Source organism: Paenibacillus ottowii, assembly GCF_050516475.1.
In the GTDB taxonomy this organism is placed as follows: Bacteria; Bacillota; Bacilli; order Paenibacillales; family Paenibacillaceae; genus Paenibacillus; species Paenibacillus ottowii.
This window is the reverse complement of sequence record NZ_CP191577.1, coordinates 4,908,601-4,960,552: the sequence shown is the minus strand read 5'-3', so window position 1 is coordinate 4,960,552 and position 51,952 is coordinate 4,908,601. Positions and strand designations below refer to the sequence as shown.

At 42.8% G+C, this 51,952-nt stretch carries 42 protein-coding genes and 1 other annotated feature (1 of these 43 cut by a window edge); of the genes, 36 read left to right on the top strand and 6 right to left on the bottom strand.

Annotated elements, in window-relative coordinates; translation table 11 throughout:
* Window positions 1-19, bottom strand: a sequence feature (23S ribosomal RNA rRNA prediction is too short); it reaches 224 nt to the left of the window's first position.
* Window positions 20-35: 16 nt separating this feature from the next.
* Both ACQQ6X_RS23075 and ACQQ6X_RS23070 read left to right on the top strand, forming a co-directional pair.
* Entirely contained in the window at window positions 36-3,179 is a 3,144-nt protein-coding gene (locus ACQQ6X_RS23075; protein WP_430493501.1) for a condensation domain-containing protein, read from the top strand.
* Window positions 3,180-3,205: 26 nt separating this feature from the next.
* Window positions 3,206-3,823: a condensation domain-containing protein gene (locus ACQQ6X_RS23070; RefSeq protein WP_430493500.1), complete on the top strand. Its 618-nt coding sequence runs from the start codon at window positions 3,206-3,208 to the stop codon at window positions 3,821-3,823.
* Between the two features lie 344 nt (window positions 3,824-4,167).
* Here ACQQ6X_RS23070 and ACQQ6X_RS23065 read toward each other — a convergent pair whose 3' ends face one another.
* The gene (locus tag ACQQ6X_RS23065) at window positions 4,168-5,436 is read right to left on the bottom strand and encodes a helix-turn-helix domain-containing protein (RefSeq protein ID WP_305167213.1); all 1,269 of its coding nucleotides are present in this window, start codon (window positions 5,434-5,436) and stop codon (window positions 4,168-4,170) included.
* A gap of 544 nt (window positions 5,437-5,980) precedes the next feature.
* Here ACQQ6X_RS23065 and ACQQ6X_RS23060 point away from each other — a divergent pair.
* The 21 genes from ACQQ6X_RS23060 (at window position 5,981) to ACQQ6X_RS22960 (ending at window position 31,303) form a co-directional block, all read left to right on the top strand.
* Complete coding sequence (locus tag ACQQ6X_RS23060) at window positions 5,981-7,006, top strand: 3-oxoacyl-ACP synthase III family protein (RefSeq protein ID WP_305167212.1); 1,026 nt, start codon at window positions 5,981-5,983, stop codon at window positions 7,004-7,006.
* Window positions 7,007-7,043: 37 nt separating this feature from the next.
* The gene (locus ACQQ6X_RS23055) at window positions 7,044-8,063 is read left to right on the top strand and encodes an alpha/beta fold hydrolase (protein WP_305167211.1); all 1,020 of its coding nucleotides are present in this window, start codon (window positions 7,044-7,046) and stop codon (window positions 8,061-8,063) included.
* Between the two features lie 13 nt (window positions 8,064-8,076).
* A complete protein-coding gene (locus ACQQ6X_RS23050; protein WP_305167210.1) occupies window positions 8,077-9,963 on the top strand; it encodes an HAD-IIIC family phosphatase in 1,887 nt (628 codons plus the stop codon).
* Entirely contained in the window at window positions 9,956-10,210 is a 255-nt protein-coding gene (locus ACQQ6X_RS23045; RefSeq protein ID WP_305167209.1) for an acyl carrier protein, read from the top strand. Before ACQQ6X_RS23050 ends, ACQQ6X_RS23045 begins: the two co-directional genes overlap by 8 nt.
* The gene (locus tag ACQQ6X_RS23040) at window positions 10,211-11,560 is read left to right on the top strand and encodes an MATE family efflux transporter (protein WP_305167208.1); all 1,350 of its coding nucleotides are present in this window, start codon (window positions 10,211-10,213) and stop codon (window positions 11,558-11,560) included.
* 17 nt (window positions 11,561-11,577) lie between these two features.
* Window positions 11,578-12,840: an ATP-grasp domain-containing protein gene (locus tag ACQQ6X_RS23035; protein WP_430493499.1), complete on the top strand. Its 1,263-nt coding sequence runs from the start codon at window positions 11,578-11,580 to the stop codon at window positions 12,838-12,840.
* A 60-nt stretch (window positions 12,841-12,900) separates the two neighbouring features.
* Entirely contained in the window at window positions 12,901-14,367 is a 1,467-nt protein-coding gene (locus tag ACQQ6X_RS23030; protein ID WP_305167206.1) for a chorismate-binding protein, read from the top strand.
* Entirely contained in the window at window positions 14,351-15,442 is a 1,092-nt protein-coding gene (locus tag ACQQ6X_RS23025) for a hypothetical protein (RefSeq protein WP_305167205.1), read from the top strand. The genes ACQQ6X_RS23030 and ACQQ6X_RS23025 overlap by 17 nt, the downstream gene beginning before the upstream one ends.
* 3 nt (window positions 15,443-15,445) lie before the next feature.
* Complete coding sequence (locus tag ACQQ6X_RS23020) at window positions 15,446-16,828, top strand: aldehyde dehydrogenase family protein (RefSeq protein ID WP_305167204.1); 1,383 nt, start codon at window positions 15,446-15,448, stop codon at window positions 16,826-16,828.
* 10 nt (window positions 16,829-16,838) lie between these two features.
* Complete coding sequence (locus ACQQ6X_RS23015) at window positions 16,839-17,534, top strand: cyclase family protein (protein ID WP_305167203.1); 696 nt, start codon at window positions 16,839-16,841, stop codon at window positions 17,532-17,534.
* A gap of 9 nt (window positions 17,535-17,543) precedes the next feature.
* Window positions 17,544-18,308, top strand: a complete 765-nt coding sequence (locus ACQQ6X_RS23010; RefSeq protein WP_305167202.1) for an SDR family NAD(P)-dependent oxidoreductase — start codon at window positions 17,544-17,546, stop codon at window positions 18,306-18,308.
* Window positions 18,309-18,327: 19 nt separating this feature from the next.
* Window positions 18,328-19,080, top strand: a complete 753-nt coding sequence (locus ACQQ6X_RS23005; protein ID WP_326403611.1) for a 3-oxoacyl-ACP reductase family protein — start codon at window positions 18,328-18,330, stop codon at window positions 19,078-19,080.
* A 227-nt stretch (window positions 19,081-19,307) separates the two neighbouring features.
* Window positions 19,308-21,020 carry a sensor histidine kinase gene (locus ACQQ6X_RS23000; protein WP_305167200.1) on the top strand — a complete coding sequence of 571 codons (1,713 nt, stop codon included), beginning with the start codon at window positions 19,308-19,310 and terminating at the stop codon, window positions 21,018-21,020.
* Window positions 21,017-22,438: a response regulator transcription factor gene (locus ACQQ6X_RS22995; RefSeq protein WP_305167199.1), complete on the top strand. Its 1,422-nt coding sequence runs from the start codon at window positions 21,017-21,019 to the stop codon at window positions 22,436-22,438. The genes ACQQ6X_RS23000 and ACQQ6X_RS22995 overlap by 4 nt, the downstream gene beginning before the upstream one ends.
* Before the next feature lie 274 nt (window positions 22,439-22,712).
* Complete coding sequence (locus ACQQ6X_RS22990) at window positions 22,713-24,449, top strand: sugar ABC transporter substrate-binding protein (protein ID WP_305167198.1); 1,737 nt, start codon at window positions 22,713-22,715, stop codon at window positions 24,447-24,449.
* 63 nt (window positions 24,450-24,512) lie between these two features.
* Window positions 24,513-25,424 (top strand): ABC transporter permease, encoded by a 912-nt coding sequence (locus ACQQ6X_RS22985; RefSeq protein WP_305167197.1) that lies wholly within the window; start codon window positions 24,513-24,515, stop codon window positions 25,422-25,424.
* A 13-nt stretch (window positions 25,425-25,437) separates the two neighbouring features.
* Complete coding sequence (locus tag ACQQ6X_RS22980) at window positions 25,438-26,331, top strand: carbohydrate ABC transporter permease (protein WP_305167196.1); 894 nt, start codon at window positions 25,438-25,440, stop codon at window positions 26,329-26,331.
* A gap of 166 nt (window positions 26,332-26,497) precedes the next feature.
* Window positions 26,498-27,157 carry a histidine phosphatase family protein gene (locus tag ACQQ6X_RS22975; RefSeq protein WP_305167195.1) on the top strand — a complete coding sequence of 220 codons (660 nt, stop codon included), beginning with the start codon at window positions 26,498-26,500 and terminating at the stop codon, window positions 27,155-27,157.
* 231 nt (window positions 27,158-27,388) lie between these two features.
* Window positions 27,389-28,372, top strand: a complete 984-nt coding sequence (locus ACQQ6X_RS22970) for a LacI family DNA-binding transcriptional regulator (RefSeq protein ID WP_305167194.1) — start codon at window positions 27,389-27,391, stop codon at window positions 28,370-28,372.
* Between the two features lie 199 nt (window positions 28,373-28,571).
* Window positions 28,572-29,807: an MFS transporter gene (locus tag ACQQ6X_RS22965; RefSeq protein WP_305167193.1), complete on the top strand. Its 1,236-nt coding sequence runs from the start codon at window positions 28,572-28,574 to the stop codon at window positions 29,805-29,807.
* Between the two features lie 26 nt (window positions 29,808-29,833).
* A complete protein-coding gene (locus ACQQ6X_RS22960) occupies window positions 29,834-31,303 on the top strand; it encodes a glycoside hydrolase family 32 protein (protein WP_430493605.1) in 1,470 nt (489 codons plus the stop codon).
* A gap of 104 nt (window positions 31,304-31,407) precedes the next feature.
* Here ACQQ6X_RS22960 and ACQQ6X_RS22955 read toward each other — a convergent pair whose 3' ends face one another.
* Window positions 31,408-34,254 (bottom strand): alpha-amylase family glycosyl hydrolase, encoded by a 2,847-nt coding sequence (locus ACQQ6X_RS22955; protein ID WP_305167191.1) that lies wholly within the window; start codon window positions 34,252-34,254, stop codon window positions 31,408-31,410.
* A 526-nt stretch (window positions 34,255-34,780) separates the two neighbouring features.
* Between ACQQ6X_RS22955 and ACQQ6X_RS22950 the strand changes: the two genes are divergently transcribed.
* Window positions 34,781-36,778 carry a starch-binding protein gene (locus ACQQ6X_RS22950; protein ID WP_430493498.1) on the top strand — a complete coding sequence of 666 codons (1,998 nt, stop codon included), beginning with the start codon at window positions 34,781-34,783 and terminating at the stop codon, window positions 36,776-36,778.
* A 285-nt stretch (window positions 36,779-37,063) separates the two neighbouring features.
* Here ACQQ6X_RS22950 and ACQQ6X_RS22945 read toward each other — a convergent pair whose 3' ends face one another.
* Entirely contained in the window at window positions 37,064-37,453 is a 390-nt protein-coding gene (locus tag ACQQ6X_RS22945; protein ID WP_326403610.1) for a hypothetical protein, read from the bottom strand.
* 1,171 nt (window positions 37,454-38,624) lie between these two features.
* Here ACQQ6X_RS22945 and ACQQ6X_RS22940 point away from each other — a divergent pair.
* From ACQQ6X_RS22940 to ACQQ6X_RS22930, 3 genes are all read left to right on the top strand, one after another.
* Complete coding sequence (locus tag ACQQ6X_RS22940) at window positions 38,625-39,047, top strand: MerR family transcriptional regulator (RefSeq protein WP_305167188.1); 423 nt, start codon at window positions 38,625-38,627, stop codon at window positions 39,045-39,047.
* A 16-nt stretch (window positions 39,048-39,063) separates the two neighbouring features.
* Complete coding sequence (locus tag ACQQ6X_RS22935; RefSeq protein ID WP_305167187.1) at window positions 39,064-40,035, top strand: aldo/keto reductase; 972 nt, start codon at window positions 39,064-39,066, stop codon at window positions 40,033-40,035.
* A gap of 174 nt (window positions 40,036-40,209) precedes the next feature.
* Window positions 40,210-40,425 carry a hypothetical protein gene (locus ACQQ6X_RS22930; RefSeq protein ID WP_305167186.1) on the top strand — a complete coding sequence of 72 codons (216 nt, stop codon included), beginning with the start codon at window positions 40,210-40,212 and terminating at the stop codon, window positions 40,423-40,425.
* 401 nt (window positions 40,426-40,826) lie between these two features.
* Here ACQQ6X_RS22930 and ACQQ6X_RS22925 read toward each other — a convergent pair whose 3' ends face one another.
* Window positions 40,827-41,840 (bottom strand): LacI family DNA-binding transcriptional regulator, encoded by a 1,014-nt coding sequence (locus ACQQ6X_RS22925; RefSeq protein ID WP_326403608.1) that lies wholly within the window; start codon window positions 41,838-41,840, stop codon window positions 40,827-40,829.
* 317 nt (window positions 41,841-42,157) lie between these two features.
* Between ACQQ6X_RS22925 and ACQQ6X_RS22920 the strand changes: the two genes are divergently transcribed.
* Complete coding sequence (locus tag ACQQ6X_RS22920; protein ID WP_305167184.1) at window positions 42,158-43,546, top strand: MFS transporter; 1,389 nt, start codon at window positions 42,158-42,160, stop codon at window positions 43,544-43,546.
* 134 nt (window positions 43,547-43,680) lie between these two features.
* Here the strand turns inward: ACQQ6X_RS22920 and ACQQ6X_RS22915 are convergent, their stop codons facing one another.
* Window positions 43,681-44,136, bottom strand: coding sequence for a hypothetical protein (locus ACQQ6X_RS22915; RefSeq protein ID WP_305167183.1), 456 nt, complete (start codon window positions 44,134-44,136; stop codon window positions 43,681-43,683).
* A 180-nt stretch (window positions 44,137-44,316) separates the two neighbouring features.
* Between ACQQ6X_RS22915 and ACQQ6X_RS22910 the strand changes: the two genes are divergently transcribed.
* A complete protein-coding gene (locus ACQQ6X_RS22910; protein ID WP_326403607.1) occupies window positions 44,317-44,478 on the top strand; it encodes a hypothetical protein in 162 nt (53 codons plus the stop codon).
* Between the two features lie 120 nt (window positions 44,479-44,598).
* Here the strand turns inward: ACQQ6X_RS22910 and ACQQ6X_RS22905 are convergent, their stop codons facing one another.
* Complete coding sequence (locus ACQQ6X_RS22905) at window positions 44,599-45,327, bottom strand: SDR family oxidoreductase (RefSeq protein ID WP_305167182.1); 729 nt, start codon at window positions 45,325-45,327, stop codon at window positions 44,599-44,601.
* A gap of 170 nt (window positions 45,328-45,497) precedes the next feature.
* Between ACQQ6X_RS22905 and ACQQ6X_RS22900 the strand changes: the two genes are divergently transcribed.
* The 7 genes from ACQQ6X_RS22900 to ACQQ6X_RS22870 all read left to right on the top strand — a co-directional run bounded on the left by ACQQ6X_RS22900 (window position 45,498) and on the right by ACQQ6X_RS22870 (window position 51,431).
* Window positions 45,498-45,842 carry a winged helix-turn-helix transcriptional regulator gene (locus tag ACQQ6X_RS22900; RefSeq protein ID WP_044785920.1) on the top strand — a complete coding sequence of 115 codons (345 nt, stop codon included), beginning with the start codon at window positions 45,498-45,500 and terminating at the stop codon, window positions 45,840-45,842.
* 189 nt (window positions 45,843-46,031) lie between these two features.
* Window positions 46,032-46,613: a TetR/AcrR family transcriptional regulator gene (locus tag ACQQ6X_RS22895; protein ID WP_305167181.1), complete on the top strand. Its 582-nt coding sequence runs from the start codon at window positions 46,032-46,034 to the stop codon at window positions 46,611-46,613.
* Window positions 46,614-46,731: 118 nt separating this feature from the next.
* A complete protein-coding gene (locus tag ACQQ6X_RS22890) occupies window positions 46,732-47,145 on the top strand; it encodes a nuclear transport factor 2 family protein (RefSeq protein ID WP_305167180.1) in 414 nt (137 codons plus the stop codon).
* A 36-nt stretch (window positions 47,146-47,181) separates the two neighbouring features.
* On the top strand, window positions 47,182-48,063 hold the full coding sequence (locus ACQQ6X_RS22885; protein WP_305167178.1) for an ergot alkaloid biosynthesis protein: 882 nt from the start codon (window positions 47,182-47,184) through the stop codon (window positions 48,061-48,063).
* Window positions 48,064-48,469: 406 nt separating this feature from the next.
* A complete protein-coding gene (locus ACQQ6X_RS22880; RefSeq protein WP_305167177.1) occupies window positions 48,470-49,252 on the top strand; it encodes an MBL fold metallo-hydrolase in 783 nt (260 codons plus the stop codon).
* A gap of 543 nt (window positions 49,253-49,795) precedes the next feature.
* A complete protein-coding gene (locus ACQQ6X_RS22875; protein ID WP_430493604.1) occupies window positions 49,796-50,599 on the top strand; it encodes a DeoR/GlpR family DNA-binding transcription regulator in 804 nt (267 codons plus the stop codon).
* 28 nt (window positions 50,600-50,627) lie between these two features.
* Window positions 50,628-51,431: a Cof-type HAD-IIB family hydrolase gene (locus ACQQ6X_RS22870; protein WP_305167175.1), complete on the top strand. Its 804-nt coding sequence runs from the start codon at window positions 50,628-50,630 to the stop codon at window positions 51,429-51,431.
* Window positions 51,432-51,952 lie beyond the last annotated feature (521 nt).

Here is a 51,952-nt window from a genome sequence, read left to right as displayed (position 1 = left end):
GGCGTATCAAGAACGTCAAGGAAGGGCTGCGCCGTTTGCCGCATAAAGGGATTGGATACGGGATGTTGAGATATCTGGCTGGTGGGGAAGGAAACGCAGCTTTTGTTGCCGAGCCGGAAATCAGCTTTAACTACCTCGGCCAATTTGATCAGGATTTAAAGAATAATGCATTCCGCATGTCTCCTTATTCTGTCGGAGCTTCCATAAGTGATACGTTGACCAAGCGGTATGCTCTGGATATCAACGGCATGATCACGGACGGTGCCCTGGAACTGACGATCAGCTACAGCAACAAAATGTTTATGAAAAAATCGATCAAAAAGCTGGCTGATTTGCTGCAGGAGAGCTTGCGTGAGGTGTTGGCTCACTGTGTGACTAAAGAGCTGCCAGAGCTGACACCAAGCGACTTGTCCTTCCAGGGACTGACGGCTGTAGAGCTGGATCATATTGTAGAGCAGACGGCTGCTGCCGGAGAACTGGAAAACATTTATTCGTTAACCCCGATGCAAAAAGGCATCCTGTTCCACGGCTTAATGGAGCCGCAATCCGGGGCGTACTTTGAGCAGGCGACATTTGATTTGCAAGGCCGCTTTCAAGTAGAGGCTTTTGCCGAGAGCCTTAATCAGCTAGTAGAGCGCCATCAAATATTCAGAACGAATTTTTATAGTGGCTGGAATGAGCAGCCTTTACAGGTGGTATACCGCCACAAACCTGCCGGGTTCCGTTTTGAAGATGTGCGTTTCATGGAACAAGAAGAGCAGGACGCATACATTGCTGATTTTGCTGAGCGCGACAAAGCCGAAGGCTTTCAGTTCAGCTCAGGTGAGCTGATGCGGGTGTCTGTTTTACGCACAGGCGAGGAGTCGTATCGCTTCGTGTGGAGCTTCCATCATATTTTGATGGACGGCTGGTGCTTGTTCCTGGTTGTCGGGGAAGCATTTCATACGTACTTTGCCATCCTCGAAGACCGCAAGCTGGAGCTTGCCCCGGTAACACCGTACAGTGAATATATTGAATGGCTGGATCGGCAGGACCATGCGGAGGCTGAACGGTTCTGGCGTGATTATTTTGCGGGCTTTGAGCAGCAGACGGTATTGCCGCAGGTCAAACAGCTGGACGGTCACGCTAAAGCCTATGAAGCGGGCAAGCTTTCGTTTACACTGGGCCGTGAAGTGACAGAACGGATGAACAAGCTGGTTAAGCAGAAGCAAGTGACGGTCAATACCCTTATGCAAGCAGCGTGGGGCGTTGTGCTGCAGCGGTATAACAACAGCCGGGATGTGGTATTTGGCAGTGTCGTATCCGGCAGATCAGCGGATATTCCAGGCATCGACAAAATGATTGGGTTGTTCATTAACACGGTTCCTGTACGGGTCCACAGTGAGAAAGAGATGACATTTGCTGGACTGATGAAGCAGATCCAGGAGCAGGCACTGGCTTCCCGTGCCTATGAAACCTATCCGTTATATGACATTCAGGCCCTGACTGAGCAAAAACAGGACCTGGTCAACCATATTATGGTGTTTGAAAACTACCCCGTGGAGCAGCGCATGGAGCAGATGGGTAGCCGTGGCACGAATGGCTTTACGATTGCCAATGCTTCCGTGTCGGAGCAAACAAACTATGATTTCAACATTACGGTAGTGCCAGGCGATGAGATCCATGTCCATTTGGAGTACAACGCACAGGTGCTGGAACGTACAGCTGTAGAGCAAATCCGTGAGCATTTGCTGCATATCATTGAAGAAGCGATCCACAGACCAGATGCATGGGTGGATGAGCTGGAGCTCGTAACTGCTGCGGAAAAGGCAAAAATCATCGACGGTTTTGGATCCGTAGGTGTAGCTGCATGGAGTGATGAAAAGCAATCCGAAGGGGTATTTCACGCCTATGTGGAAGAACAAGCGCAGCTTGTGCCAGATCACGTGGCCGTGGTATACGAGGAGCGGCAGCTGACGTACCGTGAGCTGAACGAGCGTGGGAACCAGCTTGCCCGTAGATTGCGGAATGAGGGGATTGGACGCGAGTCGATTGTTGGTATTTTGAGCGAGCGCTCGGTGGATATGCTGGTCGGCGTACTGGCGGTATGGAAAGCCGGAGGCGCCTATGTACCGCTGGATGCAGATTATCCGTCCGAACGGATTCGCTTTATGCTGGAGGACAGCGGTGCGACGGTGCTGCTCACGCAAACTAGTTTGCAGGAGCGTGCACAGGCATGGCTGGAGGAAAGCGATCAGGCCTTAGGCGTAGGGCAGACTGAGGGCGAGCTGGAAACAGCGGCTGGCGCTGAAACGATGGAAAGAGACCGCCTGAATGAAGGCGTAAGCTTACTATCAGATTCGAAGTCTAACAGCGAAGCGGCATCCGAATCAGCAACAGGGCTGCGCCTGCATACTGTATTGGCGCTGGACGATGAGTCACTGTACACCGGGGATGCCACGGATATTGAACCGATCAACGGACCGCAGGATCTGGCGTATGTGATCTACACATCCGGGACAACCGGGCGTCCAAAAGGCGTCATGATCGAACATCGCAGCTTGGTGAATACGGCTGCGGCGTATCGCCGGGATTACCGTCTGAACCAGTTCCCCGTACGATTGCTGCAGCTGGCAAGCTTCTCCTTCGACGTGTTCATCGGCGATATTGCACGGACGCTCTATAACGGGGGCACGATGGTCATCTGCCCGAAAGACGACCGGATCGATCCAAGCCGTCTGTACGGCTGGATTCGTGATTACCAGATCACGGTGTTTGAATCGACACCGGCCTTGATCATACCGTTTATGCAGCATGTGTATGAACAGGGACTTGACATGAGTAGTCTGGAACTGCTGATCACGAGCTCAGATAGCTGCAGCGTGACAGACTACCGGGTGCTGCAAGAACGGTTTGGCGCGGAGATCCGCATTATTAACAGCTACGGCGTCACGGAAGCGGCGATTGACTCCAGCTTCTATGACGAAGAGCTGTCGAAGCTGCCAAGCAGCGGCCATGTGCCGATTGGGCAGGCATGGCTGAACGCCCGCTTCTACATCGTGGACAGCCAGCTGAATCCGGTGCCGATCGGCGTACTGGGCGAGCTGTGCATCGGCGGCATCGGGGTCGCACGGGGATACCTGAACCGTGCGGACCTGACGACTGAGAAATTCGTAGCGAACCCGTACGTACCCGGATAGCGGCACAGACCGGAAGCACATTGTACATGGTGCTACTGGGCGCCTACACCGTCCTGCTGTCCAAATACAGCGGTCAAGATGACCTGATCATCGGTACGCCGGTAGCCGGTCGCTTGTTGCCTGAGCTGGAGCCACTGATCGGCATGTTCGTCAATACGCTAGCTATCCGGCATCAGCCGCAGGGCAACCAAACGTTCCACAACTACTTGCTGGAAGTCCGAGATTGTACGCTGCAAGCCTTCGAGCATCAGGATTATCCGCTTGAAGAGCTGGTGGAAAAGCTGGATGTAGCACGGGATGCAAGCCGTAACCCGTTGTTTGACACCATGTTTATACTGGAAAATATGGAGTCACAGGAAGCGAAGCTTGAAACCCTGTCCTTCAGCCCATATGTTCAGGAACACAGGACCTCCAAATTCGATTTGACCTTATCCATGAGTGATGAGGACGGGCAGATCAAGGGTTCCTTTGAATATTGTACGAAGCTGTTTGGCGCCGATGCGATTGAACGATTAACCGAAGATTTGATAGCGATCCTGTCACAGGTTGGAGCCAATCCGGATTTGCTATTAAGCGATATTCAGGTGAACTCGGACGAGCAGCCAGAAGGCTTCTCGCCAGATTCCATCGACTTTATGTTCTAGACCCGTTTTCAGTTTTCTAAAAAGAAATGATTCAGTTTGCAGGCAAAGGCAGCGGCTCTGTCCGACTGCCCTTGCCTGCAAAGTATTTTTTTCTGATATAACAATGATTCGTTTTTATTTCGTTGCTCTCTCAAATTGCTTTACTCGGCACAATAACTGTGATCGTGTTCTCCTATACTTAGGAGATGAACCCCATAGCACGAATAGCAACATCATATTGTCTGAGAAAATACACACTTCAGTGGAGAGGCAGCACATGCTCAATCTGATTTGGTCTGGACTATGTATAAATGAATAAACCTCAGGGACTATCCATTTAAAAAAAGGAGCCCTGAGGTTTTTTGTTATTGAGCAGGAAGGACTTGCCTATAGTAATACGAAGCGGTCTCAAAATCTTTTTGGTGATAGTAAGCTTCAGCTATAAGGACATACAATTCGCTTATTTTTTTGTGGGCTTGCTTTTGTTGATATATGGTGCGAGCTAAGAAGAAATGATCCAGAGCTTGGGCTAGATTTCCATTACAGGAGTTGATTCGTCCTATTAAAATATTAAGCTGGGCTTTTAAATCCAGATTCATATTTACATGCAAAAAATCATTACAGATTTTTTCTGCTTCTTTAATGTTTTGAATGTCAATATAGAGCTCAGCAAGCTCCAATTTGGAATTGATCAGGCCTTCTTCATCGGATAACAAGGAGTATGCCTCAATAGTTTTCTCGATATAGGCTAAAGATTCATCATAATTCTTGATCTTTTTATACAGAATACCCAAATTTAAGAGTGAACCCGCTTTCAACTTCTTATTGTTGGTTTGTTCAAAAAACAGGAGGGATTGCTCGTACTGCAGCTTCGCTTCCTCCCAATTCCCCGTTTTTTTATAGCATACGCCCATCGTCATTGAAATTTCGCCAGCCTTATAAAATGCACTGTTTTGTAGATTAATTTGCTGAGCCTCCAATAAATGGGTTAACGCAGAAGTAATCTCATCTAGATGGCAGTGAAAGATGCCAAGGTTGAGAAGAACATCGACATAAAGCAGTTTGTCGACTGTAAATTGCTTGGTCAGCAGCAAAGCATTGTTGAAGCTTTTTAAAGCCTCTGTTAACTGATTGGTGCGATACAAAATTTGACCCTGCAAATTATATGATTTGGCTCTAATATCGTAATCAAAAGGAGGAGCATGCTGAATGACATCTTCAATATATTCATGGGCTTTTTCCATATCGTTAGATAACCAGTAATACCTTGCATACAGTAATTGTTGCTTGGCTTTTAGATCCGTTTCTTCCTCTGTGATTTCTATACTTTTTATTATGTTTAGAAACTCATTTAGCAAATTGTTTTCAAGATACTGTTCCGCCCTTACCAATTGAGCAGGAGCAGAGGGAGGAAGGGAAACGGCTTCCGGAACCTCTTCTTCTAACAGAAAAGTAATAGAGCAATTTAATCGCTCCGCAAGCTTGCTGATGATCTCAAAAGAGGGCATCGCATTTCCTTTCTCAATTTGACTAATGTAACCTCTGGTTACAACATCTCTGGCTAGATCCTCCTGACGCATTTTTAAACCTTTTCGTAAGTTCTTTATCTTTTTTCCTAGTAAAATCATATCCATAAAAAATACCCCCTTCTAATACATATTAATATGTTAGCATAAAATACATTTATAAAAATATATTCAAAAGTTTACTAATTGTGAAATTGAAGAAAATAAAGCTAGTACAAGTATGGCATATTAATCCAAATAAATCATTAGAACTTATTAAACTTTTTTTGTAATTTTGCCAAATTGGATAGGTTCAGATGAACCATTCGCGTCAAAACATACCATTAATAGCTAATTTCTTAAAATATCTTGAAAGTTTTCAAAATAAACTTTGACATATTTTGTTACCAGTAGTATCATAATTCCCAAGGAATTAATGACATATGAGGGGATGATGAAGGATGAACAAGAAACAAATGATTCGAATTTCGCTTTATTTGTTACTGTTAGTATCATTTTCATCTGGCTGTGAATATTTATTTGGCAATGGATTTTTTGCAAATCTCACGACAGTAGATGTCTTGCCCTGGTCATTAAATGTATTTCGTCCATAGAACAGCATGAGTAAACTACATAAGATTTATTGAAGCCCACATAAAAAGGGGGAAGAGAATTGTCAACTTCGAGTTATGGAATTCGTGGTTTTGGACAGGCACTGGGGCAGAAGCGAAAAGTAGAAGACGAGGTTCATAAATATACATCTAATATTGATAAAGTGAAAAAATGGGGTTACGAGTATTTTTATGCGGCGGCTCCAGAAGTCAGCCAAACGGATTTAGCGTTTCAGGCTGCGAAAGAAGCTCTGAACCATGCGGGGATCACAGCGGAAGAACTTGATTTTATTATACTGGCCATTAGCGAAATTCCCGAGTATCTCTATTGGGACCCTGCCTGTGAGCTTCAACATCGTCTTGGTGCACATTCCTCGGAAGCCATTTTATTTAACCAAGCCTGTAGTGGCGGGCTCATGGCCTTTGACACAGCAGCTGGCAAGTTTGCTGTTCACCCCGACTATCAATATGGCTTAGTGGTTACCTCCAATCGTAATAGCGAAGAATACCGCAATCGTGTCACATACAATTCTTGTTTTCACTCCGATGGTGCTTCCGCTGCTGTTGTCCAAAGAGAACATCCACATTGCCGCTGGGTCAGCACGAAAATATGGAGTGATGGTACATATGCTCCTCTTTTCCGGTATGATTGGGGCGGGAGTACAGAGCCATTTAATGCTGTTAATTTGCAGCACATTCATTCCTTTTCACCGCTGGCAAAAGTGCAGGATTTTTTTGACGCTGATCCTGTAAAATTGATGGATTTTATTGAATTGCTAAACAAGCGCATTCGTCGGGTTACAGAGCAGGCGTGCGAGCAAGAGGGAATTCAATTAACTGATATCCGTCGAATCATTTATCTCCACGATAATGTTAAATCTATGCAGGAGATAGCTGAAATTTTTGAAGTAGATACAGACCGAACCAATGCTAAATTGGCGACCCAATATGGTCATATGGGAGTCACCGATCAACTTTTTGATTTTAAACAATATATAGAATCCGGCGAGCTGAACAGAAACGACTATGTGGCACTGATTGGGATTGGAAACGGAATGCACTGGGTTTGCAGCTTATTCCAGGTCTAATTTAGCTTGAAATAAAGTCTGTTTTTGGAGGAATATAGTGAAGGAAGATATGATACAGATTCATAGTCAAGATGGTGTGCTGGAAGGTCGATTGGCATGGCCTGCTTGTACTGAACAGGAAGTCCCGTGTGTCATTTTGTTACACCCTTGGGGAGCATGGGACATGGATGGAAGCCATCCTGCGGATATGAGTGTGGATGATCAGCCTGTTCGGATGTTTTTACAACTACGCGATGCCATCGCAGATAAGGGAATGGCAGTACTTCGATATAACAGCCGTTTTGTACCTGCATCCAATGATTCAGCCGTGGATTATCAGCGCCGTACGTTTTCAGGATTAGTTGAAGATGCATGTGCAGCCGTTGATCTCGTGAGAAACACCGATGGAATACAAGCTGAAGCCGTATGGATGCTTGGAATTTCTTTAGGTACTGAAGTAGCTATTGCAGCATCTGAGAAAGCCCCTTCCTTAAAAGGATTGGTCCTTATGTCTACCATCGGCGAAAATTATCTTTATCGACGTTACTATATGGATGTAGAACGCAAGCTGCAATGGTTGTGGGAGCAGCAACTAGTTGAAAAGGACGGTACGGTGAAAGTAGAGGCCTTACGGGAACTCGCTTTACCAAGATGGGGATGGTGGGACCATCTGGAGGAAGAGTTACAGACCTTGGAATCTGCTTCATATGAACAGATCGCTTCTATTTTGAAATTACATTACGATAAAAATTTAGCACGGGATTTGCAATTAGGGAATGAAGAAGCACCATCCCAATTTTGGCAGGAATGGATAAGCAATGAACCCGCCTATAAGCGTATTACACAATTTACTGGACCAATATGTATCATACAGGCAAGCGATGATAATGCGACTCCTATTCGGGAAGCGTATTTGCTCAAAAATGCACTAAAGGATCGTTCTAATGTGAGCTTCACTGTATTCGATCAATTAGGCCATATTTTTTCCCCACGCAGAAGTGATGCTCGAAAAACTTATGGACCTATAGCTAGTAGGGTGCTGAGTTTTTTAGCGCATTATCTTGAAGAAAATAACTGAGCAGGAGGAGACTATGGAAATCCATGAGCTTGCCAGGAAAATTCGTCGCTTGAGCCGGGGAGATGATACAAGCAATACCGATATTCTTCCAGCATTGCGACAATTAAAGAACTATGAAGAGCTCGATGTAGTAGGCCACGCTTTGGAAAAGGTGAGTCCTGCTATGATCGGGATTCAGCCCAGAAAGCTCAAAACTTTAAAAATTGCAATCGTCAGCAACTTTATAGCTCAGCCTATCATATCCTCTCTACGTACTCTTCTACTCATACAGGAAATCTCACCCGAATTTTATCTCGCTGAATATAACCAGATTGCATTTGAGTTATCCAATCCACACTCAAGATTAGCAAATTTTAAGCCTCAAATGATTATCTGCCTGCTGGATGAGCAATTTTTGCTTCCGCAGGATTGGGATACATTGAATTTTGATTATATTCGTTCACACGGTAGGGAACAGCTTGATATGCTATACAAAATGCTGGACCAATACAATACTTGGCAGCCCAGCACGTTTGTTTTAAATACAATTCCGATTAATTCAATTGACTTAAGTAGTATTATTTCCTTTAAGCATAAGGCGTTATGGGGACGTTTGTGGAGAGAGCTAAACGACCGATTACTTGAATTCTCGGAGTTGCTTCCTTCGGCTTATGTGCTGGATCTTGAAATGCTATTAATGAACCACCCCGGATTATTAAGAGATGAGCGTATGCGCTATTATGCCAGTATCGCTTGGCATAACGATGTGTTTTTACTCGTTGCTCAAGAAGTTGTCAGTTTGAGCCGTGCTTACCTAGGCCTCTCGAAAAAGTGCCTGGTACTAGATTTGGATAACACATTATGGGGAGGTGTTATTGGAGACGACGGTCCCGCAAATATACAGCTTGGAAGCCTGTATCCTGGCAATTGCTTTGTAAACCTGCAGCGGATTGCTAAAAGATTAAAGCAGCAGGGAGTTATTCTTGCAGTATGCAGCAAAAATGAATTTTCCATTGTGGAGGAGGCATTAGAGAAGCATCCTGAAATGTTGCTTCGGCAGACGGATTTTTCAATCATGCAGGTCAATTGGGAACCCAAAAATGAAAATATTCGATACCTGGCCAATCAACTGAATATCGGTTTGGATTCCCTTGTCTTTGTTGATGATAGTCCGTTTGAGAGGGAACTGGTCGCTTCGACGATACCTGAAGTAACGGTTATTGATATAGGTGTAGAGCCTGCTTTATATCTAAACAGCCTATTGGAGACAGGTTACTTTAATGTATTGCTGACAACGGAAACCGATCAAAATCGCACAGAAATGTATCGTACGCAGGTTGAAAGAAAAGCGTTTTCCAAATCCTTTTCTTCTCCGGAAGAATACTTAAAGCAGCTGGAGATTGTCGTAAATATATTTGAGGCAGATGAGTATTCTATGCCGCGTTTGATGCAGCTAAATCTGCGGACGAACCAGTTTAACATGACCAAAGATCAATATACCGAAGCCTACAATCTACAAAATCAAAAAGAAGGACTGGTAAGCTTGCTTGGTTTTACCAGCAAGGACCGTTTCGGACAGGAAGGAATTATTGGGGGAGTCTGGATTAACAAGCAGCCGAATCATTGGGTGATCCAGAATTTTATGATGAGCTGTCGTGTGTTCTCACGTAAAATCGAATACGCGGTTCTTCAATATATAATAGATGAGGCTATGCGTTCCCGCATTCAATATATTGAAGCGGAGTATCGCCATACTTCTAAAAATCATATCGTATCTGATTTCTATACAAATGCTGGCTTCCATATGATTCGTCAAGAAGATGAACATGCTCAATACCGAATAAATTTGCCGATTTCAGGTTCGCTACAGCCAGCCTGGATACAAGTCCACAGTGAGAAAGGGGAAATGCACAATGTCTGACTTTGATCTGCAACTTCAGGAACTGGTGACAGATGTATTAAATACGGATACGGAAGTTCAAGAAGATACTCGACTGGATACTCTTGAAAATTGGGATAGCTTCAATTCCCTGCGTCTCCTTGTTCAGATTGAACAAAACTTTCAGGTCCGAATTAAACTGGAGGATTTTCACAAGTCGCTTACAGTAAGAGAGTTAGGGAATATTATTTTATCGCAACAAAGCGGTAAGACAGTAGAGGTGGAGTAAGTGGAACTGTCTAAAAAACGGAAGAGCCTAGGTTTGCTGGCTTATCCCATTTACTTTGAGCTGTTAGCCGGGGTTATAGCGGGAATTATTGATATTTTTTGGGTCGCACAGTTAGGTAGTGCATCAGTCGCAGCCGTGACGGTCGCAACCAGTCTGGAAAATGTACTTCTTGCCATTATACTCATTGCCAGTGCAGGAACTACGGTTCTGATTTCACGCTACTTGGGAAATAAAGATCTATCCTCTATAAAAAGTGCAGTCAGAGATAGCTGGATTTTGTGGGCGGTAATAAGTCTGCTGGTTGGTGGATTGGGGTATGTATTCAGAGCTGAAATTGCGAGTCTCTTCACTAGCTCTGAAGAAAAAGACACGCTAATTTTAACTACAGCATTTTTGGCAATTTCATTTCCGGGAATCATCATTTTTTATGCGCAAAATATGGTGGATTCTATATTCAAAGGTTACAGCAATACAAAGTTTCCGATGCAAATGGCGTTATTGTCTAATTTGTTAATTCTCGTGCTGGATCCGCTTTTTATATACGGTTGGCTGGGGTTTCCCCAATTAGGTGTACAAGGAGCAGCATTAGCTACTGTGTTAGGGCGAACAATCACTTTGATGATTGCTTTCTACACATTCTACCGATCCGATATTATCAAGACATTAAAAGAGGTTGAATATGGTGCAAAAACACGGAAAAATGTAAAAGATATTCTTAATATCGGTCTTCCCATGTCAGGTGACTTTATAGCTCGTATGGGGAGTAACATGATTCTCATCGGCTTGATTGGAACCTTTGGAGTCTATAGCATGGCGGCCTACGGCATCGGGACGAAAATCATTGTATTTATAACGATGTTTTTCTACGCGGTTCGGCAAGCAGCGAGTATTCAAATCTCTTACCAATTGGGTGCAGGAGAAGGCAAAAGTTTTCATAAAGTCGGTAAGAAGGTGCTTTGGCTAGGCGGGACCGTTGGATTACTAGCCGGCATACTGTTATTAGTATTGGCTCCATTTTTACTTCGAATCTTTACGAATAGTGAACAAGTCATTCAGGAGGGGATGATCTATCTTGATTACATGAGTCTCTATTTGTTACCTCTTTCGCTTGCAGTAAGTATCGGAGGTGTGTTTTTAGGCTCAGGTCAAAGTCGAACGATGTTTTATGTGACATTAATAGGGACTGCCGTCACTCTTTTAGGGGCATTTACACTGTCTTCTTTTAGCAACCTGTATGTGCATGGTATTTGGATATCACAAATTCTAGGAGTCGTGGTACAAGCAGTGGTGCTGTTGTTTTTATTCCAGAGAGGAAATGCATCTATTAAATCAATTGCTCTGGAAGGCTAACTATTCAATGAACTGAAATGGGAGTGAGAGAATTGAAGGATAGACAGGTTATTGTCGTGATTCATCGTTTTGGAGGTTTAATCTTTGGTAATTATATGAACTACAACACAGTTATTGATCATTCACAAAACGATGTTATCTACTTTGTGAATGAAAATGGATATAAGGATATTGCCGAGTATAAAGAACAAGCAGCTAAAATAGTTCGATTCGAACGTCTGGAGCAGCAAGATGAATTGGATCAAGCTATGTTTGAAGTTGTCAGTACCTATGGCCCAATTGATCACCTCATTAGCTTATCCGAATTTGATATGGACGTTGCCGCATTTTTAAGAACAAAGTACGCTATTCCGGGTGTAGATGAGCAACAGGTTCAATTGTACCGGAATAAGGTTGAAATGAAGAAAAGATTGCAGGAACACTCTATACGTACTCCTTATTTTATTGATTTTACAACCTCCGATGAAGTCCTTGCTTTCGCTAAAAAAGTGAATTATCCACTTATCTTAAAACCCAAAGTTTCAGCAGCCAGCATAGGGGTCAAATCAGTGCATTCCGATGCAGATCTGGAAGAATTTCTAACCACCATTTCCTTGGCTGATTATGAGGCCGAAGAATTCGTTGAGGGTACCATTTTTCATATCGATGGCATTGTGAATAAAGGGAAAATCGAGTTTATATCTGTGTCGCGCTATGTAGGTAGCTGCCTGGACTTTTCCAAAGGAAAGCCGTGTGGTTCCATTCTGATTACTAAAGATAAGAACCTTCGGCAGCGTATTGTTGATTTTACAGACCGTTCGTTAAAAGCCCTGGAATTAAGTGAGGGTTCCTTTCATATGGAGCTGATTCATAAACAGGAAAAAGAATTGGTGTTTTTGGAAATTGGCGCACGTTTTGGCGGGGCGGAAATTCCATTCTTTTTACTTGATCGCTTCGGTATCCATCTCGGTGAAGAAACGGTCAAAATCCTGTTGGGCACATTTACGGGAGTACCTGAAGCAGATTTAAATATACATGGTGGTTTTCTTCAAATACCTGAGCCACAGAATACTCCGCTAGAAGTCATCCATGTAACAAGCCTCAAGGAGCAAATTCCGGAAATCTTTTCAGAAGTTATTCCTAATGCTGGAGATATCATGGATGGAAGCGGCTCCTACTACCATATCAGCGGTCGATTTATGTTCGACGGACAAAGTGAAGACCAGGTAGAGCAGGCTATTTTTAAAAGCATTCAACTTTTCCACTTGGAGGGGAAACCTTTAGAGAAAATAAAGATATGAAAAACATCCCTTCCCCTAAACGGTCACTTTAAATATAAAATCTCGAGGAGGTAGTGGAAAATGGTTGTGGACATCAAAAAAATTTTTCCGATTCCTGGTGTAGAATATTTGACAGCCAAAAGAAATATCGTGATCGAGGATTTAAATGTGAATAACTCTTTATATTGGATGCAGGCGCTCTCGTCTTTGTATCCGGAGTTCGCAGAAGAATTTAAAACGGTCTTTATCTCTCAAAACGAGTCAGGAAAACCTCATATCATTTTAGGTTTGGGTAATTATGTATCTATCAAAGTATCAGCAAGTAAAACGCTGTTAAAAACGAATATCTATATTCAAAATAAAATGCTCTCTGAAATCAACGAATATGTGAATGTAACGCATATGCCTTATAAGGATATTTTTAATAAACTTTCAGAAATGATGAAGACAGTTCAGATGCAAATCCCAGAAGAGTTTGCGGATATGTCATTTTTAGGTGGCTGGATGTGCGAAACCATTCATGATGAATTGCAGGAAGTTGCCGTGTTTACCCTCCCCAAAATCCTTATTCAAGGAACGGAAAATCAATTTGATGTCCTTAGCTGGTTTAACGACGTAATCTTGCCTACCTCAGAGACCATTAGCTATTTAGAAAAGGCAATTCAGGAAGAATACAAAGGGTCGATTTCTTATATACCTGATCAAGATACCTATATGAATAACCTGAATCAGATTTTAGATCAACTGGGTAACAAGGAATTTGCCAAGGTGGTAGTGACCAGAAAGGCAGTCATTCAATTAGAAGGAATGAAAAGTATAATCCCCTTATTCTCGAAAATAAATCAAAAAAATTATCAGGAATACAGTTACTTTTTTAGTTGGAATGATGGAAAAGAGTGGTTTGGTGTATCGCCTGAGGTACTGCTTATTAAAAAGGGACAGAAGGCGATTAGTAAACCGCTTGCAGGTACACGCAAAATTGCATACGGGCACAAAACAGAGGAGGAAATTATAGCTGAATTGCTTCATGACAGTAAGGAGAATAAGGAGCATCAATATGCTGTCAGTCTCATGGTTAACGATCTGAAGGAATTGGCGGTTAACAAGGATGTAGTTATCAGTGAGGATAAACATATTCTCAAAACCCCGTATGCCTTCCATTTGAAAACTCATATGTATGCTTCCTTAAAAAAAGAAGTTTCTACATTTGATGTACTCGGCAGCATTTATCCGCCTGCTACGATATGGGGGGTTCCGCGTTTGGAAGTAGAGCCCGTGCTGTCCGAGGTTGAAGCATTCAAACGGGAGTTTTTTGCAGGTGGTTTTGGTTATTGCAGAGCCAATGACGATTCCAATTTTGCGCTAACGATACGAACTGCTTATCTGGAAAATGGAAAGTTACATATTTTTGCTGGAGGCGGGATTGTTGAACATTCAAATCCTGAAAATGAATGGAAGGAAACTAGAACGAAAATGACTCCGTTCATCGGGAATATTGAAATTACGAATGAAACTAAAGGGGGAAGTTTGCATGTTGGACATTTATAAATATAATAAATCGGCTCCGCCTTCAATTCATGATGTTATCCAAGCGACCTTAAAATGGCATTTTTCAGAAGATACAGGCTCCCCCTTTTGGCTGGAAAAGCGCACCTCCTTGCCTTTCAACCCGCTGCATGACATTCAAACATTGCAGGATCTGGATGAGTTTCCCGACTATACGGAAGAGATGAAAAGGATTCCCGTGGAAAAATTGATTCCTAAAGGGATGCATACATTGGATTGGAGCTTTGAAGTGTTTGAAAGTGGGGGAACGACAGGCTCTCCTCAGAAGATCGTCGACATGCTTTCCAGAAAGAAAGCTCTTGAATGGGTATTTCAAGAACTGAATGATCAATCTGTATTCGAAAATTGCACAGGGCACTGGCTGCATGTAGGCCCTACGGGACCCCATATCGTAGGCCGTTCGATTGGACGGATGGCAACCTACCTTTCCAAGCTGTGCTACTATATTGATTTTGATCCGCGGTGGGTAAAAAAGTGCTCCAAAAATGGAGAATTCGATGTTGTTAAGGCCTACATACAACATCTTTTAGAGCAGGTTTCTACGGTGCTGGAAACGCAAAATATAGAAGTTTTATTTGCAACTCCGGCGCTCCTGGAGGCGATGAGTAACAATGAAAAGCTGTCCTCCTTAATTCAGAAGAAAATTAAAGTTATCATTTGGGCAGGTACCTCTATTGATGAAGGCACACTGGATGCGCTGGAAACTTTCATTTTTCCAGAAGCCCGCTTCATCGGGTTGTATGGAAATACGTTAATGGGCATCGCACCTCAGCGCCAAAAATTCAAAGACGATCCTAAAGCCTGTGTTTTTCAAACATTACATCCCTTTTCTATTGTTCAATTAGTGGATAAAGAGAATCACAGAGTATTAACACCATATAACACCTATGGACAAGTCAAGTTGACTTTATTCTCTCCTGAATTGTTTATCCCATCACGCCTCGAGCGGGATCAGGCCCTGCGCGTTGCTCCTGTAGGTAGTTATACTTGGGATGGCGTAGCCGATGTGAGGCCGATGGAAAATGTGAAAGAGAAAATCTTCGAAGGGGTTTATTAACCTATGCATATTCCTTTTATATGGTCTGGAGCGAGATACGAGTCGAAGCATAGAAGAGATTTAACATCTCTGCAAGGTTTATCTCTAGGTGAAATAGATGAGCTCCCGTCCATCCTCATATCGAGAATCGCTCATGAGCTAAAAGCAACTCCGAAGCAAGCGTTGGCTGATATCCATAAAGCTTTCAAAAAAGCTGCCGATTTATTTGGTTCAGCTACGCTAGATGGAGAGAGTCCACAAGATTATGTACGCTATGTGCATTTGATATCAGGCGTTCCGCTGAAGGCGATTGAATCCTCGGTAAAAGAATTAAGTCATGCCTTGTCTACAGCTGAACAGTATATTATCGGAAGTGCTCCAAATTTGGCTCCTATATATACGGAAGATGCACCACGGAAAAATAAAACAGCCTATTGGGTACCGAAAGGCCAAATTTTATCTGTTATCGCGCCCGGTAATAATCCGGCTGTGCACAAAGCCTGGATTGAAGCGCTGGCAGCAGGTTATAAAATTTTATTGCGGCCTAGTGCAAAGGATCCTTTTACACCTTACCGCCTGATCCGTTGCCTGTTAGCTGCTGGAATCTCTCCCTTTATGATTGCGCTGGTTCCTGGAGATCATTCTATAGTCCAAGCCATCGTAGACGCAGGTGATCTTGCACTCGTATTTGGAGATCGTAATACAGTCGAGCAATACAAAAGCAATCCAAAAGTAATTACACGAGGACCGGGCTATTCAAAAGTATACTGGCACTTTGAGGCAAGTAATCACGACCTTACTGCATATGATCAAGCGAGAGATGTGATTGTTCGCTCCATCGTAGATGGTGGAGGAATGAAGTGTACCAATGCAAGTGGGATTGTCGTGAATAAAGCTCATCTTCATGAGCTAGATGAAATCGCGCAGCAGCTAAACGGGTATGGCTCGAATGGTTTGCTAGATTATACAAGTGATCTTCCCGTATTTGCGTCAGATAAAGCCTATGCGATTAGAGACTATGTTCACCAAATATTTCATTCCACCGACATCCTTTGGAAAAATGTCAAGGATGAAGAATGGATTATAGACTATGGAGACGGTACCGCCGCGCTTTCTCCCTTATTGGTCCATATCAATCATCTACCCGATCATATTCGACATATGGAGCTGCCCTTTGCCTGTAGCTGGGTATACACAGCTGAACCAGATGAGGTCCGCCAAACTCTGAAATCTACCTTGGCACTAAGTCTGCTAACGGAGGATCAGGATTTAATCCATTGGGCTATTACCGAACCGACGATTAAAAAATTAGTGATCAATAATGCACCGACATGGACTACTCACGATATGGTTCCTCACGACGGCTTTATTACAGAACATCTTTTTATTTCAAAAGGTGTAATTTAGGAGGGAAAATATGAGTATTCAAACATCTAAAAAACTTGAGTTGATTGATTTATCTATTGCTTTTTCCAAAGGGATGCCTAAATATAGTGCGAAATGGTTTCCAGAGTTTACGTTTGATGAAGTAGCTCCGGAAACGATGACGGCCGCAGACTGGAAACGACGCTTTACCATTGTATCTTTGTTCGCACATAATGGCACTCATGTGGAGTCTTCCGACCATGTATTTCGTGATGGAAAAACAATCGACCGGGTTCCTCTACAACACTTTGTAGGGTATCCCGTTTTGATTGACCTGACCGATATACCAAATCAAACCGAAATTTCAGCAGATCTCCTTAAGCAAAGACTGGCTCCTCTCACTATAGAAGAAGGCGAAATTCTGTTATTCCATACAGGCTACGATGATAGAGAATGGGGAAAGGAAGGCTTTTGGGATCGCTCCCCGTGGCTCAGTGCAGAGGCTGCGGCTTATATTGCCTCCTTAAATCCTGTTTTCATAGGGCTGGATTTTCAAACTGAGAAACCTGCTGAGAAAAACTTTGTGGTGCATAAAAATATAGTTTCACAGGGCGCGGTTCTATGCGAGTATTTATTTAATTTATATCAGCTCGACTCTGACACTTTATTCGTAGCCCTGCCTATCAAAATTTCCGATGTAGAAGCTTCACCTGTTCGAGCGATTGGCATCAAGGGATTAAGGGGCTAGATCATTACCATGGCGAAAAAAATATGCATAATTAGCGGTGCAGCCAGAGGGATCGGGAAAGCCACGCTCTATAAATATGTCGCAGAAGGATATACATGTATAGCAGTTGATAGGGATCTTAACGCTTTAGAGCAATTACAAGCAGAGGTTTCCACAGAAAAAGCTGCTTCGATAACAACATGGTGTGTGGATCTTCTGCATGACCAAAAAGAGTTGAAGGATCAGCTTGCTGATTATGTACCCGACACAGAAACGCATCTGACCTTAGTCAATAATGTAGGCGGTTCTCAAGAGAAACGGACGCCTTTTCATGATATTTCATGGGAAAGCTTTAACTCATCTTTTGTTTTTAACTTAAAGCCTGTTCTTCAGCTGACACAAGCTTGCTTTCCCGTAATGAACAGAAATCAGAGTGGAAAAATTGTGAATATATCTTCTATATCTGCCCGTAAAACGCTAAAAAATGTAGGTGCGGATTATTCGGCGTCCAAAGCGGCTGTCATTGCTGTTTCCCGGCATTTGTCCAATGAATTTGCCGAGCATGGAATTCTGGTGAATACAGTATGCCCTGGAATTATCGGAACCGATCGCATCCTTCATAGATGGAAAAATCGTGAAGAGAAGATTAATCACGAGGTGCTGAGCGGTATACCATTACTTCGTTTGGGGACGCCGGAAGAGGTAGCCGAGGCTGTTTATTTTCTGGGTTCAGAAGCAAATCAATATATTACAGGAGCAGTTCTGGACGTGAACGGTGGAATGTATACGCCTTAAACCAAACCTGCTTGAAAGGATGAACATGTTGCAAAATAACAGAGTGGCATTAGTTACAGGCAGCTCTAGAGGTATCGGTGAGGAAATCATTCAAAAGTTGTCTGAGTCCGATATGGATGTAGTGATTACGTATCATAGTAATAAGCAGCAAGCAACTCATCTGTTGGATACCATCAAAAAAAACAATCGAAACGGGTTATTGGTACAGCTTGACCTGAGAGACGAGTCCTGTATTCTTCGGGCTTTTGAGGAGATTGAAAAGTATTATGGGAAACTGGACATTTTAGTTAACAATGCAGGGATTGGAGTTCCCCAACCCATTGAACAGCTGACGCTAGAAGAATGGAATCATACCTTAACGATTAACCTTACCGGAGCATTTTTGTGTACCAAATATGCTATTCCGCTGCTTAAAAAAAGCGAAGAAGGTAGAATTATTAATATTTCCTCTGTAGCGGCCTTAACGGGAGGAAGCTTCGGCCCTCATTATGGCGCTTCCAAGGCTGGATTGATCGGATTAACTAAATCCTCAGCCCGTGAGCTGGCGAAATACAATATTAGTGTGAATGTGATCGCGCCAGGCCCGATCGCTTCGGAAATGACAGATTCGTTAAATGACGCTGTGATGGAAGGGATTATTGGGAATACGCCGCTGGGGCGCTTGGGCAAAAAATCTGAAGTTGCGGAGCTTGTGCTCCAGCTGGCCAATCCGAAAATTGGTTATCTCACTGGACAAACCATTGTCATGGATGGCGGACGCTATATGCAATAATCGCATACATTTAATGGTGATCCAATGTGTAGGCATATGGCTCCTTTGAAAGTCGCTAATTTAGCGGCTTTTTTTTATCGCTACAAGTTGTATCACGTCGAAAATAGAACTTACTTCGATTGCCGTAAATTCCATGTAAGCGTTTGACATATTGGAATATCAATCTATAATTATGAACAGAATTGGACCACGCCGAGATGGGAGAGTCCCTAGGAGAATGGGTCGGAATGACACTAAAAAAAAGAATGTTTTTATTGTTTTTTCTTAGCGCGTTTATTCCCTTTATCAGTATATTTGCAATTTCTTATTATACCATTGACTCTATTTTTGCGAATAAAATCAATGATGGAATTAGGAGCAATCTACAACAGGTAACTTCATCACTGGAAAATTCAATTACCAATCTGAATCATGTTACTCAGCAATTATCATATAGCGGTACTTTAGGCAAAAAACTGGATGAAGTCTTGAAACCTTCCTCCAATATAATTGAATTGATTGAGGCTAGAGATGAATTAAAGAATGAGTTAAATGTTGTAACGTTTACTAATCCGAATATAGGCTTGACCCTATATTATTTCCAGAAAGAAGGCGCTACACAGTTCGCTAACTTTCCCATCAAAGATCGTTTTGCTCCTGAGTCTTTGCCTGTGCTTTTCAAATCTTATGGCATTGTGTACTATGGTCCCCATATCAGTATGAACCGATTTAATGACCAGCTCGTTTTATCTGCCATGCGAAAGGTACAACTGCCTCAAAGGGACGATGTATATATTTACGTCGAATCCGGCTTTCGTCTTACAAAGGATATACTAGGTTACAACCAATACCAAGGAGCTTTATCGCATTTGATCCTGAATGGTGAGGGCCAAATTGTTTACAGTGAAATTCCAGAGACGATGAAAGTCGGGGAGAATTTCTCCAGCTTATCGAAAAGTGCTGCAAAAGACGGAATATCCCGTGACTACCATTGGTTTAAGGAGGACTCCGCTCAGAATTGGAGCGTCATCTCGGTAATTTCGCAGGCTAAGTATCAACAGGAGAAAAACCAGTGGTTGCTTCAAATAGTACTGGTCGCTTTATTTTTTCTCGGCTTTACTGTATTTCTTGCTTGGCTTCTGTGGAAGATGGTCTACAAGCCACTCGGTCTGTTCCATTCGGAAATTAACGGAATGTCTCAGAATCCACAAAAGGCAGGCAGCCAGACCCGAACTCACATTCCCGAGTTCGATTTTCTATTGGGCGAATTCTCAAATATGCAGCATCAAATCGGTGACCTGTTCAAGGAAGTGCAGCAGAAAGAGAAGATCCGTGCAGATTTGGAAGTAGAAAAATTGTTATATCAGATCAATCCTCACTTTCTGATGAATACGCTAGATACTGTACACTGGCTGGCCGTCATGAATGGACAAGGAGAGATTGACAAGTTGGTACAATCTTTAAACAAGCTGTTGTATTACAATTTGGGTAAATTAGGGCAAGTATCGACGATGGAAGAGGAAATTAACGCGCTAAGACAGTATCTAATCCTGCAGCAAATTCGATATGACTTTGAATTTGACGTGCGTATTTCAGCGGATGACCATGTGCTTCAAATACCTGTGCCTCGTTTTATTCTACAACCGTTGGTTGAAAATTCTCTCTATCATGGACTGAGTGACGAAGGATTTATTCAAATTGAAGTTACACTCACCAAAACGCTGAATATTCTGATACAGGATAATGGAGCCGGCATGACCGAGGAAGCGATTCAAAGACTCTTGAACAATCGTATAGCAGAACATAAAAAAGTAGGGATGGGCATCGGACTCAATTATGTTCACCGCATGCTGAGGGCACAGTACGGAGATCAAGCACAACTGGTGATCGAAAGTGAATTGGGTACAGGGACAAGTATTCTGCTCATACTTCCTATCAAAGGAGAAGATGTTCGGGGATGATTAAAGTATTGATTGTGGATGACGACAAATTGGTACGAAAAGGCATAAGCTCCGCGATGCCATGGAATGAGTTCAATATGGAAGTTGTAGGAGAAGCAAGCAACGGGTTGAAAGCACTCGATTTTCTGAAATCTCAACCAGTTGATCTGATGTTGACGGATCTCGCGATGCCGGTGATGTCAGGTATTGAACTGATGCGAGCTGCAAGGCAACTCTATCCAGAGCTTCATATTGTCGTATTAACACTGCATCAAGATTTCGATTATATCCAGGAAGCGCTCAGGCTGGGAGCTATTGACTATATAGCCAAGGTACAGCTTGAGAAGGAACAATTCGAACATGTGCTGCATCGAATACATACCCGAATTGACGAGCTGGCGAATAGAAAAGGAAAGCAGCCGCTGCTAAGTGAGACCAATGTCCACTATCGCCATGTGTATGCACTTGTTTCACTGGGGCGCAAGTTAGGACAGAGCTGGCCGATTGAACCGACATCCAGTGGAGAAGAGATCCGATGGGAGGTTGAGCGGAATAGTTGGATGTGGGTGGCACCCATGGACGTAGAGGATCAGCTGTTCCATAAACTTAAGGAATACCTGAATCAAGTTTCCCAAGGCGCCTTGCTAATTATATCCGATGTACAAGAGCGAACATGGTCGCAAATCCAAAATTGGATTGTGAATTATACAGAAACGTCCTTATTCTACGCATACGACCCTTATGATCCTGTCATATTCGTTTCGATGAATGTGGGGGACTCAATTCCAATAGAACCGCAGGATGAAGACATGGATCGAATTAAGCAAAGTTGGTTTCTATCACCATGGACTCATAACGACAGTTACTACAACCAACTGATTGAACAGTTTAAATCACTAAGACTGCATAAAAGCCAGCTGATGGGATTGCTATACTCGATCGTTATGGAATGGAATCACCTTTTTGCCCAAACTAAGCTGGGTAGAATCTCAATGACCCATTCTTTTCTATCCTGGTCTGAGGTAGAAGCTTGGATCAAGCAGACCTCTGTGGCCATTCGTAAGGCAGATGAACAGACTTCGTATTCACAGGAGATTGTAGACGCCGTCAAAAAATCAATTATGATCATGCAAAATGATTTGGATCAGGCTTTTACAGCTTCAAGTCTGTCCCGGCAACTAAACATTAGCCGAAGCTATTTCAGTCAATGCTTTAAGGATCTGATGGGGAAAACCTTTAATGAGTACTCCCGTTTTATACGAATAGAGAAGTCAAAAGAGTATTTATTGAATACAAATAACACGATTTTCTGGATTGCGGAGCGAGTGGGTTATACGGATGAAAAATATTTTAGCCGAATTTTTCGTGAATTGACAGGCCTGCTGCCAAGTGAATATCGACAGCTGGGCAGAGGGGATAAAAAGCGTACTCTTTTATAATTCCATTAGTCAAGCCGACAGATTCCTGTTTAGGAGATGCCGGTTTTTTGTGCTTCACTTTGGTTAGTAAGTAAGGATAGACAGTTGTATGTCAGTAGGTAGGATAAATGCTTACAAGTCAACTATGGCTTCATGGACTATCATGAAACCGCATACATTTTTCTATCCAAACAGACGTCCAATCCCTATCCTGTTTTGTCTTCACCTAGTTTTATAATGAAAGCGTAAACAACAATGATAGAGAAATATTCAGAACGAAGGGGAATCGAATGAGATGACAACTAAATGGTCCGCAAAAAGCAAATTGTTGACGAGACGTCTGGCCGTGCTGTCGATATCTGCCCTGATGATTTCAACCCTTGCAGCCTGTGGGGCTTCATCCAACCCTCCCACTGCGAAGGAAGCGGGCAAATATGAGGTAACACCCGGAGACCCATTCAGTGCTTATAAAGACGAAATAACCGTCACGATGGGTCGTGTGACTACGGCCAACCCGAAACTGCCGGCTGGAGATTCGTATGAGAACAATGCGTATACTCGACTGGTCAAAAAAGCGTTTAACGCTCAGATTAAAGACCAATTTGAAGCCAACGGAGAAGATTACAGCCGTCAGGTTTCGCTCGCCATCGCCTCTGGAGAACTGCCTGACATGATGCGTGTCGATTCCAAGGATGAACTCAAAGAGCTGGTAGATAATGATCTGATTGAAGATATGACGGAAATTTACAAACAGTATGCCACAGATAATATCAAGAATATTTACGACTCTTATGAGGGTCGGGCGTTAGACAATGCGACGATAGATGGACGTTTAATGGCGCTTCCAGCTACTTCTCTAGATTCCGCACCAACCATGGTCTGGGTTCGTCAGGATTGGCTGGATCTACTGGGAATCCAGCTTGACGCAGACGGAGATGGTGCCATCAAGCTGGACGATGTGGAGAAAACGGCCGAGGAATTCTTGAAAAGAGATCCGGGCCAAACCGGGAAACCGGTAGGCATACCCTTTGTGAACACCCTGAATACAACTGACTATAATGGTTCTGCCTATACCATGCTTGGAGTTGCCTCAACGAAGGGTTCATTCCCTCAGTACTGGATGAAGGCTAAAGACGGCAGCATTGTTTATGGCTCAACAACAGAGGAAACCAAGCAGATGCTAGGCGTCATGGCAGATTGGTTCAAGAGAGGCATCATCGATCCGCAATTTGGAACACGCACATTTGATGATATTACGGCACTGTACACCAACGGCCAATGCGGTATTGCTTTTGCACCATGGCATATTCCCGACTGGGGTCTGGGCAATGTGAAGCAGAAGGATAAGAATGCGAAATTCATGGCTTACACTTTGGAGGATGCAGATGGAAAGGTAAACGTGGCACACGCCAATCCTGCTAATCAGTTTATCGTTGTAAGAAAAGGATACGAACACCCAGAACTCGCCGTTAAAATTGTAAACCTTTTCTACGATAAACTGGCAAATGATAAAAATGTGGGCACAACTATGCCAGAAGCTGCCAAGTATCAAGAGAACGGCGTAGACGGTTCTACCAGACCGTTTAATATTGAAGTCAACTCGGCTACCTCGTTACTGGATGACTACTCTGATATCGTTCGCGGGATTAAAGGAGAGATAAGTTTGGATCAGGTCCGGACAACAGAATCAAAGAACAATATTAAAAGTATCCAAACTTACTTGAGCAATATGGATACGGATAACGTAACAGCCTGGTCGAAATATCACTCGCGTATTAATGGAGTGGGACTCATTGACAAACTGACACGGGAAAACAAATTTGTATGGATGACACCCGCTTTCTCCGGAACTACACTAAGCATGAAACAGACCTGGGCTAATCTGACCAAGATGGAGCAGGAATCTTTCATCAAAATCGTGACAGGTGCAGAACCTCTGAATTACTTCGATACATTCGTTAGCAATTGGAAGAAGCAAGGCGGTGATCAGGTAATTCAGGAAATTAAAGATGAGGTTGCATCCAAAAAATAAACAATCATGAACTGAAAGCAGGGCTGCGAATACGCAGCCCTGCTTTAGGAAAGGGGTCCCTCCATGAAACAGGGGAATAATGCAAAAAGCCGATTGGGCACGGGTGCCATGTATCATCTGATGATGCTTCCAGGTATTTTATTTTTGCTTGTATTCAGCTATGTTCCGATGGTCGGTGTCATTACGGCGTTTCAGGATTATATACCAGCCAAGGGGATGTTTGGCTCTAAATTTGTAGGGCTGAAGCACTTTATTTATATGTTTAAGCTGCCGGACATCGCACAGGTTTTTAGTAATACGTTGGTGATTGCCATTGCCAAGATTCTATTGGGAACACTGATGGCTATCATTTTTTCCATTTTGTTAAATGAGATCCGCATTAGATTCGTTAAAAAAACCGTACAGACAATCGTTTATCTGCCACACTTTCTATCCTGGGTAGTTCTAGCGTCTGTGGTTGTTAACATGTTCAGTTTGGATGGAATTGTGAATCAAATTTTGGCTTTTTTCGGTCTGGAGAATATTAATTTTCTCGGCAGCAACACCTGGTTCCAGCCGCTGATCATTGGAACAGACGTGTGGAAGGAGTTTGGTTACAGTTCCATCGTTTATTTAGCTGCAATTACTTCAATTGATCCAGGTCTGTATGAAGCGGCAGGAATGGATGGAGCCAGCTGGTGGAGAAAGGTATGGCATATTACGTTGCCAGGCATGCTGCCTATTATCCTGCTCATGGGAGTGATGAGTCTAACCAATATTTTGAGCGCAGGCTTCGATCAAATTTATAATCTGTATAATCCAGTTGTCTATGAGTCGGGAGATATTCTGGATACTTATGTATATCGGATTGGACTCGTTGGGCGACAATATAGTTTCGGTACGGCTGTTGGCCTGTTCAAGTCAGTGATCGGTATTGTTTTGCTATTGTCCGCCAACCAATTGGCCAAAAAATACACTGACCGTAAAATATTTTAAGGAGGCAAACCCTGTGTCATATTCTAAGAGCCCAAAAGGTCGAATTGGCGGGTTAGTCATCTATACCATTGTCATATTGCTGGCATTGATCTGCCTCCTTCCATTATGGAATATCGTTGCGATTTCATTTAGCAGCAGCGAGGCCGTGTCAGCTAATGCTGTAGGTCTCATACCGGTCAATTTTACAACCGCGGCGTATACGAAAATTATCGATGATGCTCAGTTCTGGCGTTCCTTTGGCATATCTGTTCTACGTGTTGTGCTCACACTTCTTCTCAACATGATTCTTATTGTTCTAATGGCCTACCCGCTTTCCAAGTCGAAAAGGGAATTTAGGGGCAGAAACATCTATATGAATATCATGATTTTTGCCATGCTGTTCAGTGGCGGGATGATCCCAAGTTATCTGCTGATCAAAAACCTCGATATGCTCAATACAATTTGGTCGCTTGTTCTACCAGGAGCTGTCCCTATATTCAGTGTCATCCTTGTCATGAACTTCTTCTCTGCTGTACCTAAGGCCCTTGAAGAAGCAGCATTCATCGATGGAGCGAGTCCGCTGCAGGTCCTGTTCAAAGTGTATGTGCCCGTGTCCATCCCTGCGCTGGCGACGGTAGCACTATTCAGTATTGTGGGAACATGGAATGATTTCTTCAGCGGACTGATCTATATGACCCAAGTCAGCAATTATCCGTTAATGACTTATATTCAGTCCCTTAATGTGAATATTGCGGAGCTTCTTCAATCCGGCACCAACTCAGCACAACTCAGCAACCTGACTGAAATTTCAAACAAAAATCTAAATGCTGCAAAAATCGTAGTCGCCGTCATCCCGCTACTGCTGATTTATCCGCTGCTTCAAAAATATTTTGTGACTGGAATTGTTGTAGGATCAGTAAAAGAGTAATTGTATGCTGTTATATCCACGGAGCTTTCAAGATAGTAATGTTGACTCCCTGTACTCAAGGCAGTTCTTGATTTTTAGCATGATCGTATTTATTTGTCGCTTCACGAATAGGCTGTATAGACGCCAAAAGATCTGTAAAAAAGCCTAAACGTGGGGAAGTGACCTGATGCCATTATCCGGTGAAAATGTAACAGAATCGGAAATGATTTCACCTACTGAAGACTTGCTGCGTGAACACGGTGTATTAAGACGAATTCTTCTTATTCAAGAGGCGGTACTGTCCAACTTTTCGTTGGTAGACTCACTTCGACAAGGCGGATATATTCTCTATGCGAGGCATGCAGAAGCAACAGAGGGAATAGATCAACCATACCTTAACTTCCAGAATTGCTCTACCCAAAGGAACCTTTCTGAAAAAGGTAAAAGACAGGCTATAGCCTATGGAGAATTACTACGCAGCTTACGCATCCCCCTTGAACTTCCAATTATCGCTGGTCCTTTTTGCAGAACCCAGGAAACGACTGCTTTAGCTTTCGGATGGGAGAATGTTCAAGTTAATCCTTTTTGGTATCAAATTTATCGATTGAGCGGCGTTTTGAACCCGATAGAACAGGAATGGATATTAAGTTCTCTCAAATCAATCTTGGAAATCCAACCGTCCCCTGGTAGTAATAGGGTCATTATCGCCCATAGTTTCCCAAAGGGGATTGGTTTAGGCGAAATTTCAGATATGGGAACTATCGTTATAAAGCCTTATGGAGTAGGCAAAGGTTTTGAAGTGATTACACAAATATCTTTAGAGGAGTTAAATACTAAGAACTTTTAGAGATAAAAATAGCAGATTAAGGGTAATGATTGGCAGGGCAGAAGTTGAGCAGGGAGTTAATTTATTCCCTATGCTCGACTTTTTTATGTCTTGCTTGAAATTCGTATACAAGATCGACGATGTCACTGTAAATATAGCACGGAAGGCTGGAGACATGTTTTTTCACGTTTAACCATGTTAAAATAATAGAATAATTGGAAACTTGGCATGGAGAGAAGGCAGGTTGAATCAATGAAACCAAAACTTAATGATGTTGCACAATTAGCTGGAGTTTCACCGACTACGGTTTCTCGCGTACTTAATAATCGTGGCTATATCAGTCAAGAAACGAAGGACCAAGTTCATAAAGCGATGCAGGAGCTAAATTATTTTCCTAATGATGTGGCTCGGTCATTATTTAGTAAACGAACAAATCTGATTGGATTAATCATTCCAACTACAAGCAACCCATTTTTCGGAGAGCTGACTTTTCATATAGAGAATATCTGTGCGTCATTAGGCTATAAGCTGTTGCTTTGTAACAGTTTGAATCAGTTGGATAAAGAAGAGTCATATGTAGATATGCTTATGCGAAATCAAGTTGATGGTATTATCGTTGGTACACACAACCGAGGTATCGTAAATTATGAACAGAAGAATATTGCCGTCATTGCCATCGATCGTTTCCTATCCGATTCAATCCCAGTTGTAGGATCAGATAATTATATGGGCGGAAAACTGGCGTCAGAGCTGCTTATTGGAAAGGGATGCAAGCATATCTTGCACATCAATGGTCCTGTTGAATTGGAAACACCAGCAAGCTTAAGAAGAAAAGCATATGAAGATGTGATGGAACAGTATGGTCGAGAGGCAATTACCTATGAAGTACATGATCCCTTTCACCAACAGAATCACGATGAACCGATTAAACGCTTACTTGATGAACATCCTGAAGTAGATGGATTGTTCGCGAGTAACGACATGGTGGCTGCGTCTTTTATTGCTGAAGCAAGAAGAAGAGGAAAACGGGTTCCTGAAGATATCCGCGTAATTGGATATGACGGAACAGAAACAACCCGTAATCTTCTTCCTGAATTAACAACAATTCAGCAACCAATACAGGAGATCGCGAAATCTTCCATAGAGTTACTTATTAAAGAAATTGAAGGCGGCTTCAGTGATGTCCCGCGAGAAACCTATCTACCCGTGAAACTTATTGAAGCTAGTACAGCTTAATACAATTTCCATAGTTTTCAGCATTATGTATAAGGTGGAGCTAACCTTATTGGAGTAATTGAAATCAAAGAGGAGAGCTCTTTTTCTTTCGAAGATATGTCAAGCGGTTGACATATGAAAGCGGTTGACATATAATCAGTCTGTAAATACGAAAGTGCTTTCATTTACATTAAATGTTCAACTAAGAGGAGCGTTCAATATGGGAAAGTCAAAGAGCATGTACTGGAAACTAAGTGCCTATTTCTTCTTTTTTTTCTTTACTTGGTCAGCAAGTTATTCATTGTTTTCCATCTGGCTAGGGCAAGAAATCAGTCTGAATGGTGCTGAAACAGGTGTTATCTTTACTGTAAACGCTATCTTTGCACTATGTATGCAACCGCTTTACGGCTATATATCTGATAAAATCGGGTTGAAGAAGCATATTTTATTTCTAATCAGCTCTTTACTTTTATTTGTTGGCCCTTTCTATATTTTTATCTATGGGCCGTTGCTTCAATACAATGTGTTTCTCGGCGCCATTGTAGGCGGGCTATACTTGGGTATTGCTTTTTTGGCGGGGATCGGAGCTATCGAATCTTATGTAGAGAAAATCAGCCGAAAATATGACTTTGAATACGGAAAATCTCGTATGTGGGGCTCGCTAGGTTGGGCAGCAGCAACATTTTTCGCTGGTCAGCTCTTCAATATCAACCCTAACATTAACTTCTGGATTGCATCAGTATCTGCTGTCATTCTGTTTATCATTATGATGACAATTAAAGTTGAAATGACAGAATCTGAGGTGGAACGAGCAGAATCTGTTAACTTTAAGCAAATCGGCTATTTGTTTGCAAATAAGCATTTGTGGTTCTTCATTTTATATGTTCTTGGTGTTACCTGTATTTACAATGTGTATGATCAGCAGTTTCCGAATTACTTTTCATCGACGTTCTCCACGGTTGCTTTAGGCAATCAAGTTTACGGTTATTTAAATTCTCTACAAGTATTCCTGGAAGCAGGCATGATGTTCTTAGCGCCTTTCATTGTCAACAAAATTGGAGCAAAGAAAAGTCTGATATTGGCAGGATTCTTGATGGCGTTCCGGATCATGGGTTCAGGCTTAGTTATAGGACCTTACGGTATCTCAGCTATGAAATTGATTCATGCATTGGAACTGCCAATCATGCTGATCTCCGTATTTAAGTACTTGGCAGCTAATTTCGATACGCGTCTGTCCTCAATCTTGTATCTGGTGGGATACCAGTTTACGAGTCAGGTAGGAGCTTCGATCTTCTCGCCAATCGCCGGTATGTCTTATGACATTAGAGGCTTTGCAAATACGTACGTAATTATGGGTGTTTTCGTATTTGCCTTTACAACCATCTCAATCTTTACCTTAAAGAAAGAACCGAAAAAGCTGGATCCCAAGCCTAACAAGCATATGAAAACAGCATAGGAGGAAGACAAATGAACAGCACATATATTAACAATACGAAGCAAGCTGAGGAAGCATTAAAACAGGCAGAAGCGAAAATGAACAAGCGGTATCGATTAGGTTATCATATTATGGCACCAGCAAACTGGATTAACGACCCCAATGGATTAATTCAATTTAAAGGTGAATATCACGCCTTCTATCAGCATCATCCTTATAATGAGAACTGGGGTCCAATGCATTGGGGTCACGTGAAGAGTAAAGACCTTGTACATTGGGAGTATTGTCCGATTGCATTAGCACCAGGAGATGCGTGTGATCTTGATGGCTGCTTTTCAGGAAGCGCAGTAGATAATAACGGCGAACTGACATTGATCTATACTGGCCATCACTATATTGATCAACCCAATAATATCTTTTTCCAAAATCAAAATGTGGCAGTAAGCACAGATGGCATTCATTTTACAAAACTAAGGCAGAATCCCGTAATCGCTGAACCTCCGACAGATAGCTCCCAGCATTTCCGTGATCCGAAGGTATGGAAGCATGAGGATACATGGTACATGATCCTAGGTAACAGCACGAAAGAAGATCTGCCGCGTGTTATTCTATATACATCTCCTGATCTTAGAACTTGGACCTATCATGGTGTGCTTCTGCAGGGAGATAAGAATATGGGCTTCATGTGGGAGTGCCCTGATTTCTTTGAACTGAACGATAAGCATATATTCATGTTCTCCCCACAAGGTATCGAAGCACAAGGAGATAAGTACAATAACTTGTTCCAGACGGGATATTATGTTGGCGAATATAATTATGATAGTAATGAATATAAGCATGGAGAGTTCATCGAGTTGGATAACGGTCATGACTTCTATGCGGTTCAAACTTTTCTAGATGATCAAGGTCGCCGCATTGCGATTGGTTGGATGGATATGTGGGAATCGGATATGCCGACAAAAGCAGACGGCTGGTCCGGAGCGCTGACGATCCCACGTGTAATTACGTTGGGCACCAATAATAAATTGCTGATGAATCCAGTAGAGGAAATGAAGTTGCTTCGTCAAAGCGAACATGTTTTGTACCAATCTCACGCTATTTGTGGAAGTTACTTGGCGGAAGTTGAAGCGGATCTGCTTGAAGTGAAGGTCGTGTTCGACCTGACAAAGTCAAGTTCAGACCTGGTAGGCTTGAAGCTTCGCGGAACAGGTGAAGAGGAGACAGTTATTACTTATTCTATCCTGGGTCAGAAACTTATGCTTGATTGCTCTAAATCAGGCAAGAAAACGGATGGAGTACGTCAAACAACCTTAAGTGCAGAGGGACAGTTGACGTTGCATGTATTTCTGGATCGCTCTTCCATTGAAATATTTGCGAATGAAGGGGAAGCTACGATGACCAGTCGTATCTATCCAAGTGAAAAACTGCTAGGCATAGAACTCGTATCGGAGGGCGGAGAGGCTATAATAAATGAATTGACATACTGGAAATTGAAAGATATCTGGCAAACTGAATAACTCGATGAAAAAGGTTGCTTTCTGAGTCGTTGCATGACTTAGAAAGCAACCTTTTCACGATGCAGTACCGAACTGAGGTTGCTTCAGTTAACTAATTCTACAGTTTACTTCAAATAGCTTCCCGTTTCTCCAATTCCGCCTCTGCCATTCAATACATATACCCGTGCATTTCCTTTACCAGAGCATGTCAGGGTAATCTTGCCATCAGTAACAGTTTTGGAATCACCAGTCACTGCATCCACATAGGTTCCGTTGGGAATGCCGGTAAACGTGGCGTTGCCCGAAATCGTGACCAATGCAAAGCTGTCAATGCCTTTGTCGCTGTCGGTATATCTTCTCTTAAACGCCAGATCGCCCGACACATTCTCTGTGGAATACTGGCCTTTTTGCAAGGCGGGAACAGCTCTTCTGATTAAATTAAGCTGTCTGATATGTTTCGCCAGAGGATGGTTGAGCGATTCCGCAAGCGTACCGGTAGCATTGGTGTATTTGCCGTAATCTTGTACCGTAACATTGCCTTCTATATGATCGCCATAATAAGCCCGTCCCGTTTTGCTTAGCGGTGCGTTTGGACCCGGATCAATGACTGCACCCTTTTGAAATTCAATTTCGGAACCGTAGAAAATAGCGGGTATTCCACGGAAGGTGAACATCAGATCGAGATTTTCAGCCCAAGTATCCTGTGTACCCGCGAATCTTTGATTTTCTGGAGCCTGGTCAGGCGCATAGTCATGTGAGTCGACATAGGTTACATTCCACGTAGCATCATTATAGTATTGGTCGCCACTTTTCATATTGAATGCTTCATGAGCGCTCTTAAATGCCCAATGCATTGGGAAATCAATCACATCCATACCCGATTTCATCGAATAGTCAGGCTTATGATAGGTATTTCCGTTTAAGAAAGCATTGTTCGAGGTTGGCTGTCCTGCTGTAGTAGAGTTGTCCGCCCACTCTTTTTCAACTGACGCTTTATTGGAGGCGTAGTCATTTTTCCCATCGCCCGGATACGATTTCGAGCTTTTCCAAGTATAGAATGGCGTCGAGATCGCTGGAATTCCACTGTTCCATACATCTCTGTAACGAGTGGCTACTTCTCCAAAAATATAGAAGTCCGAGCCGCCTCTTGTCTTCCAGGCAGGAATATAGTATTTATTGAAAATATACCGGCTCACATGCTTCACCGTATCGACACGGAAAGCGTCCACCCCCATGTCAATATAGTGATTGTAGGTATCAATTAGATATTTGTTAACTGCAGGATTTTCTGTGTTCAGGTCCACACAATCGCCCGCTATCTGTCCGGTTTGAACTGTATACGATTCCCAGGAAAGACTTTTCTCTGTATGGTAAATGTTATTATTCGTTCCTTCGTTCTTCATTAAATCGAGCCTTGCCTGATATTGCTGATCAGGCGTCAAAGTATCATAGTTTGACGGCAGCTTATCTGTAGTTTTCACCAAGTTGTTAGCAGTATCTGGTTTAGCCGGATCTTTCTTAAACATGGGGTACAGATTCTCTTCACCAAAATTACCAGTATGATTGACGACGATGTCCTGAATAACCTTCAGCCCTTTGGCATGGGCCGCATTGATCAAATCCTGATAAGAAGCTCCTGCCGACTCATATCTAGGGTCTACTTTGGAAAAATTTATCGCATGGTAACCATGATAATCATAACCGCTGGCATTCTGCACAACAGGTGTAATCCAGATGGCGCTGAACCCGAGGGCTTTGATATAGTCGAGCTTTTGAATCAGCCCCTTGAAGTCTCCTCTCCAAGCCGGGTCCGAATCCGGATTACGCGCTTTGGTATCATCCCATGCATGTACATTGTTGCTTGGGTCACCATCATAGAACCGGGAAGTGATCACGAAGTAAATAGTGTCTTCCCGAAAATCGCCCTTATCTCCAATATTATAAACAAAGCTTTGTTTGGTTTGATTTCCAGCACCATCTATAACGAGAAATTTTAATGTCGTGGTTTTAGAGATAAGGATGGACGGTCCGGTCAATCCGTTCAGAGCATTGCCAAGGACATAAACTTTTGAACTTATAGTTGGTTCCGTACCATCTTCCGTATAGTATGTCTTGGTCGTTGCCGCCTTGTTATCTTTGATAGTGAAGGATACAGTCACCGAGGAATCGGAATGCCCGGCAGGTAAATTCGCTGTGATTGTCGGAGCTTGCAGATCTGTATTCAGGTCAATCACATAATCGAAAGAGGATGCATTTCCAGTTTGGCCGATTGAATTGACAGCGATGGCCTTGATAGTCAAAGAAGAAGCAACTTTAATTGGAGAGGTATACAAGGTCGAGGATGTCGTAGGTGTCGAACCGTCTAGCGTATAGTAAATCTTATCGTCACTGTTGGTACTGGACAGCGTCACCGTTTGGGACGAATCGTATGTTTTGGGTACAGGAGAGGCAGAAATCGCTGGAATTTTGGGCATTTCCGGGTTGGCATCATACCATGTGTTATCTGTGTAATACCAGCCCTCTTTCACACTGCGGGACAAGTCGGCCGTCTGTTTGCCGCTACCGTCATTAAAAATGAGACTTGAGCCCATAGCCCCGGCAATGGTGTAACTGTACCAGTCGTTTCCATCCGACTTCATCAAAATTCCCGGCCACGCCCCGCTTATTGGAACAGTTGCCGGATTCAGATTCCAGTAATGGATTCGAATCGCTGGGTTCCAGCTTGAAGGCTTCTTAAAGTGAACCGTTAACCCAGTTTGAGTTGAATTAAGTGTTGTGGTAGGTGCATATGTTGCGGTAACGGTAGAAGTGATCGAAGCGGTGGTCGATGGAAGAGCAGTCGCTGTGGAATTCATGTAGGTGGCTTTATAATTGTTGTTGCTCGAAGCTACACCGGGTAAACCGAAGAAGTTGAAGCAAAGCGCTACAATAATCAACCAAGAAATAAAACTCCCCGTTTTTTTTCTTAGCAAGTTAACAACCTCCTGATAATTTTAGTAGGATAGATAATGCAATCGGTTGCATTAAAAAGTAAAAAAAAGAAAGGCATTTATTTTGATAAAATGGATTCATTGATCGCCTCCTTCGTTGTATATTTGGAAAACAATCATTGTACACGCTTACAAAATAAACTATGAGAACAGCGCATTCAGACAGGCTCTATACCAATGATTTTTCCTTTTATGATTATATCAACCATACTTTTACTGGTCAATGCTTTGCTAGGGACATATATTTCAAACCTAAGATAGTCTGTTCATAATTGAAGCCAATATCCGAAAAGCTTATAAATTTATCTTGAATATAAGTGTTGACAAGTTGTTAAATAAATGAAATCATGTCATTGAGTGCAATCAAATGCAATCGATTGCACTCAATGAAAGCGTATACAGTTTGTTTTGTCCTCTTTTATTTACTCCTAATCTCATAAGAGAGGTTGGTTGTAAAATAAAATTAACAAAGGAGTGTTTAAGCATGAGGAGGAAGACAAGCCCCGTTTTGAGACGTACCTGGAGTATTGTTCTCTTTGTCGTATTGTTGTTACAAACGATTGGGTTTACTCCCGAAGCACAGGCGAATGCTGATGTTCAGCAGTTAGGCGGTTCAGACTCGAAGCTAACAGCTGCCACAAACTACGAACTTCCGGAAAGGACGAAGGATGGTCTTATTTTTCATGCGTGGAACTGGTCTTTTGCCAACATCACCAGGAACCTTCCTGAACTGGCTCAGGCGGGATTTAAAGCGGTGCAAACTTCACCAATCCAAGCCAACAAGGAAGGGGTGACAGAAGGCAGCAAGTGGTGGATTTTGTACCAGCCTATCAACTTTAATATTGGCAACTCTCAATTGGGAAGCAGGGAGGATTTCAGACAGCTTTGCCAGGAAGCGCATAAATACGGCATAAGTGTTATCGTTGATGTTGTCGCCAATCATACGGGGAATGCGGGCGGTGGAAATCAGCAGTATCAGCCGGCGCATAATGTTGATCCGGTGATCAAGAATAACCGCTATTTCTGGCATGAGGCCAGAGGCGTGGAAAACTGGAATGACCGTTGGCAAGTCACGCAGTGGGGAATTGGTCTGCCCGACCTCAACACGTCTAATCAGGAATTGCAAGATATCATTATCGGCTTCCTGAATGACGCCATTTCCTTGGGCGCCGACGGCTTCAGATTCGACGCCGCTAAGCATATTGAGCTGCCTAACGATCCGGGGGGCTCCAACTTCTGGCCCCGGGTACTGGGCTCGTTGAACAATAAGGACAAACTGTTTAATTACGGGGAAGTGCTTCAAGGCGGAGCTGACAACTTTGCTAGCTATGCCAATTACCTCAGTTTGAGCGCCTCCAGCTACGGGGGCAGTGTCAGAAGCGCTGTTGGCTATCACGGTGGCACCAATGTTGATGCGGCCAAATCTTTTAACGCTAATAATGTAAGCCCTTCCAAGTTGGTTACCTGGGTGGAATCGCATGACACTTATGCAAATGACAACAGCGAGTCGACGGGGTTGAACGATTGGCAGATCAAAATGGGCTGGGCAATTATCGCCTCCCGGGCGGAGACGACCTCTCTGTTCTTCAACAGACCGGCAGGAAGTGGAAAATTTGCGAATCGACTCGGCGATGCGGGGAATACGCTCTGGAAGGACCCGGACATCGTTGCCGTTAACAAGTTCCACAATGCAATGGTAGGTCAAGACGAATACCTTAGGACTCAAGGAAATCAAATTATGCAGGTTGAACGCGGAACCAAGGGCATGACGATTATAAATCTTGGAGGCAATGCTCAAATCAACTCCCCTACCAGACTGGAGGACGGCGTTTATCAGAACAAGGCCAGCGGTGGTGGATCGTTTACGGTATCGAACGGCAGAATTACTGGTCATCTGGACGGAGGCAAGATCGCCGTACTGTATAATGTGGCGCAGCAAACTCCGACAGTATCTGTCGATCCCGGAGAAGGCCCTTTCTATACAGATTCTGTTAACGTGAGAATAAACTATTCCAATGCAAACTCGGCAACCTACACTTTGAACGGGGGACCGGAAATTCCGTTCAAATCAGGGGATATGGTCAGCATTGGCGCTGGGACTTCAATCGGATCAACGTTTGTTCTGAAGATTGTAGCCGCGAATATGTCCGGTCAAACAGAGAAGACTTTTAGGTATACGAAGGAGGAACCGAGCTCGGGTATAACCGTTCATTTCTACAAGCCTTCTAGCTGGGGAGCACCGAACATCTACTATTACGATGATTCCGTAACTCCGCTCAGGGAAGGCTCTGCTTGGCCGGGTGTGGCCATGCAGGATGAGGGTAACGGCTGGTATGTATATAGAGCTCCGGGCTGGAAACAGGCAAAGGTCATATTCAACTCCAACGGAAATCAGGTGCCCGGATCGCAAATGCCTGGATATGCTGTAAGTGGCGAGAAATGGATCAAAGAAGGGCAGATTACTTCGCAAAATCCCCTCTGGATAACCGACGGTTACGATCAATAACCGAAAGTAGCATTCCACGGGGATAGTCTAGAGATTTTTATTATGACAAGATGTTGATTCCCAAGAAAAAATAATGAGTAGTTGATCGATAAGTATCAAAGTTAACTGTATACGTAAGGCTAAAAAAGTATGGGATAAAGTAAATGGGAATAGACACGTCTGAAAAGCCAAGAAAAAACACCATGCACTCCAGAAGGAAAACAAATTCATTCATAGTACCGCAGACTGCGCCCATCCAGGAGATCGACACCCAAAACGAGAGCTTGCAGAACAGAGGGCCAGTCGTCAAGAAATTGCCAGCGTATACGGAAATGGTTTTATAACGCTATTATGGCTCTTCCGCTTCGGCTCTTCTGTTTTCACAGGAGAAGAAAGGAAGGAAATTGAAATAGGCAGTATCAATTGTTCAAGGAAAAGGGTAATCACTTTGGCTTTTGCTTCTTTGTCACTTTTGTGGGCTAAATGTAATAAAGTAGAAAAAATACTCATGTTCATCCTTATTTTATCGTCCACATGTGAATGTATAATAATTTTATAGTCATTCGTACAGCTAGATGATAGGTGATGGGATGGGGTAGCTTCAAAAGCTTCCCCTAACTTGGAGCGAATTTTACCTGGTGGCGACGCCCGGTGAAGTTCGCTCTTTTTGGCATGCGATGGCAACAATGATCGCATTTTGCTTTATATTGATGTTTTCTGGAGCACCTACGGTTTTGCCACGCTAAGATCATGAGAATCAATATTTTACCGAATCCCCCAGCGTCCACAGAAATATTAGTAAAATCGCAAACAACGCTATCACTTACATCCTATTTTTTTCGTTCATTTCATATTTTAGCCCAAACGGAAATTCGCCGTGTTTTATAGTCGGTGGAGGGATCCATCTTTTGGTAACTCCCGAAATTGAATATTTGAAAGGTCAAAGAATTTTCAAAAATGGATATTATATCCTGTATTTGCAACGCGAATAATCTCCAAAGGGGAGCTATAAATGGTTAAAAAAATTCAGTTGCCATCGCAAACCCTAAGTCTAGGTGTCTTCTTTATGGTCTTGGTCTTGATCTCTTTCCTAATTTCTTACACAAGTCAAGCTAACACCTGGACAAAGAGCATGGTCCACCGCGATTCCGGTAATTTTGGCTCTCTGCTACGAATTCCGACGGGGATTCTAACCAATCGTTCGGCGCAAGGCTGATGAATACAGTCATTTTCCTTGGCTACCTTTCTCTGTCCAGTAGGCGGGAGATGTCGGACAAGTCCAACCCTTTTGTAGTTCTTAGGTTCGTGTTTGCCGGTATCGGGAATGGGGCGGTCTTGAGTTTGCGTCGGATATTATCAGGTCCACAGCCAATGCCGTGATAGTGACTGATGCCAAGGGTGTGATCTGTCAGAAGAAAATAAAGTTCTAGACTGAAAAATAAAGTGTTAGACTAGGCAAATAAAGTTGTAGACTGAAGATGCTTCATTGAGCTAACTGGCAGTTTAGTTTAGGCAGCGAGTATTTAATCCAGCTGCCTTTTTCTCTGTTTAGTGCCGACTTTTGTTTGGTAGAACACTCAGATGCACGAAGTGTCCATTGAGTAAGCAAGAAGGATTCGAAAATAAACGATATTGGAACGAACATTGTGCGTATTTTAACGCCGAAGGTGCTTCTATTATAGCTCCAGTTTTCACAGCCCCCCCCCTAAATAGGGTCAATGATGGACATTATAATGATAACCAGTAGTTCAGACGTTAACAGCTGTCTCCCAAAATAACGCTTGCCTTAAAGTGTACTTTAAGGTTTAGGATGAGGAAGAACCAGCCGATTCCGTCTGAAAATAACCGATAAGGAGCGATCCGGCCAATGGCATTCACGATCAAAGAAGCTTCAGAGCGGCTTGGTTGCCCGGCTCATACGATTCGTTTTTACGAGAAGGAGGGATTGCTCCCTTACATTAAGAGAGATAAGAACGGGAATCGACTGTTCGAACAAGACCACCTAGATTGGATCCGGCTGATGACATGTTTCCGGGCGACAGGGATGAAGCTGTCGTTGCTGAAGGAGATGGTGGATCTTGCGCTCGATGGTGATTCCACGATTCCACAGCGCAAAGCGATCTTGAACCAGTACAAGGTAGATTTATTGCGCCGCCAGAACGAATTGGCCGAAGCGCTCGACGCCGTCAATAACAAACTGTCGATATACGAAGACATCGAGAAAGGGAGGATCCCTTCCGAGAGCCAGTTGTTAATCAAGATGGAGGAGTCAGAGCGACAACAAACATAGAATGAGGGATTAACAAATGCAGCAAAGAATTTTGGGCAATAGCAATATCCTCGTCTCTTCGATCGGACTGGGAATTATGGGAATGTCTCCAGGCATTTACGGGGAGACTAACGACGAACAGTCAATCCAAACGATCCATCGCGCTTTGGACATAGGTGTCACGATGTTCGATACCGCGGACGTATACGGGAACGGGCATAACGAAAAGCTGCTCGGCCGTGCTCTTCAAGGGCGCCGCGAGCAGGCCATTATCGCCACCAAGTTCTCGTACACCCCAAATTACGAGAGCATCAGTGGCCATCCTGATTACGTTAAGAAAGCAGTGGAGGATAGCCTTCGCCGTTTGAATACGGATTACATCGATCTATACTACCAACACCGCGTCGATCCGCAAATCCCGATAGAGGAGACGGTCGGGGCGATGGCAGACTTGGTCAAGGCAGGCAAAGTTCGGGCGCTCGGCCTGTCCGAGGCTTCCGCTTCCACCATTCGCCGGGCTCATGCCGTGTATCCGATCTCCGTGCTAGAGAGTGAGTATTCGCTTTGGAGCCGTGACATCGAAGAGGAGATACTCCCTACCGTAAGAGAGCTGGGGATTACCCATGTGGCCTACAGTCCACTGAGCAGGGGCTTTATCTCCGGCGAGCTTCGCACTTTCGAGGATCTGGCCGCCGACGATCTTCGCAGATGGATGCCGCGGTTCCAAGGAGACAACTTCCGGAAGAACATTGAGGTTGTCGACAAGATTAAAGAGATCGCGATGGAGAAGAACTGTACACCATCCCAATTGGCCATTGCCTGGACGATTGCCAACGGGGCGCTGCCTATCCCGGGTACGAAGCGTATCAAGTACCTGGAGGAAAATGCGGCCGCGGCTGATATCCTTCTCATGAAGGAGGACCTCGAACGAATCGATCAGGTCAGCCCCAAGAATGTCGTTCACGGCACGCGTTATATGAAAGAACAGATGACGCTGCTCGACGGCTAGACTATAATCAGAAGAAGCAGTGGTCCACGGGCTCCGTGGGCTATTTGCAATTGGATATTGTCTCAGGATGTCGGCAGCCATGAACGCTCGTTTTACAGATCGAATTAAAATCGCTCCAGGCTTCTGGACTAGCCTGAGAGAAATCGAATAGAACCCATTGACGTTGCGCGCCAATTGAATCTTCCGATAACCATAATTAACGGACTGGTCGTACCGCCCGCTCAATATTATGCCATTTGGCAAGCTTATTACGAACAATCCGGAGACGTCGCTGCGAGAATCGTCAAGCTTGCGACAGCGTACGAGACGGCACAGTATCCGTCAGCCGTCTTGGCGACCTTTCACGCTCGCGACTTCCGTGACGTGCTTAACCGAATGGCGTCGCTATAAGCAAATGTGCCCTCCCGTCTATTAGTTATTGAACTAACTGGAATCGTTAGTTGAACAACACAACAGCAGTCTATGACTTTATTTTCTCGTTCATGGCTGCCGCCGTATGAAATGTTGGGGGCAGTCTAAAACTTATTTCTCAACACCTGAAGTTTTTCAAAATCTGAAACCGCGTCAGATCAACAACTGAAGTCTAATACTTAATTTTCTTTGGACTTGATCCATACCGTAAACGCCGCCTTCACCGAGGTCACCGGATATTCGGCAGAACTCCCAACATACTGAGCTCTTTTCGGAAAAAATTTTACAGGGTGGCGTTTCCATTATCGGCGTCGGATTCGTTGAAAAGACCATATCAGCCGATTATGCACTTCCAGCAACCGCGTAGGAGCATGCAGAGATTAGGATACTCCATATTTTGCACTGCTGTCCCGAATTTCTAACTGATGCGATATGGACCAGTGGGCAGCCGCCAATTCCTCTCCTCTAATAAGCTTAATGAGATTGCGGGCGGCGACCATTCCAAGTTCAGATGCTGAATATCGGACAGTTGACAATGTAGGCCGGATTATTGTAGCCATATCAATGTCGTCAAATCCCAGGAAGGAGACCTGTTCAGGTATTTTCACCCCATTCTCGGTTAGAAAGTTCATAGCGCCTATGGCAGTTCGGTCTGTTGCGCAGAATACCGCACTAGGCAATGGACCTGAATGATAAAGCTTTCTCATAGAGGTTATGCCGTCTTCAACTGAATAACCGCTTTCCAGCACATGTTCGGGACGTACTGGCAGGTGAGCGGCCTTTAATGCCTGTTCATAGCCCAAAAAACGCTGATTGCCCACTGAAATATCCCCCGCTGGTCCGCGCAGCATCGCGATATCCTGGTGCCCCTGCTGAATTAGATAAGTTACCGCTTCAAAAGCAGCTGTTATGTTGTCAACATGTACAGAAGGAATGGATTGGTCTCGAAAATCCCGTCCGACAAGGATACAGGGAATTCTCGCCGCTTCAATGAGCGCGAATAGCGCATCCCGGATTCCGCTTACCGATATAATAATTCCGCTCGCCTGCATTTCACGGAACATATTGTAATAGTGCATCTCAGAGTCTGCGTCTCCCCCTGACAAGGCGATTATGACATCGAAGCCGTATAGATGTGCTACTTGATTGATGCCTTCAACCATGTCATCAAAGACGTTGTTTTTAATCGCGGGCAGAAGTACTCCAATCAGAGATGTATTATTCTTTACCAGCGTTCGTGCTATGGCATTTGGACGGAATTGAGTAGCTTCAAGGACATCCTGAACTCGTTTGCGTATTTCACTGTTTACCGTCTGGCTATTATTGATTACTCTGGAAACCGTTGAAATGGAGACATTGGCCATTCGAGCCACATCTTTTATAGTCATTTTCATTGTACACACCGACTTTCAAGCAAGTATTTATTTAGAAAAAGGTTCTCAAAGTGAATTGAATTTATTATATCAGTTTATTGAATTGTTTATTGAGTTTAACAAAGATTCCAGAACGAAAAAAGCGCTTGACCTTGATTTATGAGGGGAGTATAATCAACTCCGGAAAACGTTTTCTAGTATTTTCTGGACAAAAATAATTGTTTTTACCAATAACCAGCTGGATTCAAGGTATTTCAGCTTGTTTTTTTGATTATCGAGAAAACGTTTTCTTGATAGCCTTGGATTGTAAAGAATAACAGGGGTAAAGGAGCATGAGGATGAGAAGTTCGAGCGATATTGTTGTAATGGGGAATGAGGCTTCAGTGCAAACCGGTTCAAATATTACGCTGAAAGAAAAAATTGGCTATGGATTCGGTGATTTTGCCAGCCAGTTGCTGTTTGCCGCCGCAATGACATTTCTGTCCTACTTTTACACAGATGTAATCGGGATCAGCGCCGGGGTCATTGGTACTTTAATGCTAGTTGCACGCGTACTGGATGCGTTTATTGACGTCGCGATTGGGGCTTTGATCGATAAAACGAAGAGCAGACACGGGAAGGCCCGTCCCTGGTTACTGTGGATGTCCGGGCCGTTTGCGTTGTCTGGAATTCTCTTGTTCACGGTTCCAAGTGGAAATATGACGATCACTATTTTATACATTTACGTTACCTATCTGCTGATGAACTTTATCTATTCCAGCATTAATGTCCCTTATGGTGTGCTTAATTCCATGATAACGCAGGATTCTTACCAGCGTTCTCTGCTTAATATTTTTCGTATGAGTCTGGCGAATATTGGTGCCTTGCTAATTAATTATTTCACCCTTCCGTTAGTGAAGTCGTTCGGCGGCGGTCAAAAAGGGTGGATTTTCACCTTTATTATATTTGGATTGCTCGGAACTTTCTTATTTCTCGTTACCTTCTTTAGTACCAAGGAAAGGGTCACTCCATCTGTTGTACAAAAGCCAATTCCGCTTGGACGCGCTTTTGGAGCGTTGATGCGTAATAAATATTGGAAATTGATTCTTGGGTTTGCTGTGCTCTATTTTATAAATAACGCACTGGGCACAGGTATGAATATTTACTACGCACGTTATGTGTTAAAAGACGCCAATCTGATTGGAGTGCTCGGCATATCCTTACTGCTTCCTTCCCTGTTTGGTTATATGCTATTGCCCCCCGTCGTCAAGCGGATCGGTAAACGGAATTCTTCTATTATAGGAAGTATCCTCTTGATTGTGGGATCGGTTGTCATTGCCGTCAGTCCCACAAGTCTTATGGCGGTCTGCCTGGGACTCGTTATTAAGGCGCTTGGACATGCCGCTATTCTCGGAACCTTCTTTGCCATGCTGGCAGATACCATTGAGTATGGGGAATGGAAGACAGGGATGCGTACCGAAGGACTGGTGTATAGTGCGGGTAGCTTCGGCACAAAAGCGGGAGGCGGTTTGGGAGCAGCAGTCATCGGCTGGGGACTGGCATTGGGAGGATATGCTGGTGGACAAGCAACAATCAGTGCCACTGCGCTAGCGTCTATTCATTTCATGTTTATCTACGTCCCAATTATCTTGGCTGCCCTGCAAATTTTATTACTGGCATTTTACAACCTTGATAAATTATTTCCGGGTATTGTCAAAGAGCTTGAATACTTAAAAAACGCTGAGTAATTACTTAGTAAATGAGGTAGCCCTTGAATGAACTCATTCTATTGTTGAAGTGAGTAGCAGTAGGGGAGTTCGAAAGGGGCTGCTTTTTTTCATTGAAGTAATCTTCAGTGGTGGCGGTAGCTGACGGCCTTTTTCTATGTAGTCACAGACGAATCTGTCAGTTCAAAATACCACTTTAGGAAGGAGTTAAAGCTTTTCCATTGCGAATTCAATTTACCAGCAAAAAAATCCTTCATCTGCTGGCCCAATCCTAAGCCTACCACTTCATCTGTGTTCTTATTATAAAAAAAGCCGAACTCCCTTTCAAAGTTATCCAACGGAATATATTCTTCAGGCAGGTTTAAACCGACATGAGTTCTCTCCATGCCTAACATATAATCCGAAGAATTGATCATAAACCAACAAATCTGGTAGATTTCACGTCGTCTATTAAAGAAAGTCGGCCCATCCTCTGCATGCAAATAAAACGCAGCAAAATCTGAACCCAAATCGATGCCTAACTTTACTAATGCGTGTTCATACTCCTCTGTAATGTCTTCAAACCACCAGTTTTTGCTTTTGCAATAATTGATCACTTTTTCCGATAGCATCTCGACTACTCCTCCGATATAAAATAAACTTTCTAGAATTATTTCCCTGAGTATATCACATTCCTTTCCATATCGTTGTTCGTACCTTGCCAAATCAACAATGAAAGCTTGCAAGCATCAAGAGATAGGGCTAACGCCGATTACGAGTTTATATATTCGGCACCCAGCTATGTTGGATAAGTGGAAACTGAGGTCATCGTTTCAGTGCCTGCTGTGGAATACTGGACTTTCGATGAATATGATGCATGGATGAACGCGGAGAAGAAGAACCTGGAGTCCATGACTGGTTCGTCATGGACTCCTTCCACTGGTTGGTTTATGTGGACAGAGGACAAGGCTTGACCCTATGCCGACAATGGATATATGAACATGGGTTGAGTACACAGAGAATCTATTCCGCTACTCTGGACAATCTTGGGATGAAGCAACAGGTCTTCAGTATCGCTAACCATTCCTTCTGTTTTACCAAGGCACAACTCCATGATCGTCAAAAAAGCCACCAGTTGGACCGTCACTATTTATTGTGGCAAGCTTCACTACAATGGAGGCTGCTTGTTCGACCGAACGATAGCCACTATTACCATTTAAATCGGTAGCTGTAAATCCAGGGCAAACTGAGTTGATTTTAACAGGAGAATCGCTTAATTCTTTAGCAAAAAAAACGGTTAAAGCATTTACAGCGGTTTTGGAACTATTGTAGGCGAGCGAATTCACATTATAAAATTCCGACGTTGGGTCTGAATTCAAGGTTAAGGAACCTAATCCGCTGGATAGATTAACGATTCTTCCGGAAGAAGAGTTTCGGAGCAATGGAAGCATTGCTTTAGTAGTAAAAAATACGCCGAAAACGTTTGTCTCATAAGTACTCTTCAGAACGGACAGTTCCAATTCACTCGGAGGTATGTCGCCTTCTAAAAACACGCCTGCATTATTAATCAAGATATCAAGCAATCCGTATTCTTCCTCGATCCATTCCACTGCGGAGAGAACAGAGCTTGTGTTTGTGACATCAAGAACCACTGTTTTAGCTTTAATTTTCTCCGTTTCCAATAATGTTACGGCCTCATGCCCTTTTTTTTCGCTTCTTGCTCCTATTAAAATCTCATACCCCATGTTTCCCAATTGTCTTGCTGTCTCAAAACCAATACCTTTGTTTCCACCTGTAATTAATACGATCTTGGACTTATACATAAAATTACCTCCCTAATCTATTTTCTAAAACCTGTACTTACAAAAATGTATTAAATTCTTATCTTTTGCTTGACTATTTCTCATGTCATTTTTGATATAATTAATATAGTGAAAATGATTGATACTTGTAAGTACGCACATTTTTGTAACTCAATGAAAGGAGTGGCGATATGGGATATGGATTAAAAGGATATGGCGATTGCAGTGAAGAGGTTATAAGAGCCTGCCCTGTTGAAATGGCTTTACATATGATAGGAGGAAAATGGAAGGGAATCATTATCGACATTTTATCCGAAAAATCGGTCAGATTTAATGAACTTAGACGATTAATACCAGGGATTTCACAACGAATGCTGACTTTACAGCTCAGGGAACTCGAGGCGGATGGAATTGTGAAGAGGGTGGTAGATGACACTGTGCCACCCAAAGTAGAATACTTCCTAACTGAACAAGGAAATAAATTGTCGAGTATTATCGATTCTATAAGAGTATGGGGAAAGGAGTTTCTCTCCTAAGTCTGCGATCGGGAAGTCTTAGTGGATAGCCGTATGCTTACTCTCTGCTTATAGATATGACGAACCAAGAAGAACCTCTTTGAAGCTGGTGATTTATATCTATTTCAATGAATGAGGACGAATTAATATGTAAGTTTTCTTGACTGTTTAGTCTTGAAAAAATATAATGAGGATGAAAGGAGGATGAAGTTGGGAAGAAACAAAGAATTTGATACGACAGAAGTACTGCATAAAGCTATGGAAGTATTCGGACATTACGGCTATGAAGGAGCCTCACTGCCTCAACTGCTGAAGGGACTCGGTATTGCCCGGCAAAGCTTATACGACACATATGGTACGAAGAGAGACTTGTTTGTCCTTGCTCTGAAGCATTACGTTAATGAGAAGAGTAACGCAGTCATGAAGTATTTAGCGACCTCTGAATCTGCAAAGCAGGGGATAACTTATGTATTTCATGAAGCAGCAAAGGTATTAAAGGATAAGAACCGGCAAAAGGAATGCTTTATTATTTTTTCAGCTATTGATCAGATGCCTCATGACATGGAGATCAAAGCTTTTTTATTAAAAGATTTGAATACACTGGAAGAAGCCTTTTTTGAAACTCTGGTTCGGGGTCAGGGGAATGGGGAAATCTCGAATGACCGAGACCTTCGAGCTTTGGCACGTTACTTGAATTTTGCAAGATACTCCTTGACCCAATTGGCCAAAATGACGAGTGACCCCAAGGTTATGGATGATTACGTCGCGGTAAGTTTATCTGTATTGGATTAATAATGGAGCTTTATCATGGCTTCATTATTATTTTTCGAATTTCCAGACTAAACAGTCCGATTTCGGTATTTTTTTGCTTATTTTGGACTAAATGATCTATTAAAATGGAGAGATGGATATGGCAAGTGGAAATTTTCTTGAAGCCCAGGCAACCGAAATTCTAAAGGTGTTCCAAAGCAGTTTAGTAACGCAGGATCTCGAAAGATGGTTAACGCTATTTCGAGAAGATGCCGTCGTTGAGTTTCCTTATGCTCCAGAGGGTTATACTCAAAGACTGGTCGGTATTGAAGAAATACGTAATTACATTTTTGAGCTGTTCAAGCAAATGAATATCCTCTCTTTCTCATCTCCAGACCTGTTTGTATCTAAAGATAAATTGGTTGCTGAGTATACATGCGATGCTGTAATGACAGGAACAGAAAAAACGTATCGGCAGCGGTATATTTCCATGTTTCACTTAAAGGATGGGAAGATAACACTTTTTAAAGATTATTGGAATCCAACGGTCTTACTTGAAGTTGCACAAGACTAGATTTTTAAACTTACAATTAAAAGGAGATAAACCAAAATGATAAATCAACAAAAGATACTTATTACAGGTGGAACAGGAAAGACAGGGATAAGAATTGCAGAAAGGCTGAATCAGCAGGGATATTCCTACATCATTACCATGAGGAATAAAGAAGCCATTACAACCCCTCAAAATCAAGTCTATTTCAACTGGTACGATAGTTCGACTTTTCTCCCTGCCCTGTATAATATTGAACGAGTTTATTTGGTTGCACCCGTGGGCGACCCAGAACCCATTAAAGTAATGAAACCATTTATTGAAAAGGCGTTGGAACAGGGAGTACGGCGGTTTGTACTTCTCAGCAGTGCATCCATTCCAGAGGAAGGTCCGGTATTTGGCCCTGTCCATCAACTACTGAAGAAATTGGTTCCAGAATGGACCGTGCTCAGGCCTTCTTATTTTATGCAAAATTTCACCGAAGGTCAGCATGCAGTAACCATCTCACAACAAAATTTGATTTTTAGCGCAGCAGGGCAAGGAAAAGTTGGTTTTGTAGCAGCTGAAGACATCGCAGAAGTCGCTTTAAGAGCACTAATTGATAAGGATGCACATAATACGGAGCATATGATTACGGGGCCGGATTCTCTTTCATATGATGATGTTAGTCGAATTATTAGTGAAGTAACGGGAAGAAAGGTTATACACAAATCAATATCAGATGATGAATTGACCCACAGCTGGTTAGCGGCAGGGATAAGCAAGGATTATGCAGAAATCATGACCAGACTAGATCGTAAAATTCGCGAGGAAGGGGCGGAAAATCTAAGAACGGATACTGTAATGAGGGTGACTGGGAAGGCACCTGTCTCTTTCCAACAATTTGCACAGAAACACGCAGACATCTGGATGCAGGAATCGATCAGTACTATAACATTTTAGCCAAACTCTAACAGTGTACATTACACAGCGGTAACGCTATCTGTGTTGGCTTAAAGTTTGAAGAGGCGTAAGAATCTCATTATTTCACAACTTTTTGTCAAAAAAGAGGTAAGCTTTGTGTCACTGTACAATAAGTTTGTCCAAAATTTATCCGAGGAAAGAGAAGATTTTCAGGTCGACCTCCTGCAAAAGATTAGTGTACTCCTCCTTGACGGATAAGCAAATGGAGTTAGTTATTAGATCGCGGTAGGGAAAAGAAAAAGAAGAAGCAGCCCGACAGAGATACTCTGTGGGGGCTGCTTGATGACAACTGACGATGCTTCATTAAACTAACGGGCAGAATAGTTCAATGCGATAAATAAGTGTATAATTTAGAAGACGTGAAGAATCTAATTTGGAGGCTTGTATGATTAAAGATCATTGGTTTACAGTGCAACGGATTGATGATAATACATATGCAATTAGTGAATACGGACATTGGGAGAAAGTACATTCATTTTTATTATTGGGGAATCACGAAGGGGTGTTAATTGATACAGGTCTTGGGATTGATAATATCAAGAGAATAACAGACCAGTTGACAGCCTTACCTCTAAAAGTTATTACGACACATGTCCACACTGACCACATCGGTAACCATGGCGAATTTGAACGGATCTTTGTCCATAAAGGAGATGAAGACTGGCTAATTAACGGGATTCAAGGCTTAACAATAGAGCAAATCAGGAAGGATATTAGAAGAGATATAACTTTGCCTACACCAGAAAGATTTAATCCGGATACATACCAGCCCTTTAAAGGAAAGCCGACAGGTTTGTTGAAGGATGGTGATATATTCGATCTAGGGAACAGAAGATTAATTATATATCACACTCCGGGACATTCTCCTGGCCATATTTCAGTTTTCGATGAAACAAAAGGGTATTTATTTACTGGCGACCTGCTTTATGATGAAACGCCAATATATGCTTTTTATCCTTCAACGAACCCTGTCGATTTAGTAAATTCATTAGAAAAGATTGCAAGAATACCCAACGTCAAAATGGTATATGGTTCTCATAATACATTAGGGCTTAATCCAATAATTTTAGATGAAGTAAAAATTGCAGTTAAATTTCTCAGGGAAAATGATCTCGTCAAATTTGGAACTGGGATTCATAAATTCAACGGATTTAGCGTTCAGTTCTAATAATCTTGTCCAACTAACAGGGAACGTTAATTCAATAAAATAGCGACAGTCTAGGACTTTTTTTCGTATTATTAGGTCAACCAGAGATTTCTGGTTGGCCTTTTTTCTTAGGCGTCATATGATGGCGGTATCCGAGAGAACGTGGACTTTATTGGGGCGGGCCCCGTCGTGAAAACAGTTCTCTCACTGCCCCCAATGACCATGTTTGAGCAGGTTGAGACAGGGATCTCGTATCACAATTGAAGCTACGGGGGGAACCATCGTGGGAGTGGCGGCAACTTTAATATTAGGGAGTATGTTATGGAGCCGGTTGTAGGATTAGATGTGGTTAAAGGAGCCAGCGTATTTCAGGCTTTACTAGGTAGGAATGAATCTTACGGAATATTGGAGAGTATTAGCATGAGGAGAGCGGTTTTGAACGATTGAGAGACTCTTAATGCGATGTGCATGCGGACCGGGGACTTATCATGTGAAATACTCAATATAAGCGATTTGCTTACTTTTTGAAAAAAATACTTAAAAACACTTAACAAAAGGCGTTAAATTGCTTATGATGAATATAGGGAAAGGGGGAGGGGTTATATTCACCAAGAGGAACGACTTTTAAAAATTTTGGAGTATCTCCAAAGCCGTAACCAATTATCAAATTCGGAAATTTGCGATTTATTAAACATCTCGAGAGATACGGCAAGAAGGGATATTATTAAGCTTGTTCACGAAGGGGGGGTTATCAGAACTCATGGAGGTATTGCCTTGCCCTTATTAAAAGAAGAAATAAGAGCCTACAAGGAACGTGTAACCTCAGCAACAAAGCAAAAGATGCTTATTGCAAAAGCAGCTTCTGCGCACATTGTTGACGGAGATGTTTGCTTCATGGATGTGTCGACTACCATTCAACTGCTCTGTGGGCAATTGGACAAGAATCTGACGGTTTACACACACTCGTTGGATAATGCAGAAGCTTTATCAGCAAAAAGTGAAATTAACATAAATTTGCTCGGGGGCAAATTTAATCATGAAAACCGTTTTTTTTATGACTACGACACGGCTATGCAGTTGAACGATGTTTTTTTTGACAAAGCTTTTTTAGGAGCTGCCGCCATTATGGAAGACGGAGTGTATTTTGCAAACCGTGATGATGCTTTAGTAAAAAAGCTGGTATCGGGGCGTGCCAGAGAAGTATTTTTACTTGCCGATTTCAAAAAATTTAATTTAACAAGCCCGTTTAAAGGTCTGAATTTTTCCGAAATTGATATTCTAATTACAAATCAGGATGCCCCGAAGCATTCATTGCTGATGTTGCAGGATAGCGGAGTAGAAGTTATCAAGGTGCTTGAGGAAGAATAGTGATAAAAATCGCAAGGGAGCATGGGCCATGATACAAGCAATCTTTAGCGATATTGACGGGACGTTGTTAGATTCAAAACATCAAATTACATTCGACACCAAAAATACAATCCAAGAAGTTGTGGGAAGAAATATCCCTTTTGTACTTGTTTCAGCGAGAATGCCAAGCAGCATTTTTGCTCTTCAGCAACAGCTCAATATTCACGCTCCTGTCATTTGTTATAGCGGTGCTCTAATATTGGGTTGTAATAGGGAAATCCTCCATAGCATCTGTTTATCGAAAAAGAGCATTAAACAATTATACGATATTGTATCGGATCATTATCCTTCTATTAGTTTTAACTTGTATGGCTATGACCAGTGGATTGTTGATAACACTCAAAATCCATGGGTAATTCAGGAAGCGAGAATTATTAATGCCTCTCCCATACAGAGGGTGCTCCCCTCATATATAGAAGAAGATCATGATACTCACAAAATTTTATGCATGGGACCTCCAGAAGACATTGAGCGGCTTGTACAACAAATCAAAAAAGAAGTTACTGGTATCAGTGTCTATAAATCCAAGGGAAACTATCTGGAAATTATGGATGAGATGGTGTCCAAATCATATGCCATTCAGGAACTCGAGGGGATATTTAATATTACTTATCGTGAATCGATGGCCATTGGAGACAACTATAATGACATGGATATGATTTTGTACGCAGGCCTAGGAATTGCAATGGGGAATGCGCCGGAGGAAGTTAAGAAAATTGCCGACTGGGTCACATCGAGTAATGATGAAGACGGTTTGAAAATAGGCTTGGAGAAATACATTTTATCCGTTTGAAATGATCCAATGGCGTTGGATATCCAAATACCAAAGACGGTAGGCATTGGAAATAGAAAGGAGGGGGACACTTAACCTGAGGATACTGAGTTTGTATTTTCTCGGTCTGCGAGAGACGAGAACGGTAGGAAAAGAAAAGCAGAGTGAGACGACAAGAAGAGATCAACGTGTTCCGACCGTTGATCTCTTTTTGTGTTGAGGCCAATCAGCACGACAGATTACAACAGAGCTGAGGAAAGATAGATTGGGAGTTTGGTCGTCTAGATTTGTAGTGAAGAGCTTATTTGCCTGTAGTTTTTGCAGAGGAGCAGAAGAGATTAACAATATGGATGCAAAATGGAAAAGGAATTACTATTTCCTATATCTATGTTGGAATTTCTATTATATATGAGATCTTAAAAGGTGTAATAAGAGTAATTAAAATCATAGTTTACACAAGAGAAAAATCGCATCATCTATTCAGAAATGAAAGGAGAATTAATGTATCGACTTTTTGGTTCTGAAGCATATGGGATATATAT

Bases quoted from the DNA above. Each gene is read 5' to 3' on its own strand.
- ACQQ6X_RS23070 (WP_430493500.1), top strand. From the start codon at position 3,206: ATGGTGCTACTGGGCGCCTACACCGTCCTGCTGTCCAAATACAGCGGT.
- ACQQ6X_RS23065 (WP_305167213.1), bottom strand. From the start codon at position 5,436: ATGGATATGATTTTACTAGGAAAAAAGATAAAGAACTTACGAAAAGGT.
- ACQQ6X_RS23050 (WP_305167210.1), top strand. From the start codon at position 8,077: ATGGAAATCCATGAGCTTGCCAGGAAAATTCGTCGCTTGAGCCGGGGA.
- ACQQ6X_RS23045 (WP_305167209.1), top strand. From the start codon at position 9,956: ATGTCTGACTTTGATCTGCAACTTCAGGAACTGGTGACAGATGTATTA.
- ACQQ6X_RS23035 (WP_430493499.1), top strand. From the start codon at position 11,578: ATGGGAGTGAGAGAATTGAAGGATAGACAGGTTATTGTCGTGATTCAT.
- ACQQ6X_RS23030 (WP_305167206.1), top strand. From the start codon at position 12,901: ATGGTTGTGGACATCAAAAAAATTTTTCCGATTCCTGGTGTAGAATAT.
- ACQQ6X_RS23025 (WP_305167205.1), top strand. From the start codon at position 14,351: ATGTTGGACATTTATAAATATAATAAATCGGCTCCGCCTTCAATTCAT.
- ACQQ6X_RS23020 (WP_305167204.1), top strand. From the start codon at position 15,446: ATGCATATTCCTTTTATATGGTCTGGAGCGAGATACGAGTCGAAGCAT.
- ACQQ6X_RS23015 (WP_305167203.1), top strand. From the start codon at position 16,839: ATGAGTATTCAAACATCTAAAAAACTTGAGTTGATTGATTTATCTATT.
- ACQQ6X_RS23010 (WP_305167202.1), top strand. From the start codon at position 17,544: ATGGCGAAAAAAATATGCATAATTAGCGGTGCAGCCAGAGGGATCGGG.
- ACQQ6X_RS23005 (WP_326403611.1), top strand. From the start codon at position 18,328: ATGAACATGTTGCAAAATAACAGAGTGGCATTAGTTACAGGCAGCTCT.
- ACQQ6X_RS23000 (WP_305167200.1), top strand. From the start codon at position 19,308: ATGACACTAAAAAAAAGAATGTTTTTATTGTTTTTTCTTAGCGCGTTT.
- ACQQ6X_RS22995 (WP_305167199.1), top strand. From the start codon at position 21,017: ATGATTAAAGTATTGATTGTGGATGACGACAAATTGGTACGAAAAGGC.
- ACQQ6X_RS22990 (WP_305167198.1), top strand. From the start codon at position 22,713: ATGACAACTAAATGGTCCGCAAAAAGCAAATTGTTGACGAGACGTCTG.
- ACQQ6X_RS22985 (WP_305167197.1), top strand. From the start codon at position 24,513: ATGAAACAGGGGAATAATGCAAAAAGCCGATTGGGCACGGGTGCCATG.
- ACQQ6X_RS22975 (WP_305167195.1), top strand. From the start codon at position 26,498: ATGCCATTATCCGGTGAAAATGTAACAGAATCGGAAATGATTTCACCT.
- ACQQ6X_RS22970 (WP_305167194.1), top strand. From the start codon at position 27,389: ATGAAACCAAAACTTAATGATGTTGCACAATTAGCTGGAGTTTCACCG.
- ACQQ6X_RS22965 (WP_305167193.1), top strand. From the start codon at position 28,572: ATGGGAAAGTCAAAGAGCATGTACTGGAAACTAAGTGCCTATTTCTTC.
- ACQQ6X_RS22945 (WP_326403610.1), bottom strand. From the start codon at position 37,453: ATGCGATCATTGTTGCCATCGCATGCCAAAAAGAGCGAACTTCACCGG.
- ACQQ6X_RS22940 (WP_305167188.1), top strand. From the start codon at position 38,625: ATGGCATTCACGATCAAAGAAGCTTCAGAGCGGCTTGGTTGCCCGGCT.
- ACQQ6X_RS22935 (WP_305167187.1), top strand. From the start codon at position 39,064: ATGCAGCAAAGAATTTTGGGCAATAGCAATATCCTCGTCTCTTCGATC.
- ACQQ6X_RS22925 (WP_326403608.1), bottom strand. From the start codon at position 41,840: ATGAAAATGACTATAAAAGATGTGGCTCGAATGGCCAATGTCTCCATT.
- ACQQ6X_RS22920 (WP_305167184.1), top strand. From the start codon at position 42,158: ATGAGAAGTTCGAGCGATATTGTTGTAATGGGGAATGAGGCTTCAGTG.
- ACQQ6X_RS22915 (WP_305167183.1), bottom strand. From the start codon at position 44,136: ATGCTATCGGAAAAAGTGATCAATTATTGCAAAAGCAAAAACTGGTGG.
- ACQQ6X_RS22905 (WP_305167182.1), bottom strand. From the start codon at position 45,327: ATGTATAAGTCCAAGATCGTATTAATTACAGGTGGAAACAAAGGTATT.
- ACQQ6X_RS22900 (WP_044785920.1), top strand. From the start codon at position 45,498: ATGGGATATGGATTAAAAGGATATGGCGATTGCAGTGAAGAGGTTATA.
- ACQQ6X_RS22890 (WP_305167180.1), top strand. From the start codon at position 46,732: ATGGCAAGTGGAAATTTTCTTGAAGCCCAGGCAACCGAAATTCTAAAG.
- ACQQ6X_RS22885 (WP_305167178.1), top strand. From the start codon at position 47,182: ATGATAAATCAACAAAAGATACTTATTACAGGTGGAACAGGAAAGACA.
- ACQQ6X_RS22880 (WP_305167177.1), top strand. From the start codon at position 48,470: ATGATTAAAGATCATTGGTTTACAGTGCAACGGATTGATGATAATACA.
- ACQQ6X_RS22870 (WP_305167175.1), top strand. From the start codon at position 50,628: ATGATACAAGCAATCTTTAGCGATATTGACGGGACGTTGTTAGATTCA.